The sequence below is a fragment of the Actinoplanes subglobosus genome (assembly GCF_042650585.1).
Classification (GTDB): domain Bacteria; phylum Actinomycetota; class Actinomycetes; order Mycobacteriales; family Micromonosporaceae; genus Actinoplanes; species Actinoplanes subglobosus.
The window spans coordinates 445981-489600 of the sequence record NZ_JBHSBL010000017.1; the positions used below are offsets into that span (position 1 = coordinate 445981).

Below are 43620 nucleotides of genomic sequence, written 5' to 3' on the forward strand. Positions count from 1 at the left end.
GGCTGCAGCGCCATGGTCCAGGCGAGCAGACCCAGCAACTGCACCCCGAAGAGCACGATGGCGTACGACACCCGCGCCCCGGGCCCGGTCACCAGACTGCCCACGATCAGTGCGACGGCGAGGAGAGCCGCGAATCCGCCGATCGCCGCCGACAGTTGCGGCCGGACCGGAAGGATCGGGATCTCCTCGAACTCCTCCTCGTCCTCGGAGCCGGAGTCGGGCGAGTCGGCCTCGTCGTCGTCCGGGACGGCGCCGTAGAACCCGGCCTTGGGCCGGCCCGGGTTCATGCGCGCGACCTGCTGGGAGGCTTCGGCGTCCCAGGGGTCGTCGTTCGGCATAGAGGGAAACACGACTGCGATCGTGCCAGACCGGTGACCGTCGTCCCAATCGCTGGCGCGGGGGCCTCGGCGCTCGGGTAAAAGGCTGGTTACGAATCCGCCGTTCGGCTACCTACTGGGCGTTCTCTACATCACTTGCGGTTGCGGCCGGGGTATCAGGGGTGATGCATCGGTTAAGGTAACCGCAACCCACCCGTCGGTGACGCCGGGCCCCATCCTCCGGTGGCGAGGCCCGTAGCCCTCGCCGACCGGGTCACCCGAGCGGCTCGATGCCGCGAGGACGGAGGTGAGTGTGGAGATCCTTCTGCTGGTCACGGCACGTGCTGGTGAGCCCTCTGCCGTACTGCCCGCCTTGGACCTTCTGCCCCACTCGGTTCGGACCGCCCCCCGCGACGTCCGTACCCTGGTGTCCGGCCCCAGCCCCGACGCCGTTCTGGTCGACGCCCGCTCCGAGCTCTCGGAGGCGCGTGCCACCTGTCGCATGCTGCACGCCACCGGCATCGGTGTCCCGCTGGTCGCCGTCGTCACCGAGGCCGGCCTGATCGCGCTCAACGCGGACTGGGGCGTCGACGACGTGATCCTGGCCAGCGCCGGTCCGGCCGAGGTCGAGGCCCGGCTGCGCCTGGCCGTCGGCCGTCTCAACAACGCGACCGCGGGCGCCGGTGGCTCGATCCGCGCGGGTGAGCTCAACATCGACCCCGACACCTACGCCGCGAAGCTCAAGGGCCGTCCGCTCGACCTCACCTACAAGGAGTTCGAGCTGCTCAAGTTCCTCGCCCAGCACCCGGGCCGGGTCTTCACCCGTGACCAGCTGCTGCGTGAGGTCTGGGGCTACGACTACTTCGGCGGCACCCGCACCGTCGACGTGCACGTTCGTCGCCTGCGTGCCAAGCTCGGCTCGGAGTACGAGTCGATGATCGGCACCGTGCGCCAGGTGGGCTACAAGTTCGTGGTCCCGCCGTCCGGCCGTCAGCTGCCGGACAACGAGCCGGTCTCCCTCCCGGTCTGATCTGGAGTTCCTTTCATGACGACTCGACAGCCGGTCCATGCCACGGACCGGCTGTCGCCGTTCGAGGTCGACGACGTGCTCGCCCTGGCCGCGGCCGCGGAGCATCTCGACGGCGTCTACCCGCTCTCCGAGGACGTCGTGCTGCGGGTCCGCGGCGACGTTCCCTATCAGGGCGTGCACCTGCTCGCCCGCAGCGGTGACCGGCTGGCCGGTTACGCGTTCGTGGAGGGCGGCTCGGGCGAGCTGATCGTCCACCCGGAGTTCCGGCGGGCGGGCGTCGGCACCGACCTGCTGGCCGCCGCCGGGCCGGGCCCGCTGCGGTTCTGGGCGCACGGCGACGATCCGGGCGCGGCCGCCTTCGCCGCCGGTGCCGGGTTCGAGCGTGCCCGGGTGCTGTGGCAGATGCGCCGTTCCCTGTTGGTGCCCCTGCCGGAGATCCCGCTGCCGGAGGGTGTCACGGTCCGCGGGTTCCGCCCGGGCTCCGACGAGCAGGCGTGGCTCGGGGTCAATGCGCGGGCTTTCGCCACGCATCCGGAGCAGGGGCGCTGGACCCTCGATGATCTTCTGAGCCGGGAGGCCGAGCCGTGGTTCGACCCGGCCGGTTTCCTCCTGGCCGTCGACATCACCGACACGGTGCTCGGTTTCCACTGGACCAAGGTGCATCCGGCGTCCGGGGACGAGCCGGCCGTCGGTGAGATCTATGTGCTCGGTGTCGACCCGTCGGGTCACCGCCGTGGCCTGGGCGCCGCGCTGAGCGTGGCCGGGCTGAGGCATCTCGCCGAGGGCGGCCTGACCGTCGCCGGGCTGTATGTGGACGAGTCGAACGCGGCCGCCGTGAAGCTGTACCGGGGGCTGGGGTTCGAGGTCTTCAAGACGGACGTGAACTACAGCCGATAACGGCCCGGTCAAGCGAATGTCTCGCTGCGGTCACGACTGACCGTAAATAACCGACATATCGGGTAGCTGGAGCGCAGTTCACTTAACGGACAACTGCATTCCGGGGGATGGCTACCTTCCGGCGCTTACCTGTTCACTCCCAGTTCATTTGCGACCGGGGATCCAGTCACTTCGCCTTCCTAGCTTTTCGGGTGTGAGCCGGTGAGAGACCGGCGGCAAACCCGAAGGGGAAATTGTGAAGCTCCAGCGGTCCGGTTTCGTGGCCGGCATTGCTTTGACTGCGACGATCGCGCTCACCGCGTGCGGCTCGGACAACAACGAGCCGCAGGCCGGCGGCACGTCCGCTGCACCGGGCAGCTGCGTCAGCGGCAGCCTGACGGCGCAGGGCTCCACCGCTCAGAAGAACGCCATGGACGAGTGGATCAAGGCCTACCAGCAGCAGTGCGGTAGCGGCTCGACGGTCGACTACCAGGGCACCGGTTCCGGCGCGGGCATCGAGGCGTTCATCGCCGGCACCGCCGACTTCGCCGGTTCCGACTCCGCTCTGAAGGAGGAGGAGCAGCCGCAGGCCGACGCCAAGTGCGTCGGTGGCAAGGCCCTCAACCTCCCGATGGTCATCGGCCCGATCGCCGTGGTCTACAACGTCGAGGGCGCGGACGGCCTGCAGTTCTCGTCGTCCACCCTGGCGAAGATCTTCTCGGGCAAGATCACCAAGTGGAACGACGCGGCCATCGCCGCCGAGAACACCGGTGCGAAGCTGCCGGACGCCAACATCGAGACGGTGCACCGCGCCGACGAGTCGGGCACCAGCGACAACTTCACCAAGTTCCTGAGCAAGACCGCCGAGGCCGACTGGACCTACGGCAACGCGAAGGCCTGGAAGGCTCCGGGCGGCACCGCCGTCTCCAAGTCGGACGGTATCGCCACCAAGGTCAAGAGCACCGCGAACACCATCTCCTACATCGAGATGTCGTTCGCCGAGAACCAGAGCCTGCAGTCGGCGAAGATCAAGAACGGTGCCGGCGAGTACGCCGAGCTGTCCGCCGAGAGCGCCGGCAAGACCTTCGAGAACGCCGAGATCAAGGGCAAGGACGGCGACCTCGCCCTGTCCCTCGACTACGCCACCACCACGCCGGGCGCCTACCCGATCGTGCTGGTGACCTACGAGATCGCCTGCAGCAAGGGCAGCCCGAAGGCCAAGGAGGTTCAGGCCTTCCTGAAGTACACCTCGAGCACCGAGGGCCAGAAGGAGCTCTCCGAGCTGGGCTACGCCCCGCTGCCGGAGTCGCTCCGGGCCAAGGTCGCCGAGTCGGTCGCCACGATCGCCTGACGTAGCTCAATCCCTCCGAGACGACAGCGAGCGCGCAGATGGGTGACAACCCCTCCCGCTCGGTGAACGCCACCGCCGGCGACCTGGGCGTGACTCCGCGTCACGCTCGGGGCGCCGGCTATGGCGCTTCCCCGAGTAATCAGAACGAGCCCCCGCTCGGTGGCGGTGGCGCACTGCCCAAGAAGGCCAGGTTCTCGATCGAGACGGGCTTCCGTGGCCTGTCCACGGCCTCCGGGGCGATGGTGCTGGTCATCATCGTCGCCATCGCCGTCTTCCTGATCTCCGAAGCGATTCCGGCTCTCCAGGCCAACACGGGGAACTTCCTCACCCAGTTCGAGTGGGCCCCCAACGAGACGCAGCCCTCCTTCGGTATCGCGGCACTCGCCTTCGGCACCGTTCTCAGCTCGGTCATCGCACTGGTCGTTGCGGTGCCGATCGCGCTGAGCATCGCGCTGTTCCTGTCGCACTACGCGCCCAAGCGGCTGGCCACGCCGCTCGGCTTCGTGATCGACCTGCTCGCGGCCGTGCCCAGTGTCGTCTTCGGTCTCTGGGGCCGGGACGTCTTCCAGGAGCCGGTCCGCGACTTCTCGATCTGGCTGAACAAGTACTTCAGCTGGATCCCGCTCTTCGGTGGCGACGGCCCGTTCGGCCAGTCGGTCATGCTCGGCGGCCTGGTGCTGGCGATCATGGTGCTGCCGATCGTCACCTCGCTCTCCCGCGAGGTCTTCCAGCAGACCCCCGGGATGAACGAGGAGGCCGCCCTCGCGCTCGGCGCCACCCGCTGGGAGATGATCCGGACCGCGGTGCTGCCGTACGGCAAGCCCGGTGTGATCGCCGCGGTGATGCTCGGCCTCGGCCGTGCTCTCGGTGAGACCATCGCCCTGGCGCTGACCCTCAGCGTCGCCTTCAACATCTCGTTCAACCTGATCGAGAACGGCGGCAACTCGGTCGCCGCCAACATCGCGAACTCCTTCGCGGAGGCCAACGACACCGGCCGCGGTGCTCTGATCGCCTCCGGTCTGGTCCTGTTCGCGATCACACTGGTGGTCAACATGACGGCGCGGGCGATCATCTACCGCCGTCGCGAGTTCCGGGACGCTGCCGCATGAGCCTTCTCGATCGTGAGGTTCCGGGCGTCGTCATGACGCCGGACAACATCCGCAGCAAGACCCTTCCGGTCGCCGTCAACATCGGGATCGCCGCCGGTGCGTTCGCGGTTGCCGCCGCGATCGTGCTCGGTGCCGACATCGGCAACTGGGTGCTGGTCGTCGTGCTCGGCGCCGCCTTCTACCTGGTCGGCCTGAACGTGGTGGCCAGCCGGATCGAGGGGAAACGGGCCGCCCGCAACCGGGCCATGAAGTCGCTGATCTACTCCGCCTGCGTGCTGGCGATCCTGCCGCTCGCGTCGGTCGTGTGGACGCTGGTCTCCAAGGGCGTCGCCCGGCTGGACGCCAACTTCTTCAACACGTCGATGAACAACATCGGTGCCCGGGACCCCGAGGGCGGCGCCTACCACGCCATCATCGGCACCCTGGAGCAGGTCGGTATCGCCACGCTGATGTCGGTCCCGCTGGGTGTGCTCGGCGCGATCTACCTCGTCGAGTACGGCCGCGGCAAGTTCGCCGGCACCGTCCGTTTCTTCGTCGACGTCATGACGGGTATCCCGTCGATCGTCGCCGGCCTCTTCATCCTGTCGTTCTGGGTGCTCATCGTCAGCCCGTGGTTCAACGACGGGCAGCCGCGCTTCTCCGGTTTCGCGGCCGCGCTGGCGCTGGCGGTGCTGATGTTGCCGACGATCGTCCGGTCGACCGAGGAGATGCTGCGACTGGTCCCCGGACCGTTGCGTGAGGGCTCCTACGCGCTCGGCGTGCCCCAGTGGAAGACGATCCTCAGCGTGGTCCTGCCGACCGCTCTGCCGGGCATCGTCACCGGCATCATGCTCGCCGTCGCCCGTGCGGCCGGCGAGACGGCGCCGGTCCTGCTGGTCGCCGGTGGTGCCGCGGCGATCAACTTCGACCCGTTCGGCGGCAACCAGCAGTCCCTCTCGCTCTTCGTCTACCAGCAGGCCGGTGACGCGTCCCGTTACGCACCGGACCGCGCCTGGACCGCCGCGCTCACCCTGGTGGCGCTGGTCCTGATCCTGACCATCGCGGCCAAGCTGCTCGCCCGTCGCAACAAACTGTCCCGGTAAAGAAGGTGACCTCCATGGCCAAGCGCATCGAGGCGAGCAACGTCTCCTCCTACTACGGCTCCTTCAAAGCCATCGACAGTGTCTCGATGACCGTCGAGCCGAAGACGATCACCGCTCTGATCGGCCCGTCCGGTTGTGGCAAGTCGACCTTCCTGCGGTCCATCAACCGTATGCACGAGGTCCTGCCGAACGCCCGCATCGAGGGCAGCCTGACGATCGACGACCAGAACATCTACGACCCGGACGTGGACGTCACCGCGGTCCGCCGCATGATCGGCATGGTCTTCCAGCGGCCCAACCCGTTCCCGACCATGTCGATCTACGAGAACGCGGTCGCCGGCCTGAAGCTCAACGGCGTCAAGAAGAAGTCGATCCTCGACGAGGCGGCCGAGAAGTCGCTGCGTTCCGCGAACCTGTGGGACGAGGTCAAGGACCGTCTCGACCGGCCGGGCGCGGGTCTCTCCGGTGGTCAGCAGCAGCGTCTGTGCATCGCCCGCACGATCGCGGTCCAGCCGCAGGTCGTCCTCATGGACGAGCCCTGTTCGGCCCTCGACCCGATCTCCACGCTGGCGATCGAGGACCTGATGTTCAAGCTGAAGGACCAGTTCACGATCATCATCGTCACGCACAACATGCAGCAGGCCGCGCGCGTCAGCGACAAGACCGGCTTCTTCTCGATCGACAAGACCGGCGACCCGGGCCGCCTGATCGAGTACGACGACACCCAGAAGATCTTCAGCAACCCGACGCAGAAGAAGACCGAGGACTACATCACCGGCCGTTTCGGCTGATCAAAACCTGCGTCCGAGCGCCGGTCCCGCTTACCGGGGGCCGGCGTTCCTCATGTGGTACGGCCACCCCTCCCGCCGGCTACGCCGTCCCGCACTACACCGCGACGCGGGCGGTCGTCCCGGCCGAAACGCGGCCGCCGGGCTGAAGCCGTGGTCACCGGGATGCGGTGGCCTCAGCCACGGATACGCCCGTGCGTCGCGCTGGGGCCGCGAGTGGCGGTCACGTCGCGGCGTAGTCCGGGACCGGGTGCGGACGGGAGCCATGTGCGCCGGCGGAACGGGCTGGCCGTACCGAAATCTAAGGAAGGTGAACCGTGACCTGGCCGTCTGCGTCGACCGAGATGCGGGGGTTGAGCGGGTTTGCGGCGTCGCGGTGTGCGGAGGCGGCGACCACGTCGGGGATCGTCGGGCAGGCGGCGATCTCGTCGAGGGTCCGGCGGGTGGGCGGCAGCATCGGGAGATCGGCGGCGGACGGCGCGATCCACGCGGTGCCCTCGGCCTCGCCGGAGACGTCGCGGGCGTTCTGAGCGTCCGGGAGCAACGCGGCGAAGAACCACGTGTCGTAGCGGCGGGGCTCGAAGTCGGGCGTGATCCACCGCGCCCAGGGGAGCAGCAGGTCGTCACGCAGGCGCAGGCCGCGACGGGCCAGCAGATCGGTCATGGTGAGCTCGCGGCGCGCGACGGCGGCCCGGTCCGCCTCCCAGTCGGGGCTGCCGGTGGCGGTGACCGTGCGGTCCGGTTCGTCGAGCGGGCCGGCCAGCAGGATGCCGGCCTCCTCGAAGAGTTCGCGGGCGGCGGCACCGACCACGGCACGGGCCTGTTCGTCGGGGACGCCGAGGAGAGCCGCCCAGTCGGCACGGATCGTCTGCGGCTGGTCGGTGGGGTCGACGACACCGCCCGGGAAGGCGTAGACGCCGCCGAAGACCATCGTGGAGGCGCGGCGCAGGACGTACACCTGGAAGCCGTCGCCGTGCGGGCGGAGCAGCACCACGGTGGCGGCCGGGCGGGCCTCGGCCGGTGGGCCGGTGAACTCGCGGGCGCGCTGCGACATGGCGGGTGGAAGCTGCATCGAGTCGGTCACCGTTCGATCCTGGCACCGCGAAGCGGTCAGGTCACGGACGAACGTGCCACCGGGCGCGGTCCGGGCGATACGGTATCGATCATGACGGGAGACAAGGTGCGCTGGGGGATTCTCGGCCCCGGCGGGATCGCCAGCACATTCGCCGCGGATCTGCCGCTCGTGGAGGGCGCCGAGCTCGCCGCGGTGGCCTCACGGAACCTGACGTCCGCGCAGGCGTTCGCGGACCGGCACGGGTTCGCCCGGGCGTACGGCTCCTACGCGGAACTGGCCGCCGACGACGGCGTCGACGTGGTCTACGTGGCCACACCACACGCCTTCCACCTGGACGCGGCGATGCTCTGCGTCGAAGCCGGCAAAGCGGTCCTGGTGGAGAAGCCGATCACCCTGGACCTGCCGACGGCGGCGCTGCTGATCGAGGCGGCCCGCAGCCGGGGCGTGTTCCTGATGGAGGCCATGTGGATGCGCTGCAACCCGGCCATCCGCCGGATCGCCCAGCTGGTCGCCGACGGCACGATCGGGGACGTCAGCGCGATCCACGCCGACTTCGGGTTGCAGGGCCCGTTCGAGGCGTCGCACCGGCTGCGTGACCCCGCCCTGGGCGGCGGCGCGCTGCTCGACCTCGGCGTCTATCCGATCCACCTGGCCCACACGATCCTGGGCGTGCCGTCGTCGGCTCGGGCGTGGGCGCACCTGACCCCGGAACGGGTGGACGAGAACACCGGTGTGCTGCTCGGCTACGAGTCGGGGGCGGTGGCCGCGCTGACGTGCAGCATCAACGGTGCCAGCCGCAACGCCGCGTCGATCACCGGCACAGCCGGCCGCATCGACCTGCCGGTCGGCTTCTTCGTGCCCCGGTCGTTCACGCTGACCCGTCCGGACCGCGCGCCGGAGACGTTCGAGTTCCCCTTCGAGGGCAGCGGCTACCAGTTCGAGGCGGCCGAGGTGCAGCGCAGCCTGCTCGCCGGCGAGCAGGAGAGCCCGATCGTCCCGCACGCCACCACGCTCGAGGTGATGGCGCTGCTGGACGCTTTGCGTGAACAGATCGGCGTGGCCTACTAGCGCCCGGGGTAAGCGAGCGGTGCCGATCGCGTGTGGATGATCCACGTAGCATCGGTTCCTGCCTTCGTCGGCACCGCCCGCTCCCGACCCTGAGGAGATCCGAATGTCCCGTCTGGCCGAGAACCTCGCCCTGCTGCTGCTCGACGACGAGAGTGGGCGCAGCACCGTCGACCTGGGCCGGCGTCACCGAGCGGTGGGTACCGCCGTCCTCTTCGACCTGGTCCGGGCCGGCCGCGTCGACATCCCGTCCGTGCCCGACGCGAAGGAGGCGCGGGTCCACGTCGTCGACGCCGCCCCCACCGGTGACCCCGCGCTGGACGCCGCTCTCCGCAAGCTCGGCGGCGAGCCGAAGGTGGGCTGGGCCGCGGAGAACGCCGGTCACGAGAGCTGGCAGCCGCTGCTGGTCCTGCTGGCGGACGCCGGAGCGGTCCGTCTCGAGGAGCAGCGCGTCCTCGGCGTCATCAAGATCAGGACATGGCCGGCCGCCGACACCAGCCGTGAGCTTGCCGTCCGCGACGCCATCACGGCGGCGCTGGGCGGTGCCGAGCCGGACGAGGAGACCGCCGTGCTGATCGCGATCCTGCACGGCATCGGCGAGGTGCCGGGCGACGACGACCCGTCCGTCCGGGCCCGGGCCGAGGAGATCGCCGGGTTCGCCTGGGCGTCGGGGCCGCTCCGGGACGCCTTCCACGGCCTCGACGTGCTGCCGGCCTTCATCCTCTTCGCGGCCTGATCTCGGCCGACGCCGACCTGTCCCTGCCGCGGCGAGGGCCGCGGCGGGGACAGGTGGCTGGCAGACGGCGGAACGCCGGTGATCAGGCGGCGAAAAGCGGCCGCACCACGAAGTAGAAGACACAGGCGAAGAAGGCGGCCGCCGGGAACGTGGTGATCCAGGCGATCACGATGTTGCCCGCCACGTTCCACCGGACCGCGCTGAGCCGTTTCGTCGCGCCCACGCCCATGATCGCCGAGGTGATGGTGTGGGTCGTCGAGATCGGTGCGTGCAGCACCAGGGCGTTGAAGTAGAGCACCGAGCTCGCCACCGTCTCGGCCGCGAAGCCCTCGGACGGGCCCAAGTCGATGATCTTGCGGCCGAGCGTACGGATGATCCGCCAGCCGCCCGCGTAGGTGCCGGCCGCGAGTACGCCCGCCGAAGTCCAGTACACCCACTCGGGGATGTGCGTCGAGTCGGACTGGAACCCGCCGGTGTAGAGCGCCAGCACCACGATGCCCATGGTCTTCGCCGCGTCCTGCATGCCGTGCCCGATCGACATGGCCGCGGCCGAGACGGTCTGCGCCCAGCGGAAACCGCGGTTGAGCCGGCCGGGGTGCCCGCGCCGGAACGTCCACATGATCGCGATCATGAAGATGAAGCCGAGCAGCAGGCCGACCACGGGGGACACCACCATCGGGATCAGCACCTTGTTGATGATGTTGTCCCACTGGACCTCGCCGACGGTGGCGAAGAGGGTGGCGCCGACCAGGCCGCCGAAGAGCGCGTGCGAGGAGCTGGACGGCAGCCCGAAATACCAGGTGATCAGGTTCCAGGTGATGGCGCCGAGCACGCCGGCGAAGACGATGCCCAGGCTGGGGATGCCGATCGGCAGGTCGACGAGGCCGTCACCGACCGTCTTGGCGACCTCGGTGCCGAGGTGCGCGCCGATGAAGTTGCCGACCGCGGCCATGGCGAGGGCCACCCGCGGTGTGAGGGCACGGGTGCTGACGCTCGTGGCGATCGCGTTGGCGGCGTCGTGGAAGCCGTTCGTGTAGTCGAACGCCATCGCCGCGAGGATCACCGCCACGACGGCGATGAGTTCGGGATCCACGCTCTAGGACTCCTTGACCGCGATGGTCTCGATGGTGTTCGCCACGTGCTCGAAGGCGTCGCAGGCCGCCTCCAGCTCGTCGACGACCTCCTTCATCTTGAGGACGGTGAGCGCGTCGTACTCGCCGGAGAAGAGACGGACCAACAGCATGCGGTACGCACGGTCGCCATCGTTCTCCAAGCGGTTGATCTCGATCCAGTACTCCTCCATGCCCTTCAGCGAGCGCAGTTTCGGCATCGCCTCGGCGGTCACCTTGGCCTGCTGGTCCAGGACGGTGACCAGCTCGTGCATCTCCCGCGGGAGCGAGGGCAGGTCGGTCAGGCCGTAGAGGTAGAGCAGGTTGCCGGCCGCCTCCAGGTGGTCCATCACATCGTCCAGCTGGGAGCCGAGCGAGTAGATGTCCTCCCGGTCGAACGGGGTGATGAAGGTGGAGTTGATCTTCTTGTAGAGCTCGTGGGTGATCGAGTCGCTGTCGTGCTCCACATCGCTCAGCCGGTCGGCGACCGACTGGACGTCCACTCCGGGCAGCGCCAGCTCATTCAGCAGCTCGGTGCCTTTGACCAGGTTGTAGGCCGCCCTGGTGAACAGTTCGTAGAAGGCCCCCTCGACGGGGCGGAATGAGAACTTCACGGCGCGGACCTCGGATCAACAGGCTTTATGAATGGATCTCCGAACGCATGCTATCGGTCCACGCGGGTTCACCCTTCGCGACGGCCCTCAAACCGCCTCGTGACGATTGGCTGACCGCGGCGCGTTCGGGCGCGGCGCCGAACGGCGAACCGCCCTGGTCGGAACGTGTGGCCGGGGTGTGCTGACGATCGGGTGCCGGCGCAGGTGCCGGGCCAGTCCGGTCAGGTCGGTGTCGGCGATCACGTCCACACCGGCCGCACCGAGTTCGGCCCAGACGGCGGCGCGCGCTTTCCGGGAGCCGTCGGGCAGGCCGGAGAACCGGACCGTACGCCCGTCGGCGTGCGCGGCCCGGACGAGAGCGTGCAGCTGGTGCCGCTCCTCGGCGGTGATCGACTCCTGCCCGTCCCAGCCGAAGCGCCGTGACCACGACTCGTCGATCATCGGCACCAGCGACGGCGGGGCCGAGCGGGAACCGAGGTCGTCGAAGGAGCCGTCGGCGAACGCGTACCGGTCGGGCTGTGCGGCCAGCAGCTCCCGGACGTCGATCACCCCGGTCACCGTGACGGTCACCGCGCCCGGCGTGAGCAGGCCGTTCCGCCACCGGCTGAGCAGGCCGGCATGGTCCTGGAGCTGCCGGTCGAGCATCCGGTAGGCGCGTAGCAGCGCCTCCGGGTCGCGGCTCGCCCCGCCGAACTCGACCACCAGCCGGAACGGCACACGCTGGTCGGGCCAGAGCCGTCCACCGCCCGCACGGGCCCGGGCGAAGAGCGGGGCGAGGACCAGACGGCGCAGGGTGCGGCCGGGCTGCGGCTCACCCGGACCGAGGAACAGCTCGCCGTGCGGGCCCGGCACCACCCGGGCGGTCATCCCGGCCAGTCCGAGCCTCAGCACGCCGGGCAGCGGGTCGGTGGCGTCCGGACCGGTCAGCGCGTGCCCGGCGGGCAGGAACGGGCGCGTGCGGCGGATCATCGCGACCGAGACCACGCCGCCGGCTCCGGCCAGGCCGGCCAGTCCCCCCGCGATAGTCGCCATGTCCTGCACCGAGCACCGTCCGATTCGTACTTTATGGGTATTTCATACTGTGGCACAGCTGATACCCGCAAACCGGCAATGTCGCGCAGAATTCCTTTCATGCCGTCACCGTCCGCGGTCGAGTTCGAGGCCCAGCGTTCCTACCTCACTGCCGTCGCCTACCGCATGCTCGGTAGTCGCTCCGAGGCCGAGGACGCCGTCCAGGAGGCCTGGCTGCGCTACGCGCAGCAGACCGAGGACATCAGGGACGCGCGCGGGTGGCTGACCACGGTCACCGCACGGATCTGCCTGGATCAGCTCAATTCCGCGCGGGTACGCCGTACCGCGTACCCCGGCGAATGGTTGCCCGCCTTCGTCGTCGAGCCGGACGGCGACCCGGCCGACCGCGCCGAACTGTCCGACCAGGTCAGCGTGGCCCTGCTCGTGGTCCTGGAACGGCTCACCCCCGAGCAGCGGGTCGCGTTCGTCCTGCACGACGCGTTCGCGGTGCCGTTCGACGAGGTGGCGGCGGTGCTCGACAGCACGCCGGCGGCGGCCCGGCAGCACGCCTCACGGGCGCGCAAAGCCGTCGCCGAGGGGAACATCCGCCACACCGCCGGGCTGGCCGAGCAACGGCGGGTGCTCGACGCGTTCCTCGCGGCGGCGCAGAGCGGTGACATGCGTACCCTCGCCGCCGTGCTCGCACCCGATGTGGTCGCCATCGGCGACGGGGGCGGAATGGTCCGCACCGCCCTGCGTCCCGTCCTCGGTGCCGACAAGGTCGCCCGGTTCTTCGTCGGGCTGCTCACGCACAAGCTGGCCGACCTCACCGACCTCAAGGCCGAACCGGTGGTGGTCAACGGCGGCGCCGCGATGATGCTCCAGGGCACCCGCCCGGACGGCAGCCGGCTCGTCGTGGTGAGCGCCGTCGCGGTCGAGGACGGCCGCATCACCGGCATCTTCAACCAGCAGAACCCGGAGAAGCTAGTCCTGGGTCACTTCGAGTAGGTGCTTGCGGTAGTGCGAGGCGAACGGCTCGGTGCCGTCGCCGAGCGCCGTCAGCAGGTGGCGGGACGCCGCGAACGCGTGCTCGACCAGGTCGTCCGGGTAGCCGAACTCGACCCGGTGCTCGGCGAACTCGTCCTCGTCGCGCAGCTCCACCAGGCCGGTCTCGCGGCGCCGCACCGCGTCCAGGTCCAGGTCGATGATGTGAACCGTGTCACCCTCCCAGCGGGCCGGGGTGGTGATGTCGCAGTAGACCTCACTGGTCCGCGGGGGTGGGTTGAACATCCCCGTCCACCAGGCGTGATGCGGGATGAGCAGCACGAACGGGATCTGCTCGACCGACGGCCGGCCGTGGTAGACCGACGCGGTGCCCCGGGTCACACCGACCCAGATGCCGAGGTCGTCCTCGGCCAGGCGGCGGGCCGGGTAGTCACGATGAGCCGATCCGTCGTACTTCGTGTAGATGACCCGGACCATCTCGCTCGGCATGGCTTGCACCCTAGCGGTGACCCGGATATGTCGGTGGTGGCGGGTACGGTTCCTGCGTGCCCGCAGCCAGTAAGAAGAAGGCAACCGCCGAGCAGATCCTCGCCGCCGCCGTCGGGGCCGTTCCCGGCGGATCCGCCCGCCCAGGTCAGCAGGCCATGGTCGAGGCGATCGCCAAGGCCGTGAAGGACAAGGAGCATCTGCTCGTCCAGGCCGGCACGGGCACCGGCAAGAGCCTCGGCTACCTGACACCGGCTCTGCTCGTCGACGGCCCGGTGGTCGTCTCCACCGCCACCCTGGCCCTGCAGAACCAGCTGGTCGAGCACGACCTGCCCCGGCTCGCCGATGCGGTGCAGCCGGTGCTCGGGCGCAAACCCACGTTCGCCGTGCTCAAGGGCCGGCACCACTACCTCTGCGCGGCGAAACTCGAGCACGCCGACGAGGAGGGCCCCACCGACACCCTCTTCGACGCCGAGCCCGCGCCCAAGGCCGGCCAGTGGCTCGGTGAGGGCGCCCGGCTGGGCAAACAGATCCTGCGGATCCGGAAATGGTCGGAGAAGACGCAGACGGGCGACCGCGACGAGCTCGACCCCGGCGTCGAGGACCTCGCCTGGCGCCAGGTCTCCATGCCGGCGCGCGACTGCGTCGGGGCCGGCCGGTGTCCGTACGGGGCGGAGTGTTTCGCCGAGGCCTCCCGTGCCCGGGCCCGTGAGGCCGACATCGTCGTCACCAACCACAGCCTGCTCGCCGTCGACATGATCGCCGGCCGACAGATCGTCCCGCCCCACAAGCTGCTCATCGTCGACGAGGCGCACGAGCTGGCCGACCGGGTCTCCTCGGCGGCCCAGGCCGAGATCACCCCCGAGGCGGTCGAGCGGGCCGGCCGCCGCTCCCGCACCATGATCACCCCGGCCGCCGCCGAGTCCCTGGCCGAGGCGGCCGACGCGCTCACCGTCAGCCTGGCCGACATCCCCGCCGGGCGGCTCACCGACGGGCTCCCCGAGCGGCTGCGCCTGGCCGTCTCCATGATCGAGTCGGCCACCCGGGCCGGTCTCACCGCGATCGGCGAGATCAAGGCCGACGACCCCGACCCGGTCGGCAAGCAGCAGGCCAAAGCGGTCCTCGACGAGCTGTCGACCACCTCGCAGCGGCTCCTGGAGGACAACGACTACGACGTCGCCTGGGTGGAGAAATCCGATATGGGCAGCGGGCGGCGGGCGCTCGTCGTCGCGCCGCTCTCGGTCGCCGGCACCCTGTCGGAAAAGCTGTATGCCGACCGGACCGTCGTCGTCACCTCGGCCACCCTGACCCTCGGCGGCCGGTTCGACACGGTGGCCCGCTCGCTCGGCCTGCCGGTCGCCCCGCCCAGCCCGGCCGCGGCGGCCGGCCCCGCCTCCGGCGACGGGTGGACGTCGCTCGACGTCGGTTCCCCGTTCGACTACCCCAAGCAGGGCATTCTGTACGTTGCCGCGCACCTGCCGCGGCCGCAGGCCTCCGGTCTGCCCGACGCGGCCGGAGCCGAGCTGCTCCGGCTGGTGGAGGCGCTCGGCGGGCGCACGCTCGGGCTCTTCTCGTCGAGGAAGGCCGCGACCCAGGCCGCCGAGCTGCTGCGGGCCAAGACCGACCTGCCGATCCTGCTCCAGGGCGAGGAGACGCTGCCGATCCTGGTGCGCAAGTTCAAGGAGCAGCAGGACAGCTGCCTCTTCGGCGTGATGTCGCTCTGGCAGGGTGTGGACGTCCCCGGTGACTCCTGCCAGCTGGTCGTCATCGACCGGTTGCCGTTCCCCCGCCCCGACGAGCCGCTGGCCGCGGCCCGCGCGGCGGCCGTCGACGCCTCCGGGGGCTCCGGGTTCTCCGCCGTCAGCGTCCCGATCGCCGCGGTCCGCCTCGCCCAGGGTGTCGGCCGTCTGATCCGCTCGACCGGCGACAAGGGCGTCGTCGCGGTCCTCGACTCCCGCCTGGAGACGGCCCGCGGTTACGGCTCCTACCTCCGCAAGTCCCTGCCCCCCTTCTGGTATACGACACGGCCCGACGTCGCCGAGGGTGCCCTACGTCGCCTGGCCAACACCTGAAAGGAATCCTCGTGATCCGCATCGCATGCACGTTCCTCGTCGACCGGACGGGTGCGCTGCTCCTGCAACTGCGCGATGACAAGGCGCCCTACTACCCGGACGTGTGGGGCCTGCCCGGCGGGTCGATCGAGGGTGGGGAGACGGCCGAGGAGGGCGCGGTCCGCGAGTTGTGGGAGGAGACACAGCTGCGGCCGGACGGGGCGTTGCGGCTCTTCGAGCGCCAGGAGCTACCGGCCGAGGGGCGTGTGAAGAGCTACTTCTACGGCGCGACCTCGGCCCGGCAGGAGGACGTGGTCCTGGGCGAGGGCGCCGCGATGCTCTTCATCCCGGCCGCCGAGGTGCTGGACCGCCCCTTCACCCCGGGCACCGCCGAGGTGATCAAGCGCTTCCTGGCCTCCCCGGAGTACGCCGCCGTCACCTGAGATCGCGGGTCAGGCCACGTTGAGCTGAATGTCCCCGATCCGGGCCACCACCTCGACCTGCCCGCCCAGACCGGCGACGTAGACGCGCAGGACGTCGAGAGTCATCCCGTCGCCGCTCTCGATCTGGCTGATCCGGGCCTGGGTCAAGCCGGTGGCTTCACCGAGCTGGGCCTGGGTCATGCCCAGTTGTTTGCGGATCTCGGCGAGCCGGGCTCCGCTGACCGTGGCGAGCATCTGCTCACGCATCCGGCTCCGGCGTACGGTGCGGTCGGGGCTGTCCCAGTCCGGGTCGGCAGCGCGCGCCTTCGCCTTGACGTCACGCCAGTTCGCGGCTTCGGTCATCGCGCACCCTCCTCGTTCAGCGCCTTGAGATGCTCGGCGAATCGCGCGTCGGCCAGTGGGACCGCCTGCTCATACCATTCTCGCCACTGGCCGGACTTGTCTCCTGCCACGAGGAATATCGCCTCTCTGGCAGGGTCGAAAGCGAAGATCATCCGAACCTCCGAGGTGCCCGATGATCCTGGCCGTAGTTCTTTCATGTTGTGATAGCCGCTGCCCTTGAGGCGGTCGACCAGTGGCCGCCCGAGAGCCGGGCCCCGCTCCGCGAGAACATCGACGGCCTCGGCTATGAGGTCCGCGCTGACCGGGTCGACGTCGCACAGCCGTAAGAACCATGCCTCCACCTCGGGATGGAGTCTAATCTCCCACATCCGGCGAGTATAAATAAAACTTATATAACCGCCGAGTCGAGTGTCCGCCAAAGGGACAAGGCGTGTCACCATGGCTGCCGTGACGGGGCCGGGGTATGGGTATCCGCCGCCGGAGGGCTCGGGGCCGCGGCGGCGGTGGCTGCCTGTCGCGGCCGGGGTCTGGGGTGTGGTGCTGATCGGGGCGGTGTTCTGGTCGGTGCGCAACGATCCGCCCACCGTGCCCGAGCAGCAGGATGTGGGGCGGGCGGTGGCCGTGCTCCGGGGCGCGTCCGGGGCGGTCGTCGCGGCCGCCCAGGACGAGCGGTGGGTGCTCGGCGTCGGTGAGCTGCGGGTCGAGAGTTGTTCGATCACGCCGGTGTGGGACGGGCAGGAAGCCAGCCGTGAGGTGACCGTCTATGTTCCCGAGGGCGACGCCCGGGTGGCGCTCGACGCGGTCGCGGACGGCTTGCCGGCGACCTACCGGGCCGGTGTGGTCGCCGCCCGTGGGGGCACGCGCCTGTCGTTCTACGCCGATGCCGGGGAGCACGTGGGGATCGAGGCGGAGGCACACTCGGCCGATCAGGTGCTCACGCTGCGCGTCTTCACCGGTTGCCGGCCGGGAGTCGACGACCTGGACCGGGCCGACCCCGCGGCGGGCGCCGCACCGGCGGTGCTCGACACGGTCGTCGCCGCGATCGGAGCCGGCGGCCCGACGGCAGGAGGGAACCCGAGTCCGTCCGGCAGCCCGACCCCGGGAAGGGCCCCGAGTCCGTCCGGCAGCCCGACCCCGGGACGGGATCCGGGGCCGGGGGAGACGGTGGCCAGGGCGGTCGTCTGTCCGGGTGGGGGGACGGTGTCGACGTTCGTGCGGGATGCCGGTCCGGCTTTGGCGGAGAGCGGTCCGCGTGGGATGCCCGAGGGGACGGTCCCGGTGTGGGCGGACGGCGACGGGTGGGCGTACCGCGCAGGGTCTGAATCGGTCGTGGTGACCGCCGACCGGGACCGTTTCCGGGTGAGCGTCACCACCGCCTGCCGGGGCGGCTGAAAGCCGTCAGTAGACGAGGGCCTGTGCGCCCTCGGACATGATCTCCTCGACGAAGACGGCGGCGCCGGCGATGCGGATGCCGGGGATGACGTCGGCGGGTGTGATGTCGCGACGTGCCGCGCACTGGGTGCAGGCGGTGACCCGGCCGGCTTCCAGGAGGAGTTCGAGCAGGTCGGGCAGGGGCGCGGCGTGTGCGAGGGTGAAGGTCGCCGCCCGGCCGGGCAGGGCGAACCAGGTGGACTCGCCGGTCAGCCAGAGGGAGACGTCCACTCCGGCGGTCGCGGCGGTGCTCGCCACGTTGAATGCCTGGTTGCAGCGTTCCGGCGCGTCGGCTCCGGCGGTGGCCTTGACGACCAGCAAACGTGCCATACGGGCCAGCATAAGATGGGCCGGTCATGGTTACGGAGATCGGGTTCGTGAGTCTGCTGGTGGCCGCCCTGGGTGGGCTGGCCGGCGGCTTCGGCTATCTGGCAATGCGCATTTCGAGGGGACGCTGGTGAGCAACGAGACGGAAAACCCGCTGGGCCCACCGCCGTGGCTCAACGCTCCGCCGGTCGAGGCGTACCCCTTTGAGGACACCCACGACCTGCGGTCCGGTCCGGACCTGCATCCGTCGCTGCTCGGGCTGCTGCCGTTCATCGGCTTGTGGCGCGGGCGTGGGCAGGGCGGGTTCCCGTTCGAGGACGACTACAACTTCGCGCAGGAGATCCGGATCAGCCACGACGGCCGGTCGTTCCTGCGGTATGAGTCGCGGGCCTGGCTGCTCGACGACGAGTCGAAGCCGGTCGGGCAGGCGCTCGTGGAGTCCGGGTTCTGGCGTCCGGTGCTGGTCGACGGCCGGCCCGGCGACGAGATGGAGGCCACCATGATCCGCCCGGACGGGGTGGCCGAGCTCTATCTGGGCAAGGCTGCCACGACCCGGCTGGAGATGGTGGCGGACGCGGTGGCCTACACGCCGTCCGGCCTGCACGTCACCGGCGGGCAGCGGCTGTTCGGGGTCGTCGAGGGCGCGTTGCTGTATGCGCACGAGATCGCGATCGACAACAGTGGGCTGAAGCCGCACATGTCGGCGAGGCTGCTCCGCATCGGGGGCTGACGAAAGGCGAGTCGGCTTGTTCAACCGCTGACGAAGCCGAGGGCGTCCAGGAGACGGGGCGTCCACGGTGAGCGGGGCCGGGGGGTCCGGTCCAGCATGGTCACCTCGGCCAGGCCCCGCAGCGACGACGCCAGCCAGATCGTGTCGGCGGCGGCCAGTTCGCCGAGGGTGACCATCCGTTCGGCGGGGCGCAGACCCATCGACGGCGCGAGCGACAGCAGGTGGGCCGCGGTGATGCCGGGCAGGATGCCGGCCTCCGCGGGCGGGACCGTGCACAGTTCGTCACCGGTCTGCCAGACGACTGACGCGGTGGGTGCTTCCCGTACGTACCCCTCGATCGAAAGCCAGATGAGGTCGTCGGCGTCCTGCCGCGTCGCCCACCGGCGTGCCGCGAAATTCTCCGCGTAGGACAGCGACTTGGCCGCGGTGACGGACCACGGCGGGCGCCGGACGGAGATGCCCTGGTCGGCGCTGATCACCCGGATGCCGTCGCGGCGCTCGCGGGTGACCCCGGTCGGCACGGGCGAGACCGAGACGTGCAGCACATCGCGGGTGTAGACGACGCGCAGCGCACCGGTGCCGGCGATCGCGCCGATGCGGGCGCGGATCTCGGGGAGCGGCGGCGCGGGCAGGCCGAGGATCGCGGCGGACCCGGCGAGCCGGGAAAGGTGCTGGTCGAGGAGCCACGGCCCGGTGGGGCGCAGGTCGATCGTCTCGAAGACGCCGTCGCCGAGGAGGTCGGCGGGCGCCACCAGGATGCGCTCGGTCACGATTGCCACGGTAGTGGTCACGGAATGGCGAACTATGCTCGTCACGTGTCCGCCACATCGCTAGCCGCCATGCTCCGCGAGCGGGGCCTGCGACTCACCCCACAGCGCCAGCTCATTCTCGAAGCGGTGCACGAGCTCGGCCATGCGACACCCGAGTCGGTGCACAACGCGGTCCGTGAGCGGGCCGCCGGTGTCAACATCACCACCGTCTACCGGACGCTGGAGTTGCTCGAGGAGCTCGGCCTGGTCAATCACACCCACCTGTCGCACGGTTCGCCGACGTATCACGCGGCCGGTGAGGATCAGCACGTCCATCTGGTCTGCCGGACGTGCGGGTCGATCGCCGAGGTGGATCCGGCGGTGATGGAGCCGGTGACCGGGAGACTGTTGCGGGAGCGGGATTTCCGGGTCGATGTGGGGCACGTCTCGCTGTTCGGGCTGTGCGGTGACTGCAGGGAGGCCGAGTGACCACGGTGATGGTCGAGGATCTGGATCCGGGTTCGGCGGATGCCGGGGTTCCGGCGCACTTCGGCGACCCGATGCGCGAGCAGCGGCTGCTGGAGACGGGTGTCGGCCTGGTCGACCGGTCGAACCGGGAGGTGATCGCGGTTCCCGGCGACGAGCGGGCGAGCTGGCTGCACACCCTGACCACCCAGCACCTGTCGTCGCTGACCGCCTTCCAGGGCAGTGAGCTGCTGGTTCTCTCCCCCAACGGGCATGTGGAGCAGCATGCCCACGTCACCGAGGACGGGACGACGGCGTGGCTGGACACCGAGCCCGGCGCCGGTGCGGGCCTGCTCAAATACCTGGAGATGATGCGATTCTTCACCCGGGTCGAGCCGCGCGACGCGACTGCTGAGCTGGCGGTCCTCTCCCTCGTCGGCCCGGGCGCGGCCGGTCTCTTCCCGGACCTCGCGGCCCCTCAGGTGGGCGCGGTGCCGGGTCCGCGGTTCGTCTCCGGGTCCGTTCCGGCAAGGGCGACGAGCCTCTATGCGGTACGAGCGTACGAGGGCGGCCTGGCTCGCCGGGTGCCGCTCGGGGTGGACCTGCTGGTGCCACGGTCGCGTAAGGACGCGGTCATCGAGCAGCTCGGCGTGCGGCGTGCGGGCCTCTGGGCGTTCGAGGCGGTCCGGGTCGCCCACCGCGTCCCGAGGCTCGGCTGGGAGACCGACCATCGGACCATCCCGGCCGAGATCGACCTGATGGCGCCGGGTGTGCATCTGGACAAGGGCTGTTACCGCGGCCAGGAGACGGTCGCCCGGGTGCACAACCTGGGCCGTCCGCCCCGCCGTCAGGTGCTGCTCCATCTGGACGGGGTGGCCACGGATCATCCGCCGGCCCGGGGGACGGCGGTCGAGCTGGACGGGCGGGCGATCGGTTTCGTCGGCACCGCGGTCCGGCACCACGAGCTGGGCATGATCGCTCTGGCCGTGGTCAAGCGCAACGTCCCCGACGACGCGCGACTCACCGTGGGGGAGTCGGCCGCCGCCATCGACGTGGAGTGAGCCACCGGGGTCGCCGTCCTTGATACCGGGCCGGACCTGGGTGGCAGGATGCGAGGCATGACCGGGACTGTGATCACCGTCGCCCCGACCGGCGCGGAGAGCAAGAAGGTGGATGTGCCGGCCCTGCCAGTGACCCTGGCCGAGCTGACCGCCACCGCCAAGGAGTGCGAGGCGCTGGGCGCTTCGATCGTTCATGTCCACATCCGGGACGAGGACGCCCGCCCGACCCTCGACCAGGGCCGGCTGCGGGACACCGTCGCGGGGTTGCGGGAGGGCACCGGCCTGATCGTGCAGCTCTCCTCGGGCGGTTCGGTGCACGATCCGGAGTCGGACCGGCTCGCCGTGCTGGACGCCGGGCCGGAGATGGCGTCGTGCACGATGGGCACCGTCAACTTCGGTGACGACGTGTTCCTGAACCGCTGGGAGTTCATCGTCGACCTGCACACCCGCATGCAGGAGCGCGGGATCGTGCCGGAGTACGAGATCTTCGACCTGGGCCAGCTCACCAGCCTGCAGCGGCTGCTCGGCAAGTACGGCCTGCCGTTCGGTGGCCATGTGCACGTCGACCTGGTGATGGGCGTGCCGGGCGGGATGCCGGGGACGGCGGCCGCCCTGGTCGCCTGCGAGCGGGTGATCCGCGACCTGCCGGAGGGCACCACGTTCTCGGCGACCGGCATCGGCCGCAGCAGCCTGCCCGTGATGCTGGCGTCGCTGTCGGCCGGTGGGCACCTGCGCGTCGGGATGGAGGACACGCTGACGTACGCGAAGGGCCGTCCCGTCGAGTCGAACATGCAGCTCGTGGCCCGTGCCGTCGGTTTCGCCCAGCTCGCCCAGCGTCCGCCGCTGACCCCGGCCCAGACCCGCGAGCTGCTGGGGGTCCCGGCCCGATGATCGTCGCTGAAGTGGTCCGCTCCGGTTTCGTGGAGAGCGTCCACCACGGGGTCGTGGCCGTCATCGGTGCTGACGGTCTCGGTGACGTGGCGTCGCCGTTCTTCCCCCGCTCGTCCAACAAGCCCTTGCAGACGGTGGGCCTGCTGACCGCCGGCCTGGTCCCGCGTGAGGAGGCCGACCTCGCCCTGATCAGCGCCAGTCACGACGGCGAGACGTTCCACGTGGAACGTGTGCGCGCCATTCTGGCCGCGGCCGGGCTCGGGCCGGAGGCGCTGCGCTGCCCGGCCGACCTGCCGCTGGGCGAGACGGCCCGGCGCGACTGGCTCCGGGGCGGCGGCGAGCCCGAGCGGATCCTGATGAACTGCTCCGGCAAGCACGCCGGCTTCCTCGCCACCTGTGTGCTCAACGGCTGGCCGCTGGAGTCGTACCTGGAGGTCGACCACCCGCTGCAGAAGGTGCTCGCCGACGCGGTGAGCCGGCTGTCCGGTGAGCCGATCGCCGCGCTCGGTGTGGACGGCTGCGGCGCGCCGATCTTCGCGATCTCGCCGAACGGACTGGCCCGGGCGTTCCTGCACCTGGTCGAGGCGGAGCCGGGCACCCCGGAGCGCCGGGTGGCGGACGCGATGCGGGCCCATCCGGAGCTGGTGGCGGGCACCGGGTCCGAGGACACCGTGCTGATGGACGCGATGCCCGGCCTGATCGTGAAGCGTGGTGCCGACGGGGTGTCCGCGGCCGCCATGCCCGGGGTGGGTGCGGTGGCGCTGAAGATCTCCGACGGGTCGGCGCGGGCGCGCGTACCCGTGCTGCTCGCCGCCCTGCGCCGTCTCGGCCTGGACGTTCCGGACCTGCCCGAGCCCGTTCTCGGTGGTGGCCTCCCGGTGGGCGAGGTCCGCGCGGTCTTCTGACCCCTACGGGTGACCGGGTTCACGCTAGCTCCTGCAAGCATTCTGCTTGCAGGAGCTAGCACCCGGGGCTAACGTCGAAGCATGGCCACGCCAAAGGACCTGCCTGAGGACATCGGGACCTTCATCCGAGACCTCCGGCAGACCGCGAAGATCTCGCTCCGGCAGCTCGCCGACAAGGCCGGGGTGAGCAACCCCTACCTGAGCCAGATCGAGCGTGGCCTGCGAAAGCCGAGCGCCGAGGTGCTGCAGCAGATTGCCAGCGCCTTGCGAGTGTCGACGCCCGCGATGTATCTGCGGGCCGGGCTGCTCGATGGCGAGGGCCAGCAGGGTGTGCTGGCCGCCATCGCGGTCGACCCGGAGCTCACGATCGCGCAGAAGCAGTCCCTGACGCAGATCTACGAGACGTTCCGCAACGAGAACGCACGAAACGCGCCGCCCGCCGCAGACGCTGAGGAGCAGAAATGACCGAGCAGACCAAGACCAGGATCCCCGCCCCCCTCTACGCCGCCGCCGGTGCCGGTGACGCCGCGTACGAGCAGCTCCGCAAGCTGCCGGCCGTGCTCAACGAGCTGAGTGACCGCGCCGCCGCCTCGCTGAAGGCGTACAACGAGCAGGCCGGCACCAAGGCCGCCGAGCTCCGCGGCAAGGCCCAGGAGACCGACTTCGTGGCCCTGCGTGACAGTGCGACCACCGCCGCCGTCAACTTCGCCCAGGTCGCCCAGGAGCGCGCCGTCGCCGTCTACAACGAGCTGGTCGCCCGCGGCGAGCGCGTCGTCGGCACCGGTGTCGTCGAGGCCGCCGAGGTGGTCAACGCCGACATCGAGGCCACCGAGGAGCCGAAGGCCGTCGAGGCCGCGGTCGAGGAGGCGAAGGCTGTCGAGGCCGCGCCGAAGCCGCGCAAGCGGGCCAAGCCGGCCGCGCCGGCCGAGTGACCCGACACTGATCCGTCATGACCAGCGGGCCCCGGCGTTTGCCGGGGCCCGCGGCATAGACTCTCCCTCATGGCCACAGCAGCGCCGATCTTCTACGGATACGTCGTCCTCTGGATCAACCTCGCCTTCCTGCTCCTCTCCCTGGGAGTTCAGGTGGTCGCGCTGATCCACTGCCTGACCCAGCGCGGCGCAGCGTTCCAGGCCCTCGGGACCCTGCCGAAAGGTGCGTGGGCGGGCATCCTCTTCGTCTGCCTGGTGCTGAGCGGCGCCCTCTACGACGTGCTCCTGATGAGCATGATCGCCATCGCCGTCGCCCTGGTCTACATGCTCGACGTCCGCCCGGGACTCAAAGACATCTCGGACGGTAAAGGCTTCTGGTGACGAGAGGCCGCTTCGGCCCGCCGCCTCCGGACGGCGGGCCGCGCCTGCAGCGCGTCGATCGGACCGGGCCGCGAGGTGGCCGCCCGACGTTGCCGGGTCCGGCCACCGAGCTGGTCACCCTTTCTTCGGGTGTACGGGTGGAGCAGCTCACCACCGGCACCGGCGAGCCGGTCACGGTGTTCGCGCACGGGCTGGCCGGTGACATCTCCGGTACCCGTCCGCTGGGCAGTGCGGTCATCGGCCGCCGGGTGTTCTTCCACTTCCGCGGGCACGGCCGCTCCGATGTGCCGCCCGGCCCGTGGTCGTTCGCCGATCTGGCCGGTGAGCTGCGGGCCGTCGCCGACCATGCGGGTGCGACCCGGGCGATGGGCGTCAGCATGGGCGCGGCCGCTCTCTGCCGTCTGCTCGCCGAGACCCCTGACCGGTTCGAGCGGGTCGTGCTCTACCTTCCCGCGCCGCTCGACGGCGCCCGTTCGGCCGCGTCCGTGCAGCGTCTGGACCGGCTGCTCGCGTCGGTCGAGTCGGGGGAGGCCGCGATGATCGCCGACGCGGTCGAGCAGGAGATGCCGTCGTCGGTCCGCAACACCCCGGCCGGCTGGGGTTTCCTGCGCCAGCGGGTGGAGCAGTTGCAGCGTGACGGCCTGGCGCAGGAGATCGCGTCGGTGTGGTCGGCGCCCGCGCTGGCCGAGGTCGAGTCGCTCAAGGCGTTCCGTGGCCGGGCGCTCGTGATCGGCTGTGTGGGTGACGAGACCCATCCGGTGGCGTGGGCGGAGCGGATCGCCGCCCAGCTGCCCGATGCCGATCTCGTGGTCTTCGATCGGCCGGCCGTGCTCTGGACCAATCGGGCCGCTCTGCGCGATCGCGTGTCGGATTTCTTGAACCGGTGAGTTGCCGCCCTTATGTCCGAAAGCCGTAACTTTTCTGGCCTTCGACCGGTGAAGCGTACGTGCGTTTGTCCCCTAAATCCGTCTTTCTCGCCTTGGTGCTCGTCGGGCTGCCGTTCGCGGTAGTGGCCGGCTGGGCACTGGGCGCTCCGGCGGTGCGTCAGGCCGCTCTGGGTGCCTCGTCCGATCTCGGCGGCGACGGTGCCTTCGGATCAGCCCCCGGTTCCGGCCACCACGCCGGCGCTCCCGGAGTCTCCACGGCGCGGCAGCCGCGGGCCACCGCCGACCCGACCGGCTCCATGCCGGTTCCCGCGACCGGGCCCAGCACCGTCACCGCGACGGTCACCGTCGTCCGTACCGCGGGCCCGAACAAACCGGTCGAGAAGACCGACCCGCCGCTCACCGCCCCGCCGGTGCCCACACCCACCCAGGTCTCGCCCTCACCGGACGACCCATGGGTGTTCCCGCCGGACCCGGGCACGACGATCGAGTTCTCCTTCCCGCCGCTGCCGCCGGACGCGACCGGGTTCGAGCGGTTCCGCTACTGGAGGCGCTGAGACGGGCCCTGGCGCTGTCCGTACTGGAGCCCGGGTTCTAAGCTCCCGGAACGTGAGCGGTGATCTGAGTGAGACCCGGCCGGTGACGGCCTTCCGTGAGTTCGCGACCGGTGCCGGCCTGCTCGGGCGGGGCCTCGGGCTGGTTCTGCGCAGTCCCCGGCTGCTCCTTCTCGGTCTGCTGCCCGCCGTGGTCTCCGGCATCCTCTACATCGTCGCGCTGGTCTTCCTGGTCCGTTACCTGCCGGACCTGTCCGCCCAGGTGACCTGGTTCGCCGAGGACTGGGCCGCCTGGCTGCGCGGCACGATCCGGGTCATCGGCGGCATCGCGGTCCTCGGCTTCGGCCTGCTGCTGGCGGTGCTCACCTTCACCGCGGTCACTCTGCTGATCGGCGATCCCTTCTACGAGAAGATCTCCGAGCTGGTGGAGGATCGCTTCGGCGGCGTCCCCGACGCGGTGGACGTCGGATTCTGGCGAGGCCTGCGCCGCAGCCTCGTCGACTCACTGAAACTCGTGGGCATCTCCATCGTGGTGGCCATCCCGCTGTTCCTGCTGGGCCTGATCCCGCTGGTCGGTCAGACGGTGGTTCCGGTCCTGGCCGGGGCGGCCGGCGGCTGGCTGCTCGCCCTGGAGCTGACCGGTGTGCCGTTCCAGCGCCGCGGCCAGCGCCTGCGGCACCGGCGGGCGGCTCTGGCCGGAAAGAAGCCGTTGACGCTCGGCTTCGGTGCCGCGGTCTTCGCCACGTTCCTGATCCCACTCGGGGCGGTGTTCCTGATGCCGGCGGCGATCGCGGGAGCGACACTCCTGGCCCGCAAGTCCCTGAACAAGCCCGTCGCGATCACCACCACCGCCTCTCTCTGACACCTCTCGGGGTCGAGGTCCCGTTCCCCGGGTGATCGGCCGCCCTCTTTCCCTGGGCGATCGGCAGCCGCTGCCGTCCGGGCGAGGTGACCGCGGCCGACCGCCGGTGACCCGGGGCGGCCGGGACCCTCCGCGCGGCTGGCCTCCGTACGGCTGGCTTCAGTACGGCTGGCCTCCGCGCGGCTGGCCTCCGCGCGGCTGGCCTCCGCCAGCTGGCCTCAGCCAGCCGGTCTCAGCCAGCTGGCCTCAGCCAGCCGGTCTCAGCCAGCCGGTCTCAGCCAGCCGGTCTCAGCCAGCCGGTCTCAGCCAGCCGGTCTCAGCCAGCCGGTCTCAGCCAGCTGGCCTCAGCCAGCCGGTCTCAGCCAGCCGGTCTCAGCCAGCCGGCCTCAGCCAGCCGGCCTCAGCCTGGCGGCCGGCTTCAGACTGCTGGCCGGTTTCGGCCTGGCCACGGCCCGAGGAACCCATCTCCGCGAGCACTTTCGTCACCTTCCGAACAGCGTCTGGGCGGCTCGCCGGTGCGGACCGTGATCGATGGATTCGACCTCACCGCCCCCGCGCCGACACTGGTGGAGGCGCCGGTGTGGATACGGTTGCTGGGTGGACATCGAACTGGTCGAGGGCGACATCACGGTTCAGCGGGTCGATGCGATCGTCAACGCGGCGAACTCGTCGCTGCTCGGTGGCGGAGGAGTGGACGGGGCGATCCACCGGAAGGGCGGGCCGGCGATCCTGGAGGAGACCCGGAAACTGCGGGCCTCGCAGTACGGGCGGGGGCTGCCGGTCGGGCAGGCCGTGGCGACCACCGCCGGACGGCTTCCGGCCACGTGGGTGGTGCACACCGTCGGGCCGGTCTTCAGCGCCGATGAGGACCGGTCGGACCTGTTGCGGGCGTGCTATGCCAACTCGCTGCGGGTCGCCGACGAACTCGGGGCCGAGACGATCGCGTTTCCGCTGATCTCGGCGGGGGTCTACCGGTGGCCGGTCGACGATGCGGTTCGGCAGGCTCTCACGGTGTTGCGTGCGGCCGAGCCGGAGCACATCCGGCTGGCGACGCTGGTCCTGTTCGGCGCAGGCACGGCCGCGACCGCCCGACGCGTCGCCGGCGCCTGAGATCCCGCAGACGCCGATGACCGAGTCTGATCAGACTCGGTCATCGGTCATCGGTCATCGGTCATCGGTCGTCAGGCGGAGGCGCGGTGCTCAGACAGTGGCCCGGTGGTCGGGCGAAGGCCCGGTGGTCGGGCGGAGTTCCGGTGAGCCACGGCAGTGGGCCGGGCCGATCAGACAGTGGCCCGGTGGTCGGGCGAAGGCCCGGTGGTCGGGTGGAGGTCCGGTGAGCCAGGGCAGTGGGCCGGGCTGCTCAGACAGTGGCCCGGTGGTCGGGCGAAGGCCCGGTGGTCGGGTGGAGGTCCGGTGAGCCAGGGCAGTGGGCCGGGCCGATCAGACAGTGGCCCGGTGGTCAGGCGGAGGCCCGGTGGTCAGACAGAGGCCCGGTCATCCAGAGCAGTGGGCCGGGCTGATCAGACGGTACCGGGTGATCTGAAGCGGTGAGCACGGCTGATCAGGCGGAGGCGCGGGTGATCAGCTCGGTGGGCAGGATGATCGCGGGCTCGATCTCGGGATCGCCGGCGATCAGGCGCAGCATCTGGCGGGCCATCACCCGGCCGGCCTCGGCGATCGGCTGCCGGACCGTGGTGAGTGGCGGATCGCTGTAACGGCTGATGTCGAAGTCGTCGAAGCCGATCACCGCGACATCCTCCGGAACCCGCCGCCCGGTGTCCCGGAGGGCCTGGAGCGCGCCATGGGCCATCAGATCGGAGGCGGCGAACACCGCGTCGAGATCCGGGTCCTGATCGAGTAGCGCCCGCATCGCGGCGATGCCGGAGTCGCGGGTGAAGTCGCCGGCCGCGACCAGGGACGGCAGGCCGGCCGCGTGCAGAGTGTCGTGGTAACCGGTGAGGCGCTCGAGCCCGGCCACCATGTCCTGCGGGCCGGCTATCGTCGCGATCCTTCGACGGCCGGAAGTGATCAGATGCTGGAGGGCCGCCGCGACGCCGCCGGCGTGGTCGACGTCCACGTAGGGGACCGGCGGGTCGGCGAGCATCGGGCGGCCGCTGCAGATGACCGGGATGCCGCGGCGGGCCAGCAGGCCGGGCAGCGGGTCGGCGCCGTGGATGGAGGCGAACATGACGCCGTCGACGTGGCCGGCGACGGCGTAGCGCTCGACCCGGTGATACCCGGCGGCCGAGCCGGCCATCATCAGCACCAGCTGCTTGTCGGCGGCCTCCAACTCGGAGCCGACGCCGCGGATGATGGCCGGGAAGAACAGGTCGTCGGAGAACACCCGGTTCGCGGTTTCCGGAAGGATCAGCGCGATCGAGTCGGTCTGCCTGGTAACGAGGCTGCGGGCCGCCTGGTTCGGCACGTAGCCGAGCTCCTCGACGGCACGGTTGACGGCCTCGCGGATGGCGGCCGCGACCGTGGTGGAGCCGTTGACGACGCGGGACACCGTCGCCCGGGAGACCCCGGCACGACGGGCAACCGCTTCCAGGGTGGGCCGTTCCCGCGTCGTCACATGTGCCCCCGTCTTTACTCCAGGCCGTTACGCCGGATCACCTCGCGGTACCACTTCGCGCTGTCCTTGAGCACACGCTGTTGCGTCGTGTAGTCGACGTGCACGATACCGAAGCGCTTCGCGTACCCCTCGGCCCATTCGAAGTTGTCCATCAACGACCAGGCGAAGTATCCCCGGAGGTCGACTCCGGCCTCGAGGGCGTCGTGGCAGGCGCGCAGGTGGGCGTCGACATACTCGATACGGAGCGGGTCGTGGACGCCCTCGGGGTAGGCCGCCCCGTTCTCGGTGATCATGAGCGGGGTGCCGGGGTAGTCCCGGTGGAGGCGGGTGAGGAGACGGGTCAGCGACGCCGGCTCGATCTGCCAGCCCATGTCGGTGACCGGGCCGACCGGCTTGCGGAAGGCGATGCCCTCGCTGCCGGGGTAGTCGAGGGCGGCCGGCTGACCGGGTTTCGCCGACACGTACGACGGGGTGTAGAAGTTGATCCCCAGCACGTCGATCGGCGCGTTGATGGTCGCCTCGTCGCCGTCCTTGATGAAGGACAGGTCGGTGATCCGGGAGATGTGCTCCAGCACGTCGGCGGGGTAGTGGCCACGCAGCAGCGGGTCGAGGAAGATCCGGTTGGCGACGCCGTCGATGATGCGGGCCGCGTCGACGTCGGCCGGGTTCGCCGGGTCGAGCGGGGAGACCTCGCACGGGTTGAGCGTGATGCTGATGCTCCGTGCGCCGGCCGAGCGCAGTGCCCGGGCGGCGAGGCCGTGGGCCAGGTTGAGGTGGTGCACGGCGGCCAGCGATCCGGCCGGGTCACGCCGGCCGGGGGCGTGGATGCCGTTGCCGTAACCGAGGTAGGCCGAGCACCACGGCTCGTTGAGCGTGGTCCAGGTGCCGACCCGGTCACCGAGCCGGCCGAAGACGACCTGCGCGTACTCGGCGAAGGCCTCGGCGGTCTCCCGCACGGTCCAGCCGCCGCGGTCCTCCAGCGTCTGCGGGAGGTCCCAGTGGTAGAGGGTGACGACCGGGTCGATGCCCTTGCCGAGCAGTTCGTCGGTGAGCCGGTCGTAGAAGTCGAGACCCCGGGTGTTGACCGGGCCGGTGCCGTCCGGGCGGACGCGGGGCCAGGCGACCGAGAAGCGGTACGCCCCGAGGTTGAGGCCGGCCATCAGGGCGACGTCCTCGGCGTACCGGTGGTAGTGGTCGCACGCGACGTCGCCGGTGTGGCCCGCGTGGACCTTCCCCGGCGTACGGCTGAACGTGTCCCAGATGGACGGGCCGCGACCGTCCTCCCGAGCGGCGCCCTCGATCTGGTAGGAGGCCGTGGCCGTCCCCCAGACGAAGCCGTCGGGGAAGGTGATCCCCGTCGAGGCCGGCTGCGCCGACGTGGACGTGACGGTTGCCGTCATGTCATCTGCTCCTGATGATCCGCCGAACTTAACCGGTTCATCTTACGGCTTGAGAGCGCTCCAACAAGGGTAAGACCCTGGAAGTTCAGCCGGTTCGCAGCGCCTGGAAGAGGCGAGGGTCACCACTGAGGGCCAGTTGGTCCGCTCGTTTACGGCCCATCAGGGCCAATTGGAGGTCGCTCACGCTGCCGGTCGCCTTCGCCCGGGCGTGATGATCGTCGCTGTCCAGGATCGTACCGGTGTCCAGCAGGGCGATCCCGGCACCGCGGAGCCGGACGAACCACTCCTGCCCGGCATCGGTGCCGACCAGGTGAACCACGCCGTGCAGATCGGTCGGGCCCTGCCGTTTGCCGGCCGGCAGCCAGGTGTCGAGGATCTCGCCGACCCCGTCGGTCGCGAGTTTCGTCTCGATCGGGGTGGCCCGGCCCGCGGCGGACTCGGCATCCCACCGGTGCACCGAGATCTCGTGCGCCATCCGCCGGTCCCAGAAGCCGGCCCGTTTCGGCTGGGGTGCCCAGTTCCACGCCGGGAAGTCCGGGTCGAGCGCCTCCAGCGTCTCGATCGTGCCGGTCAGCTCACGCCGCAGCCGATCGAGGGTCTCCGGCCAGTCGGTCCGCTCCAGTGCCGGCGCGATCTCCGGAAGGGAGGTGACGCCGCGGGTCACCGTGCCCCGCACCCAGTGCAGGACCTCGGTCACGTGGTGGGCGAGGTCGGCCACGGTCCAGTCCGGGCAGCCGGGGATCGCCGGCTCGGGGCCCGTCTCGGCGACGGCATCCCACAGGGCCGGCCCATCGGCGCGCAGCGCCGCGAGCCAGAAATCCTTCGTCGCGTGCAACCTGTTCATCGCAGTCGTCTCCCCGCTCGGCCGGACCGCCGGTGAACCTCCCCTCGGATGGACCTTAGGGTTGGCGTCGTGACTGATACCCCTTTGGGCCCGGAGAGATTCCTGTCGGCGTACACGACGCTACGCCTCGGCGGGCCCGCCGGCACAGTGACCACCGCGGTCCATACGGACGAGGCGGTCGGCGCGGTGCGGGCGGCCACGGCGTCCGGCCGGCGGCTGCTGGTGCTCGCCGGGGGCAGCAACGTCGTGATCGGCGACGACGGTTTCGACGGCGAGGTGCTGCTGCTGCGCACCCGGGGTGTCGAGGTCACCGGTGAGGACGCCTCCGGCGTCCTGGTGCGGGTCGCCGCGGGCGAGCCCTGGGACGACTTCGTGGGGTACGCGGTGAGCAGCGGCCTGTCCGGTGTCGAGTGCCTCTCCGGCATCCCGGGCGCGGCCGGCTCCACCCCGATCCAGAACGTCGGGGCGTACGGCCAGGAGGTGGCGCACACCATCGAGGCCGTGCACGCCTACGACCGCCGGGCCGACGAGATCCGGGTGATGACCCCCGAGGAGTGCCGCTTCGGGTACCGGACCAGCGTCTTCAAGCACGACGACCGTTACCTGGTCACCGCCGTCGACTTCCGGTTGTCCCGGTCGGGCGATTCGGCCCCGATCCGGTACGCGGAGCTGGCCCGCTCCCTGGGTGCCGCGGCCGGCGACCGTGTCCCGCTGCGCCAGGCCCGCGACACCGTGCTCAAACTGCGCGCAGGCAAGGGCATGGTGCTCGACCCGGAGGATCGGGACACCTGGTCGGTCGGTTCCTTCTTCACCAACCCGGTGGTCCCCGCGGCGGTGCTGGAGAGCATCGGCGAGGCGCCGAACTGGCCGGGTGCGGACGGCACGGTGAAACTGCCGGCGGCCTGGCTGATCGAGCACGCCGGCTTCCCGAAGGGGTTCGCCGGTGACGGTGTCGCCATCTCCGGGAAGCACACGCTGGCGCTGACCAACCGTGGGAGCGGCACGACGACGGCACTGCTGGATCTGGCCCGGACCATCCGGGACGGGGTCCGGGCCAGGTTCGGTGTCGAGCTGCACCCCGAGCCGGTGCTGATCGACTGCGCGCTCTGAGGGCTCACGTCCCCGCGAGGACTCCCACGCGGGGACGCGGGCTCACTCCCACCCGAAGACCTGCGTGTAATAAGGAGTGCCGTCCACCGCGAAGGCCACTCCGGCGCCGAACGACTTGGCCTTGCAGTTGAGTATGTTGCGGCGGTGTCCGGGGCTGGCCATCCAGGCGTCCACCACCTCGGGCGCGCTGCGATAGCCCCAGGCGATGTTCTCCCCGGCCGGCTGCTGGTAACCGGCGTCCTCGCTGCGGTCGACGAAGGTCGAGCCGTCCCGCCAGACGTGACTGAACAGCCTGGTCCGGGCCATGTAGTTGCTCTGCCGCAGGGAGGCGGTGACCAGCTGACCGTCGACGGTCAGCGCGGGGCAGCCGGCTTCCTGGCGTTCCCGGTTGGTCAGCTTGACCACCTGCACCATCACGACGCGGGCCCGGATCTGCGCCGGGTTGAGCGTGGGGGTGGGGGTCGGCGTGGGGGCGGCCGGTGGCGACGGGGTCTCCTGGGGACGCACCGGTCCGTGGGCGAGAGCCGGTGCGGAGAGTGCGAACAGCGCGGGCACCGCCGCGAGTGCGGCGACACGTCGTACCACCAGGTCGAACACGGGTACCTCCCGGATCGCATTGACCGGGCGCGGATCGCCCGTCACGGCTATCGCACCCCGTACCTCGCGGCGTGTCACATCTTTCTCGGAAAGGGCGATAAGCCGTACGAGAAATGTCAGGCTGTAGGGATGTCCCGACCGGGCCCCCGGTTGAGGCCCTGATCGGGCCGCTCGGGCGGATCTCGCGGAATCGGCTCGCACCCCGCACCCGGCGCTAGACTGTCACTGTCCGTAAATAGGCGGTGACATCACGCTATATGGTGGTTTTGCGCCGCCAGTGCGGGTTAGGGACAGGGTGAGTACACGATGAGTCGCCTACTCGTGGTCGAGGACGACCCGGACATCGCACTCGCTCTCCGGTTGCTGTTCAGCCGGGCCGGTTACGAGGTGGCGCACGCCGCCGACGGCCGCTCCGGTCTGAAGGAGGCCTACGCCGAGCACCCCGATCTGGTGGTGCTGGATGTCGGGTTGCCGGAGATGGACGGCTGGCAGGTGCTGGAGCGGTTGCGGGACGTCTCGGACGTGCCGGTGCTGGTCCTGACCGCCCATGGCCAGGAGGCGGAGAAGGTGCGCGGCCTGCGGGGCGGCGCCGACGACTACCTGACCAAGCCGTTCGCCAACAACGAGCTGCTGGCCCGGGTGGAGGCGCTGTTGCGGCGCTCGTCCTCCGGTCAGAGCAGTTGGGCCAGTCAGGTCTACGACGACGGCCTGGTGCATCTCGACCCGACCAAGCGCCGGGTCTACGTCAAGGGTGAGGAGAAGCGGCTCACCCCGACGGAGTTCCGCCTTCTCAACGCGCTGGTGCGACATGCCGGCGCGGTTCTCTCGCCGAACCAGTTGCTGACCCAGGCCTGGGACGACCCGACCGGCATCGGCCAGGAGCGGGTCAAGTTCGCGGTCCTGCGTCTGCGCCGCAAGCTCGGCTGGTCCGATCCGGACGAATCGCCGATCGAGTCGGTTCGCGGGTTCGGCTATCGCTACCGCCGCCCGGGCGGGGAGTCCTGATCATTCCGGCGTACCGGGCGATCTTCTCAGTTGGTGCCCCGAGGGGTCGATGAGGGCAGTGAAGCCGAGCAGGAGGTAGCAAGTCGTGGAAGACCTTGGCGAGATCGTCGGCGAATTCCTCATGGAGAGCCACGAGAACCTGGACCAGATCGACCGGGACCTCGTCAGCCTCGAGCAGGAACCCGGCTCGCGTGATCTGATCTCCCGTATCTTCCGGGCGATCCACACCATCAAGGGCACCAGTGGGTTCCTGGCGTTCTCCCGCCTGGAGAAGCTGGCCCACGCCGGTGAGTCCCTGCTGTCCCGGCTTCGTGACGGTGTCCAGCCGGTCACCCCGGAGACCATCACTGTCCTCCTGCTCTGCATCGACGGCGTCCGGTCGATCCTCTCCTCCATCGAGGAGAACGGGTCCGAGGCCGAGGTCGACATCGAGAGCATGATCGTCCGGATCAAGGCGCAGATGGACGCGCCGACCGACGGTGCCGCCTCTGCCCCGGCCGCCGCCGCTCCCGCCGCGGAGGCCGCCCCGGCCGAGGCGCCGGTCAGCGTCGAGCAGGAGGCGCCCGCGCCCCGCCCGACCCCCGAACCGGTCACCGACCAGCGCCAGCCGCTCGGCCAGATGCTCGTCGACGCCGGCGCGGCACAGGCCTCCGACGTCGCGTCGGCCCTCCAGCAGCAGATCGAGGGCGACGAACGCAAGCTCGGCACGATCCTGCTGGACGAGGGCAAGGCCGCGCCGACCGCGGTCAGCGAGGCACTCCAGTCGCAGGCGCCGAAACGGAGCATCGCCGACAGCGCCATCCGGGTCGACGTCGACCTGCTCGACACCCTGATGAACATGGTCGGCGAACTGGTGCTGGCCCGGAACCAGCTGGTCCGGGGCGTGATGGAGATCGGCGACTCCGGTCTGGTCCGCAGTGCCCAGCGGCTCGGCATGATCACCAGTGAGCTGCAAGAGGGCATCATGAAGACCCGCATGCAGCCCATCGAGCACATCTGGTCCAAGCTTCCCCGAGTCGTCCGGGACCTGAGCAACTCGCTCGGCAAACAGGTCGCGCTCGTGATGGAGGGCAAGGAGACCGAACTCGACCGGAGCCTGCTGGAAGCGGTCAAGGACCCGCTGACCCACCTCGTGCGCAACGCCGTCGACCACGGTATCGAGGAGCCGGAGCGGCGGATCGCGAGCGGCAAGGATCCGGAGGGGACGCTTACTCTCCGTGCATATCACGAGGGTGGGCACGTCGCGGTCGAGGTCGCCGACAACGGCGCCGGCCTGAACGTGGAGCGGATCGCGCAGAAGGCCGTGGAGAACGGGCTGCTCCGGCCGGAGCAGATTCCGAACATGGACAAGCGCGACATCATGGCGATGGTCTTCCAGCCCGGCTTCTCCACCGCCGCGAAGGTCACCAACGTGTCCGGCCGCGGCGTCGGCATGGACGTGGTCAAGACCAACATCGAGAACATCGGCGGCGCGGTCAGCGTCGACTCGACACCCGGCGAGGGTACGGTCTGGCGCCTCACCATCCCGCTGACCCTCGCGATCATCCAGGCCCTCACCGTCGACTGCGCGGATCAGCGGTACGTCGTACCCCAGGTCGCGGTCCTGGAACTGGTCTTCATCGACGGCAACACCACCAAGGTCGAGTACGCCTCCGGCGCGCCGGTCTACCGGCTGCGCGGCAAGCTCCTCCCGCTGGTCCGCCTGGACCGGGCTCTCGGCCTGGAGGTCGGCGGCGACCAGGGCGTCTACATCATGGTGCTGCAGGCCGACGGCCGGCGGTTCGGCCTGGTCGTCGACCGGGTGCTGAACACCGAAGAGGTCGTTGTCAAGGCCCTCAACACCAGATTCAAGGACATCGGGTTGTACGCCGGAGCCACCATCCTGGGTGACGGCAAGGTCGGCCTGATCCTCGACGTGTCATCGCTGGCCCGCCGCTCGCACCTCGCCGTCGACTCGGAACGCGAGACGGTCGCCGACAAGCGGGGCGCGGCCGGTGGTGGAACCGAGCGCCTGCTCGTGACCGCGGTCGGCGAGCGCCGGGTGGCGATCCCGCTGGACACCGTGACGCGCCTGGAGGAGTTCCCGCGCGACCGGATCGAGCACGCCGGTTCCCGCGAGGTGGTCCAGTACCGGGGCCAGATCCTGCCTCTGGTCCGGCTGTCGCACCTGCTCGGGGCGTACGGCGAGGAGCTGGAGGGCGACACGGTCTCGGTGGTCGTCTACAGCGAGGGCGGAAAGAGCGTGGCGCTGGTCGTGGACCGGATCGTGGACATCGCCGAGAACTCGACCACCGCACGCCGCGACGCGGAGGAGGACGGCCTGGTCGGTACCGCCGTGATCCAGCAGCGGGTGACCGAGCTCCTCGACGTGCGCCGGGCCATCCTCGCCGCCGACCCGAACTTCTACAGCGATGCGATGGACGACATGTTGGTGGAGGCCTGACATGGCGAGTCGTCAGTTCGCCACCTTCGAGGTGGACGGCCAGCTCTTCGGGGTCGAGGTGCATACGGTCCAGGAGGTGCTCTCGTACAACGAGTACACCCCGGTCCCGCTCGCACCGCCCGCGGTCGGTGGCCTGTTCAACCTGCGCGGTCAGGTGATCGCCGCGGTGGACCTGCGAGTGCAGCTGGGCCTGGCCCGGCAGGCACTCCAGGGGCCGGTCATGAACGTCATCCTGCGTGGTGACGGCGAACCGGTGTCACTGCTGGTGGACAAGATCGGTGAGGTGGTCGATCTCGACGACGAAACCTTCGAACCACCGCCGGACACGCTGAGCGGGCCCACCAGGGAACTGGTGGTGGGCACGTTCAAGCTGGACGGGCGTTTGATGCTGGCTCTCGACGTCAATCAGGCCGTCGACACATACCGCGCTACCAACTGATGTACAGCCTGGTCAGCGCCCCCGTTCTGGGCTTCGACCTGACCCGCCTGGCCGGCGGGTCGGCCGCGGCCGAGGTGATGCTGCGCGCGTTGCGGCTGCAGAGCGGGGACCTGCCGGTGCTCGCCGAGCGGCTGCCCGACGAGAACGTCCGCGGCCCGCTCTGGGTCGAGGTCGAGTCCGCCGCCCGCCGGATGCCGACGCTCAAGGGCATGTCGAAAGACGACCCGGCCGGAAACCTCGCCCTGGTCGAACGCGCGCCGATCGGATCGGTGGACGCGCTGCTGACCTGCCTGCGCTACGACGTCATGTCGTGGACGTGGGAGGGCACCGGCAGGGACGCGCGGCAGAGCGAGGACGCGGCCGCCGCGACGGCCCTTCTGTGCGACGCGGCGGTCGCCAGCTACCTGCGTGAGGTGCTGGACGACGAGACCCGCCGCGGGCTCGGCGCCGGATGGGTCTCGGCCGTCCGGAAACTCCCCGCGGGACCGCCGATCGACCTGGGGCCGCACCACTACACGGTGTCGGCCCTGCTCGACCGGCTCCGCACGCTGCGACCGGAGGACCGCCAACGGGTCTCCTCCGCAGCCGATGACGCCCGGCGCAACACCGCCGGCTGGTCGCCCGCCGTGCATTCGGCGTCGTGGGCGGCGTACCTCTCCGATCGGGTCCGTACCGCTGCGGCCGCACAGATGTTGCTGGTGCAGGCGGTGGATACGGCCGGGATTCCGCTGGCAGATCGTGCCGGAGGGGTCTGGAACATGCTCAGCGGTGCCGTTCAGGCGCTGGTGGTGCGCGATTTGCTGGACACCGCCACGGCTCACCGGCTGCTTGCCCCGGTGGTCGCGGCGCTCGGCCCGGCCTGGCTCGGTTGAAGGGAGTGGTCGAATGATCTCGGTTCTCGTCGTCGACGATTCCGTGGTGGTACGTCGGCTGATCGTCGATGCTCTCGGCGAAGCGCCGGGCATCCAGGTCGTCGGCACCGCCGCGAACGGTCTCCTCGCGCAGGCGAAGATCGATCAACTCAAACCCGACGTGATCACCATGGACATCGAGATGCCGCAGATGGACGGCATCGAGGCGGTCCGGGAGCTGCGCAAGCGGCACAACACCCCGGTGATCATGTTCAGCACGCTATCGGCGGCGGGGGCGACCGCCACGCTCGAGGCGCTGTCCGCGGGTGCCACCGACTACGTCACCAAGCCGAGCAATGTCGGCTCCGTGCAGGAGTCGATGATGGCCGTGCGCGAGCAGCTCGTACCCAAGATCCAGGCTCTCGGTGGCCGTCGGCGCCCGCCGGCCGGACCGCCGAGCCGTGGTCCCGCTCCGGCCGGGATACGTCCCGGTGGCCCCGCCCCGCTGCGGCCCGGTGCCCCTCCCGGAGCCCCGGGACGCCCGGGCGCGGGACCGGCGGCGCCGGCGCGGCCCGCGGTCAAGCGCGCCCCCGGCGGGAAGATCGACATCCTGGCGATCGGATCCTCGACCGGTGGGCCGGACGCTCTCACCAAGGTGCTGCTCGGGCTGCCGTCCGACCTGCCCGTGCCGATCGTGATCACGCAGCACATGCCACCGGTGTTCACCAAGATGTTCGCCGAGCGGCTGGACCGGAGCACACCGCTGAAGGTGGTCGAGGCCGGCGAGAACATGGAGCTCACCGCCGGAACCGTCTACATCGCCCCGGGGGATCGCCACCTGGTCTTCCAGCGCCGGGGCACGGCGACGATGACCCAGCTCAACAACGGCCCGCAGGAGAACTCGTGCCGGCCGGCCGTCGACGTGATGTTCCGGTCGGTGGCGGCTCTGTACGGCGGATCGTGTTTCGCCACGATCCTCACCGGAATGGGACAAGACGGACGGAGTGGTGCGAAGGTGCTACGAGACTCGGGCGCCGAGGTTCTGGCACAGGACGAGGCGACCTCGGTGGTCTGGGGCATGCCCGGCGCTGTCGTCGCCGCGGGCCTGGCCGACGAGGTGCTGCCGCTGGACCGGATCGCGGGAGCCCTGATCAACCGGGTCCGGGTGGGTCGTTCACCGGCGGTGGCCCGATGACGCTTTCCCAAGCGGAGTTCGCGTTCGTCTCCAACCTGGTGCGCAAGGAGGCGTCCATCGTCCTCGCGCCGGGCAAGGAATACCTGGTCGAGGCCCGGCTCATCCCGGTCGCCCGCGCGGTCGGCGCCCCCAATGTCAACGAATTCATCGGTGACCTCCAGAAGCGTCCCAATCCGACGCACCAGCGGAAGATCATCGACGCGCTCACCACCAACGAGACCTCGTTCTTCCGGGACCGCGAGCCGTTCGCCGCGCTCACCGATGTCGTCCTGCCGGAACTGATCAAGTCCCGGGCCACCGTGCGCAAACTGCGTTTCTGGTCCGCGGCCAGCTCCAGCGGACAGGAGGCCTACAGTCTGGCGATCACGCTCCAGGAGACGCTGCCGGCCGGCTGGACGTACGAGATCCTCGGCACCGACATCTCGACCGCGATGGTCGAGCGGGCGCAGAAGGCCGAGTACAGCCAGGTCGAGGTCAACCGGGGTCTGGCCGCCACCCAGCTCGTGCAGTACTTCGAGAGGGCCGGTGCGCACTGGCGGATCATTCCGGCGCTGCGCAAGAACGTGTCGTTCAAGCACATGAGCCTGACCGCACCGTTCCCGCCGATGCAGCCGTTCGACGTGATCTTCCTGCGCAACGTCCTCATCTACTTCGACGTAGCCACGAAACGACAGGTGCTCCAGAACGCCGCCAAGATCCTGCGCCCGGACGGGCTGCTCTTCCTCGGTGCTGCCGAGACCACGATCGGGATCGACGACAACTACGAACGGGTGGCCGCCGGGCGCACCTCTGCCTACCGGTCTCGTACTGCGGCGCCCGCCGGCGCCGCGAGAAGGGGATGACGCCGATGCGTGCCATGGTGATCGACGACTCGCGCGCGATGCGAATGATCCTCAAGCGCATCGTCACGAAGCTCAACTTCGAGGCGGTGGAGGCCGGGGACGGCAAGGAGGCGATGGACCTCCTGGCCGACATGACCGAGGTGCCGGAACTGGCCCTCATCGACTGGAACATGCCCAACATGAACGGGCTCGAATTCGTCACCAAGGTCCGGGCCGACCCGCGACTGAGGGAGATGACCCTCGTGATGGTCACCACTGAGAGCGAACAGAGCCAGATCGTCCGGGCGCTCGCCGCGGGCGCCCACGAATATGTGATCAAGCCCTTCACCGAAGGCGCGATGATCGAAAAGCTGGCCCTGCTGGGCCTCGTCCCGACCGGAGTGAACTCATGAGTGTCGAAGTCGAGGTCGACGAGAGTGACCTCGCCGAGATGGTGGAACAGGTGTGGGAGTCATACCTGGATCCGGAGGGCGTCAGTCCGCTGATTCCCACGTACGACGAAAACCAGCCTTCCGAGGTGCACTCCTCGGTCTCGATCACCGGGTCCTGGAACGGGCATGTCGTGTACGCCTCCTCCCGTGCCGCCGCCCAGCGCGCCGCGGCCGCCTTCCTCGCCATGGAGCTTGAGGAAGTGAGCGAGGAGGACATCTCCGACACGCTCGGTGAACTGGCCAACATCGTCGGTGGCAACGTCAAAGCGATGTTGCCGCCGGGGGCGCAGTTGTCGCTCCCGCAGGTGGTACTCGCGCCGGAGGCATCGGCGCGGTTCCCGAACACCGAACGCATCAGCGGGGTGTACGGGATGTGGGAGGGCGAACCGGTGTCCATTTCGATGTGGCAGAGCAGCACCGACAACAAGGAGGAGGGTGCATGAAGATCCTCATCGCCGATGACAGCCGGGTGATGCGGCAGATCGTCGTCCGGACCCTGCGACAGGCCGGGTTCGGGGATCACGACCTGGTGGAGGCCGCCGATGGCAAGGAAGCCCTCGACATGGCCACCGAGCAGAAGCCCGATCTGGTCATCTCGGACTGGAACATGCCGCACCTCACGGGTATCGAGGTGCTCCGACAGCTTCGTGCCGCCGGCAACAACGTCAAGTTCGGCTTCGTGACCTCGGAGTGCACTCCGGAGATGAAGTCGGCCGCCGAAGGCGCCGGAGCGGCGTTCTTCATCGTCAAACCCTTCACCGCTGAGCGATTCGACGAAGTGTTCGCTCCTATTTTGGGATGATTAAGACATGTCAGACGTCTCGGTTCTTCCCGGCTCTCTAGCCGTACGCAACCTTTTCGAGGACCTTCTCGGGCGAGAGGTGACGGTCAGCCCCGGCGACCCGATCGGCGCCCCCGAGGTGCCTCTCACCACCACCGCGATCTTCACCGACAACGGGCAGAAGATCTACGCGGTGATGGGCATGAACCTCAGCCTCGCCGCCAACGCGGGTGCCGCGCTGGGTCTGCTCCCGGCCGGCGCGGCCGAGGACAGCATCGATGAGAAACAGCTCTTCCCGAACCTGGCGGAGAACGTCTTCGAGCTGTGCAACGTGTTCACCAGCCTCCTCAACCGGGAGGGTGCGCCGCACGTGAAGCTCTACCAGGTGATCTACCCGAACCAGGAGCTGCCGGCCGATGCGCGCGCCGTCCTGCTCGCCCTGGGCCGCCGGCTGGACCTGGCGGTCGAGGTCAACCGGTACGGCAAGGGCAAGCTCAGCCTGTCCCTCGCACCCTGACCCTACGGATCCGCCGAAGGCGTACAAAATTGAAGATCTCCCGTTGCGGGCCCGCCATACGGCGGGCCCGCAAATTTGTGTCTAAGCAATTCCGGGACCGGGCCGAAGCTTAGGTTGAGCCTGCTACGGGACAGGAGAAGTCGATGACCTCACCGATGTCCGGACCCACCGGAGCCGATCCGACGAAGGCCGTGGCTGCGGCCAAAGCCGCCGAGGCGAAGAGCAAAACACTCGGCGACAAGGACACCTTCATGAAGCTCCTGGTCGCTCAGCTGAAATACCAGGACCCCACGAAACCCGCCGACTCGACCGCGTTCCTGGCGCAGACCGCCCAGTTCACGCAGGTCGAGAAGCTGGAAGACATGATCGGCATGCTGCAGTCGCAACGCATGATCGGTGCCAGCTCCCTGGTCGGCAAAACGGTCACGTACATGGATGAAACCGGTGCGATGAAAACCGGCGTGATCACTGCGGCGAAGCTCAACGGAGACAGCGAACCGACGCTCAAGGTCGGGAACACGGATGTGCAGCTGTCCAAGGTCACGGAAGTAACCGACACCAAGACCGCCTGACACCGTCTCCCTCCACGCGTAAGGACACCTGTTCAATGCTGCGTTCTCTCTATTCCGGCATCAGCGGACTCAACGCTCACCAGCGGATGATCGACGTCACGGGCAACAACATCGCGAACGTCAACACGACCGGTTACAAGTCGTCGCAGGTGCAGTTCAACGACACCCTGAGCCAGATGATGGGCGCGGGTGGCTCCCCCCAGGACGGCATGGCCGGCACCAACCCGGCGCAGGTCGGTCTGGGTGTGCGGGTCGCCGGCATCACCTCGAACTTCAGCCAGGGCTCGGCGCAGACCACCGGCAAGTCCGGTGACATGATGATCCAGGGCGACGGCTTCTTCATCACCCGCAGTGGCAACGAGAGCCTCTACACCCGTGCGGGTTCGTTCTTCTTCGACGCGAACGGGGTGCTCGCCACCGCGACCGGTGAGCCGGTGCAGGGCTGGACCGCGGTCGACGGCAAGGTCAACTCAGCGGCGAAGCCGGGGGACATCCGGATGCCGCTCGGCGCCACCATCCCGCCCGAGCCGACCACCACGATCACGCTCAAGGGCAACCTGAGCAGTGACACCGTCCCGGACCCCAACGACCCGGACAACGCCGGCGTCGAGGACCTCGGCGGCTCACCGCCCCGGCCCGGTTACGTCACGACGATCCCGGTCAAGGTCTACGACGACCAGGGTGGCACGCACACGGTGACCGCGAAGTTCACCCGGACCGTGAACGACAACGCGCCTACGCCACCGACCGAGCCGACGTCGGCCTGGCGGGTGGAGATCTTCGACGAGAACAACGTCGCCCTCACCACCGGCACCAACCCGCAGACCATCAACCTGATCAGCGGCAAGGTCGATCCGACGCTTCTCGACAACCAGGGGCAGATGGAGATCGGCGGTTACATGGTCGACATGACCGACATCACCTCGTACTCGGGCAACACCGACGCACGGGTGTTCAACACCGACGGACAGGTGGCCGGCGCCCTCACCTCGCTCTCCTACACCGTGTCCGACAGCGGTGAGATCATCGGCGTCTACAGCAACGGCCTGAAGCAAACGCTGGGCCAGGTCGCGATGGCGACCTTCAAGAACGTGGCGGGCCTGGAGAAGGTCGGCAACTCGCTGTACCGGACCACCGTCAACTCCGGGTACGCCCAGGTCGGCGAACCCGGCAGTGCCGGCATGGGTCAGGTCATCTCCGGCGCGCTGGAGATGTCCAATGTCGACCTCGCGCAGGAGTTCACCAACCTGGTCGTCGCCCAGCGCGGCTTCCAGGCCAACAGTCGCATCATCACGACCTCTGACGAGATCCTCCAGGAACTCGTCAGCATGAAGCGCTAGCACCATCGCACCCGGG

At 69.7% G+C, this 43620-nt stretch carries 50 protein-coding genes and 1 pseudogene; 38 read left to right on the forward strand and 13 right to left on the reverse strand.

All coding sequences use genetic code 11. From position 1 onward, the window contains the following. The first annotated feature begins 630 nt into the window (after window positions 1–630). The 6 genes from ACFO0C_RS19920 (at window position 631) to pstB (ending at window position 6556) form a co-directional block, all read left to right on the forward strand. Window positions 631–1347, forward strand: a complete 717-nt coding sequence (locus ACFO0C_RS19920; RefSeq protein WP_109595296.1) for a winged helix-turn-helix transcriptional regulator — start codon at window positions 631–633, stop codon at window positions 1345–1347. Between the two features lie 15 nt (window positions 1348–1362). Beyond that, window positions 1363–2244: a mycothiol synthase gene (gene mshD, locus ACFO0C_RS19925; RefSeq protein ID WP_378068143.1), complete on the forward strand. Its 882-nt coding sequence runs from the start codon at window positions 1363–1365 to the stop codon at window positions 2242–2244. A gap of 235 nt (window positions 2245–2479) precedes the next feature. Then, window positions 2480–3574 (forward strand): phosphate ABC transporter substrate-binding protein PstS, encoded by a 1095-nt coding sequence (pstS, locus tag ACFO0C_RS19930; protein ID WP_378068144.1) that lies wholly within the window; start codon window positions 2480–2482, stop codon window positions 3572–3574. Between the two features lie 38 nt (window positions 3575–3612). Next, window positions 3613–4683, forward strand: coding sequence for a phosphate ABC transporter permease subunit PstC (gene pstC / locus ACFO0C_RS19935; RefSeq protein WP_378068145.1), 1071 nt, complete (start codon window positions 3613–3615; stop codon window positions 4681–4683). After that, on the forward strand, window positions 4680–5765 hold the full coding sequence (pstA, locus tag ACFO0C_RS19940; protein WP_378068146.1) for a phosphate ABC transporter permease PstA: 1086 nt from the start codon (window positions 4680–4682) through the stop codon (window positions 5763–5765). The genes pstC and pstA overlap by 4 nt, the downstream gene beginning before the upstream one ends. Window positions 5766–5779: 14 nt before the next feature. Beyond that, the gene (gene pstB / locus ACFO0C_RS19945; RefSeq protein ID WP_378068147.1) at window positions 5780–6556 is read left to right on the forward strand and encodes a phosphate ABC transporter ATP-binding protein PstB; all 777 of its coding nucleotides are present in this window, start codon (window positions 5780–5782) and stop codon (window positions 6554–6556) included. Between the two features lie 298 nt (window positions 6557–6854). Here the strand turns inward: pstB and ACFO0C_RS19950 are convergent, their stop codons facing one another. Beyond that, entirely contained in the window at window positions 6855–7625 is a 771-nt protein-coding gene (locus tag ACFO0C_RS19950) for an NUDIX hydrolase (protein WP_378068519.1), read from the reverse strand. Window positions 7626–7718: 93 nt separating this feature from the next. On the opposite strand from ACFO0C_RS19950, the gene ACFO0C_RS19955 reads away from it, so the two are divergent. Beyond that, the gene (locus ACFO0C_RS19955) at window positions 7719–8696 is read left to right on the forward strand and encodes a Gfo/Idh/MocA family protein (RefSeq protein ID WP_378068148.1); all 978 of its coding nucleotides are present in this window, start codon (window positions 7719–7721) and stop codon (window positions 8694–8696) included. Between the two features lie 103 nt (window positions 8697–8799). Then, window positions 8800–9429, forward strand: a complete 630-nt coding sequence (locus ACFO0C_RS19960) for a GOLPH3/VPS74 family protein (protein WP_378068149.1) — start codon at window positions 8800–8802, stop codon at window positions 9427–9429. A gap of 82 nt (window positions 9430–9511) precedes the next feature. On the opposite strand, the gene ACFO0C_RS19965 is transcribed toward ACFO0C_RS19960, so the two are convergent. The 3 genes from ACFO0C_RS19965 to ACFO0C_RS19975 all read right to left on the reverse strand — a co-directional run bounded on the left by ACFO0C_RS19965 (window position 9512) and on the right by ACFO0C_RS19975 (window position 12184). Next, window positions 9512–10522 carry an inorganic phosphate transporter gene (locus ACFO0C_RS19965; RefSeq protein WP_378068150.1) on the reverse strand — a complete coding sequence of 337 codons (1011 nt, stop codon included), beginning with the start codon at window positions 10520–10522 and terminating at the stop codon, window positions 9512–9514. Between the two features lie 3 nt (window positions 10523–10525). Next, window positions 10526–11152, reverse strand: coding sequence for a DUF47 domain-containing protein (locus ACFO0C_RS19970; protein WP_093619689.1), 627 nt, complete (start codon window positions 11150–11152; stop codon window positions 10526–10528). 87 nt (window positions 11153–11239) lie between these two features. After that, window positions 11240–12184 carry a hypothetical protein gene (locus ACFO0C_RS19975; protein WP_378068151.1) on the reverse strand — a complete coding sequence of 315 codons (945 nt, stop codon included), beginning with the start codon at window positions 12182–12184 and terminating at the stop codon, window positions 11240–11242. 99 nt (window positions 12185–12283) lie between these two features. Here ACFO0C_RS19975 and sigJ point away from each other — a divergent pair, with 99 nt between their 5' ends. Beyond that, entirely contained in the window at window positions 12284–13171 is an 888-nt protein-coding gene (gene sigJ, locus ACFO0C_RS19980; RefSeq protein ID WP_378068152.1) for an RNA polymerase sigma factor SigJ, read from the forward strand. Here the strand turns inward: sigJ and ACFO0C_RS19985 are convergent. Further along, complete coding sequence (locus tag ACFO0C_RS19985; protein ID WP_378068153.1) at window positions 13148–13657, reverse strand: DUF402 domain-containing protein; 510 nt, start codon at window positions 13655–13657, stop codon at window positions 13148–13150. The genes sigJ and ACFO0C_RS19985 overlap by 24 nt on opposite strands. Before the next feature lie 155 nt (window positions 13658–13812). Here ACFO0C_RS19985 and ACFO0C_RS19990 point away from each other — a divergent pair, with 155 nt between their 5' ends. Beyond that, window positions 13813–15726, forward strand: coding sequence for an ATP-dependent DNA helicase (locus ACFO0C_RS19990; RefSeq protein WP_378068520.1), 1914 nt, complete (start codon window positions 13813–13815; stop codon window positions 15724–15726). An 11-nt stretch (window positions 15727–15737) separates the two neighbouring features. Further along, window positions 15738–16148, forward strand: coding sequence for an NUDIX hydrolase (locus ACFO0C_RS19995; RefSeq protein ID WP_378068154.1), 411 nt, complete (start codon window positions 15738–15740; stop codon window positions 16146–16148). Window positions 16149–16157: 9 nt separating this feature from the next. Here the strand turns inward: ACFO0C_RS19995 and ACFO0C_RS20000 are convergent, their stop codons facing one another. Together ACFO0C_RS20000 and ACFO0C_RS20005 are read right to left on the reverse strand one after the other, a co-directional pair. Next, a complete protein-coding gene (locus ACFO0C_RS20000) occupies window positions 16158–16490 on the reverse strand; it encodes a helix-turn-helix domain-containing protein (RefSeq protein WP_378068155.1) in 333 nt (110 codons plus the stop codon). After that, window positions 16487–16858 (reverse strand): type II toxin-antitoxin system RelE/ParE family toxin, encoded by a 372-nt coding sequence (locus ACFO0C_RS20005; protein WP_378068156.1) that lies wholly within the window; start codon window positions 16856–16858, stop codon window positions 16487–16489. Before ACFO0C_RS20005 ends, ACFO0C_RS20000 begins: the two co-directional genes overlap by 4 nt. A gap of 70 nt (window positions 16859–16928) precedes the next feature. Between ACFO0C_RS20005 and ACFO0C_RS20010 the strand changes: the two genes are divergently transcribed. Continuing rightward, window positions 16929–17882 carry a hypothetical protein gene (locus tag ACFO0C_RS20010; protein WP_378068157.1) on the forward strand — a complete coding sequence of 318 codons (954 nt, stop codon included), beginning with the start codon at window positions 16929–16931 and terminating at the stop codon, window positions 17880–17882. 6 nt (window positions 17883–17888) lie between these two features. Here ACFO0C_RS20010 and ACFO0C_RS20015 read toward each other — a convergent pair whose 3' ends face one another. Next, window positions 17889–18263 (reverse strand): DsrE family protein, encoded by a 375-nt coding sequence (locus ACFO0C_RS20015; protein WP_378068158.1) that lies wholly within the window; start codon window positions 18261–18263, stop codon window positions 17889–17891. A gap of 14 nt (window positions 18264–18277) precedes the next feature. On the opposite strand from ACFO0C_RS20015, the gene mtfM reads away from it, so the two are divergent. Next, window positions 18278–18382: a small membrane protein MtfM gene (gene mtfM / locus ACFO0C_RS20020; protein ID WP_043533180.1), complete on the forward strand. Its 105-nt coding sequence runs from the start codon at window positions 18278–18280 to the stop codon at window positions 18380–18382. Beyond that, complete coding sequence (locus tag ACFO0C_RS20025; RefSeq protein ID WP_378068159.1) at window positions 18379–18978, forward strand: FABP family protein; 600 nt, start codon at window positions 18379–18381, stop codon at window positions 18976–18978. The genes mtfM and ACFO0C_RS20025 overlap by 4 nt, the downstream gene beginning before the upstream one ends. 20 nt (window positions 18979–18998) lie before the next feature. On the opposite strand, the gene ACFO0C_RS20030 is transcribed toward ACFO0C_RS20025, so the two are convergent. After that, window positions 18999–19748 (reverse strand): aminotransferase class IV, encoded by a 750-nt coding sequence (locus ACFO0C_RS20030; RefSeq protein WP_378068160.1) that lies wholly within the window; start codon window positions 19746–19748, stop codon window positions 18999–19001. 45 nt (window positions 19749–19793) lie between these two features. Here ACFO0C_RS20030 and ACFO0C_RS20035 point away from each other — a divergent pair, with 45 nt between their 5' ends. From ACFO0C_RS20035 to ACFO0C_RS20085, 11 genes and pseudogenes are all read left to right on the forward strand, one after another. Next, complete coding sequence (locus tag ACFO0C_RS20035; protein ID WP_378068161.1) at window positions 19794–20216, forward strand: Fur family transcriptional regulator; 423 nt, start codon at window positions 19794–19796, stop codon at window positions 20214–20216. An 8-nt stretch (window positions 20217–20224) separates the two neighbouring features. Next, entirely contained in the window at window positions 20225–21253 is a 1029-nt protein-coding gene (gene ygfZ / locus ACFO0C_RS20040) for a CAF17-like 4Fe-4S cluster assembly/insertion protein YgfZ (protein ID WP_378068521.1), read from the forward strand. A gap of 57 nt (window positions 21254–21310) precedes the next feature. After that, window positions 21311–22144, forward strand: coding sequence for a BKACE family enzyme (locus ACFO0C_RS20045; RefSeq protein ID WP_378068162.1), 834 nt, complete (start codon window positions 21311–21313; stop codon window positions 22142–22144). After that, a complete protein-coding gene (locus ACFO0C_RS20050) occupies window positions 22141–23049 on the forward strand; it encodes an asparaginase (protein WP_378068163.1) in 909 nt (302 codons plus the stop codon). Before ACFO0C_RS20045 ends, ACFO0C_RS20050 begins: the two co-directional genes overlap by 4 nt. A gap of 81 nt (window positions 23050–23130) precedes the next feature. Then, a pseudogene (locus ACFO0C_RS20055) lies at window positions 23131–23499 on the forward strand (helix-turn-helix domain-containing protein); the annotation flags it as partial. Window positions 23500–23510: 11 nt separating this feature from the next. Continuing rightward, complete coding sequence (locus tag ACFO0C_RS20060) at window positions 23511–23981, forward strand: hypothetical protein (RefSeq protein ID WP_378068164.1); 471 nt, start codon at window positions 23511–23513, stop codon at window positions 23979–23981. 69 nt (window positions 23982–24050) lie between these two features. Beyond that, a complete protein-coding gene (locus ACFO0C_RS20065; protein ID WP_378068165.1) occupies window positions 24051–24362 on the forward strand; it encodes a DUF2516 family protein in 312 nt (103 codons plus the stop codon). Beyond that, window positions 24359–25249: an alpha/beta fold hydrolase gene (locus tag ACFO0C_RS20070; RefSeq protein WP_378068166.1), complete on the forward strand. Its 891-nt coding sequence runs from the start codon at window positions 24359–24361 to the stop codon at window positions 25247–25249. Before ACFO0C_RS20065 ends, ACFO0C_RS20070 begins: the two co-directional genes overlap by 4 nt. A 59-nt stretch (window positions 25250–25308) precedes the next feature. Next, window positions 25309–25803, forward strand: a complete 495-nt coding sequence (locus ACFO0C_RS20075; RefSeq protein WP_378068167.1) for a hypothetical protein — start codon at window positions 25309–25311, stop codon at window positions 25801–25803. A gap of 52 nt (window positions 25804–25855) precedes the next feature. Next, complete coding sequence (locus ACFO0C_RS20080) at window positions 25856–26662, forward strand: EI24 domain-containing protein (RefSeq protein WP_378068168.1); 807 nt, start codon at window positions 25856–25858, stop codon at window positions 26660–26662. A 597-nt stretch (window positions 26663–27259) separates the two neighbouring features. Beyond that, the gene (locus ACFO0C_RS20085) at window positions 27260–27772 is read left to right on the forward strand and encodes an O-acetyl-ADP-ribose deacetylase (protein ID WP_378068169.1); all 513 of its coding nucleotides are present in this window, start codon (window positions 27260–27262) and stop codon (window positions 27770–27772) included. A gap of 451 nt (window positions 27773–28223) precedes the next feature. On the opposite strand, the gene ACFO0C_RS20090 is transcribed toward ACFO0C_RS20085, so the two are convergent. From ACFO0C_RS20090 to ACFO0C_RS20100, 3 genes are all read right to left on the reverse strand, one after another. Continuing rightward, a complete protein-coding gene (locus tag ACFO0C_RS20090) occupies window positions 28224–29237 on the reverse strand; it encodes a LacI family DNA-binding transcriptional regulator (protein ID WP_378068170.1) in 1014 nt (337 codons plus the stop codon). 14 nt (window positions 29238–29251) lie between these two features. Beyond that, a complete protein-coding gene (locus ACFO0C_RS20095; RefSeq protein ID WP_378068171.1) occupies window positions 29252–30637 on the reverse strand; it encodes a GH1 family beta-glucosidase in 1386 nt (461 codons plus the stop codon). An 85-nt stretch (window positions 30638–30722) separates the two neighbouring features. Beyond that, the gene (locus tag ACFO0C_RS20100) at window positions 30723–31481 is read right to left on the reverse strand and encodes a maleylpyruvate isomerase family mycothiol-dependent enzyme (RefSeq protein WP_378068172.1); all 759 of its coding nucleotides are present in this window, start codon (window positions 31479–31481) and stop codon (window positions 30723–30725) included. 48 nt (window positions 31482–31529) lie between these two features. Between ACFO0C_RS20100 and ACFO0C_RS20105 the strand changes: the two genes are divergently transcribed. Continuing rightward, window positions 31530–32591, forward strand: coding sequence for a UDP-N-acetylmuramate dehydrogenase (locus ACFO0C_RS20105; protein WP_378068173.1), 1062 nt, complete (start codon window positions 31530–31532; stop codon window positions 32589–32591). Window positions 32592–32633: 42 nt separating this feature from the next. Here ACFO0C_RS20105 and ACFO0C_RS20110 read toward each other — a convergent pair whose 3' ends face one another. Continuing rightward, the gene (locus tag ACFO0C_RS20110) at window positions 32634–33188 is read right to left on the reverse strand and encodes a CAP domain-containing protein (RefSeq protein WP_378068174.1); all 555 of its coding nucleotides are present in this window, start codon (window positions 33186–33188) and stop codon (window positions 32634–32636) included. Window positions 33189–33494: 306 nt separating this feature from the next. Here ACFO0C_RS20110 and ACFO0C_RS20115 point away from each other — a divergent pair, with 306 nt between their 5' ends. The 12 genes from ACFO0C_RS20115 (at window position 33495) to ACFO0C_RS20170 (ending at window position 43604) form a co-directional block, all read left to right on the forward strand. After that, window positions 33495–34193, forward strand: a complete 699-nt coding sequence (locus tag ACFO0C_RS20115) for a response regulator transcription factor (RefSeq protein ID WP_378068175.1) — start codon at window positions 33495–33497, stop codon at window positions 34191–34193. A gap of 85 nt (window positions 34194–34278) precedes the next feature. After that, window positions 34279–36636, forward strand: a complete 2358-nt coding sequence (locus tag ACFO0C_RS20120; RefSeq protein WP_378068176.1) for a chemotaxis protein CheA — start codon at window positions 34279–34281, stop codon at window positions 36634–36636. A gap of 1 nt (window position 36637) precedes the next feature. After that, the gene (locus tag ACFO0C_RS20125; protein WP_093619555.1) at window positions 36638–37075 is read left to right on the forward strand and encodes a chemotaxis protein CheW; all 438 of its coding nucleotides are present in this window, start codon (window positions 36638–36640) and stop codon (window positions 37073–37075) included. Then, window positions 37075–37947: a hypothetical protein gene (locus ACFO0C_RS20130; RefSeq protein ID WP_378068177.1), complete on the forward strand. Its 873-nt coding sequence runs from the start codon at window positions 37075–37077 to the stop codon at window positions 37945–37947. The genes ACFO0C_RS20125 and ACFO0C_RS20130 overlap by 1 nt, the downstream gene beginning before the upstream one ends. A gap of 13 nt (window positions 37948–37960) precedes the next feature. Beyond that, the gene (locus ACFO0C_RS20135; protein ID WP_378068178.1) at window positions 37961–39121 is read left to right on the forward strand and encodes a protein-glutamate methylesterase/protein-glutamine glutaminase; all 1161 of its coding nucleotides are present in this window, start codon (window positions 37961–37963) and stop codon (window positions 39119–39121) included. Then, the gene (locus ACFO0C_RS20140) at window positions 39118–39963 is read left to right on the forward strand and encodes a CheR family methyltransferase (RefSeq protein ID WP_378068179.1); all 846 of its coding nucleotides are present in this window, start codon (window positions 39118–39120) and stop codon (window positions 39961–39963) included. The genes ACFO0C_RS20135 and ACFO0C_RS20140 overlap by 4 nt, the downstream gene beginning before the upstream one ends. A 5-nt stretch (window positions 39964–39968) precedes the next feature. Next, the gene (locus tag ACFO0C_RS20145; protein WP_364070787.1) at window positions 39969–40355 is read left to right on the forward strand and encodes a response regulator; all 387 of its coding nucleotides are present in this window, start codon (window positions 39969–39971) and stop codon (window positions 40353–40355) included. Continuing rightward, the gene (locus ACFO0C_RS20150) at window positions 40352–40837 is read left to right on the forward strand and encodes a chemotaxis protein CheX (RefSeq protein WP_378068180.1); all 486 of its coding nucleotides are present in this window, start codon (window positions 40352–40354) and stop codon (window positions 40835–40837) included. Before ACFO0C_RS20145 ends, ACFO0C_RS20150 begins: the two co-directional genes overlap by 4 nt. Then, the gene (locus ACFO0C_RS20155) at window positions 40834–41196 is read left to right on the forward strand and encodes a response regulator (protein ID WP_317789921.1); all 363 of its coding nucleotides are present in this window, start codon (window positions 40834–40836) and stop codon (window positions 41194–41196) included. Before ACFO0C_RS20150 ends, ACFO0C_RS20155 begins: the two co-directional genes overlap by 4 nt. Window positions 41197–41203: 7 nt before the next feature. Next, window positions 41204–41692 carry a hypothetical protein gene (locus ACFO0C_RS20160; protein WP_378068181.1) on the forward strand — a complete coding sequence of 163 codons (489 nt, stop codon included), beginning with the start codon at window positions 41204–41206 and terminating at the stop codon, window positions 41690–41692. A 143-nt stretch (window positions 41693–41835) separates the two neighbouring features. Continuing rightward, window positions 41836–42264, forward strand: coding sequence for a flagellar hook assembly protein FlgD (locus ACFO0C_RS20165; RefSeq protein WP_378068182.1), 429 nt, complete (start codon window positions 41836–41838; stop codon window positions 42262–42264). Between the two features lie 35 nt (window positions 42265–42299). Then, on the forward strand, window positions 42300–43604 hold the full coding sequence (locus ACFO0C_RS20170; RefSeq protein ID WP_378068183.1) for a flagellar hook protein FlgE: 1305 nt from the start codon (window positions 42300–42302) through the stop codon (window positions 43602–43604). Window positions 43605–43620: the final 16 nt, after the last annotated feature.

What these genes read in the sequence shown, in the direction of transcription:
- ACFO0C_RS20060 (WP_378068164.1), top strand. Translation starts at nt 23,511, where the DNA reads ATGACCGAGCAGACCAAGACCAGGATCCCCGCCCCCCTCTACGCCGCC.
- ACFO0C_RS20165 (WP_378068182.1), top strand. Translation starts at nt 41,836, where the DNA reads ATGACCTCACCGATGTCCGGACCCACCGGAGCCGATCCGACGAAGGCC.
- pstC (WP_378068145.1), top strand. Translation starts at nt 3,613, where the DNA reads ATGGGTGACAACCCCTCCCGCTCGGTGAACGCCACCGCCGGCGACCTG.
- mtfM (WP_043533180.1), top strand. Translation starts at nt 18,278, where the DNA reads ATGGTTACGGAGATCGGGTTCGTGAGTCTGCTGGTGGCCGCCCTGGGT.
- pstB (WP_378068147.1), top strand. Translation starts at nt 5,780, where the DNA reads ATGGCCAAGCGCATCGAGGCGAGCAACGTCTCCTCCTACTACGGCTCC.
- ACFO0C_RS20000 (WP_378068155.1), bottom strand. Translation starts at nt 16,490, where the DNA reads ATGACCGAAGCCGCGAACTGGCGTGACGTCAAGGCGAAGGCGCGCGCT.
- ACFO0C_RS20170 (WP_378068183.1), top strand. Translation starts at nt 42,300, where the DNA reads ATGCTGCGTTCTCTCTATTCCGGCATCAGCGGACTCAACGCTCACCAG.
- ACFO0C_RS20135 (WP_378068178.1), top strand. Translation starts at nt 37,961, where the DNA reads ATGATCTCGGTTCTCGTCGTCGACGATTCCGTGGTGGTACGTCGGCTG.
- ACFO0C_RS20125 (WP_093619555.1), top strand. Translation starts at nt 36,638, where the DNA reads ATGGCGAGTCGTCAGTTCGCCACCTTCGAGGTGGACGGCCAGCTCTTC.
- ACFO0C_RS20005 (WP_378068156.1), bottom strand. Translation starts at nt 16,858, where the DNA reads ATGTGGGAGATTAGACTCCATCCCGAGGTGGAGGCATGGTTCTTACGG.
- pstA (WP_378068146.1), top strand. Translation starts at nt 4,680, where the DNA reads ATGAGCCTTCTCGATCGTGAGGTTCCGGGCGTCGTCATGACGCCGGAC.
- ACFO0C_RS20155 (WP_317789921.1), top strand. Translation starts at nt 40,834, where the DNA reads ATGAAGATCCTCATCGCCGATGACAGCCGGGTGATGCGGCAGATCGTC.
- ACFO0C_RS20065 (WP_378068165.1), top strand. Translation starts at nt 24,051, where the DNA reads ATGGCCACAGCAGCGCCGATCTTCTACGGATACGTCGTCCTCTGGATC.
- sigJ (WP_378068152.1), top strand. Translation starts at nt 12,284, where the DNA reads ATGCCGTCACCGTCCGCGGTCGAGTTCGAGGCCCAGCGTTCCTACCTC.
- ygfZ (WP_378068521.1), top strand. Translation starts at nt 20,225, where the DNA reads ATGGTCGAGGATCTGGATCCGGGTTCGGCGGATGCCGGGGTTCCGGCG.
- ACFO0C_RS19955 (WP_378068148.1), top strand. Translation starts at nt 7,719, where the DNA reads ATGACGGGAGACAAGGTGCGCTGGGGGATTCTCGGCCCCGGCGGGATC.
- ACFO0C_RS20105 (WP_378068173.1), top strand. Translation starts at nt 31,530, where the DNA reads ATGGACCTTAGGGTTGGCGTCGTGACTGATACCCCTTTGGGCCCGGAG.
- ACFO0C_RS19950 (WP_378068519.1), bottom strand. Translation starts at nt 7,625, where the DNA reads ATGCAGCTTCCACCCGCCATGTCGCAGCGCGCCCGCGAGTTCACCGGC.
- mshD (WP_378068143.1), top strand. Translation starts at nt 1,363, where the DNA reads ATGACGACTCGACAGCCGGTCCATGCCACGGACCGGCTGTCGCCGTTC.
- ACFO0C_RS20150 (WP_378068180.1), top strand. Translation starts at nt 40,352, where the DNA reads ATGAGTGTCGAAGTCGAGGTCGACGAGAGTGACCTCGCCGAGATGGTG.
- ACFO0C_RS19990 (WP_378068520.1), top strand. Translation starts at nt 13,813, where the DNA reads ATGGTCGAGGCGATCGCCAAGGCCGTGAAGGACAAGGAGCATCTGCTC.
- ACFO0C_RS20115 (WP_378068175.1), top strand. Translation starts at nt 33,495, where the DNA reads ATGAGTCGCCTACTCGTGGTCGAGGACGACCCGGACATCGCACTCGCT.
- ACFO0C_RS20045 (WP_378068162.1), top strand. Translation starts at nt 21,311, where the DNA reads ATGACCGGGACTGTGATCACCGTCGCCCCGACCGGCGCGGAGAGCAAG.
- ACFO0C_RS20010 (WP_378068157.1), top strand. Translation starts at nt 16,929, where the DNA reads ATGGCTGCCGTGACGGGGCCGGGGTATGGGTATCCGCCGCCGGAGGGC.
- ACFO0C_RS20095 (WP_378068171.1), bottom strand. Translation starts at nt 30,637, where the DNA reads ATGACGGCAACCGTCACGTCCACGTCGGCGCAGCCGGCCTCGACGGGG.
- ACFO0C_RS19960 (WP_378068149.1), top strand. Translation starts at nt 8,800, where the DNA reads ATGTCCCGTCTGGCCGAGAACCTCGCCCTGCTGCTGCTCGACGACGAG.
- ACFO0C_RS20140 (WP_378068179.1), top strand. Translation starts at nt 39,118, where the DNA reads ATGACGCTTTCCCAAGCGGAGTTCGCGTTCGTCTCCAACCTGGTGCGC.
- ACFO0C_RS20160 (WP_378068181.1), top strand. Translation starts at nt 41,204, where the DNA reads ATGTCAGACGTCTCGGTTCTTCCCGGCTCTCTAGCCGTACGCAACCTT.
- ACFO0C_RS19975 (WP_378068151.1), bottom strand. Translation starts at nt 12,184, where the DNA reads ATGGCGACTATCGCGGGGGGACTGGCCGGCCTGGCCGGAGCCGGCGGC.
- ACFO0C_RS20050 (WP_378068163.1), top strand. Translation starts at nt 22,141, where the DNA reads ATGATCGTCGCTGAAGTGGTCCGCTCCGGTTTCGTGGAGAGCGTCCAC.
- ACFO0C_RS20015 (WP_378068158.1), bottom strand. Translation starts at nt 18,263, where the DNA reads ATGCTGGCCCGTATGGCACGTTTGCTGGTCGTCAAGGCCACCGCCGGA.
- ACFO0C_RS20130 (WP_378068177.1), top strand. Translation starts at nt 37,075, where the DNA reads ATGTACAGCCTGGTCAGCGCCCCCGTTCTGGGCTTCGACCTGACCCGC.
- ACFO0C_RS20100 (WP_378068172.1), bottom strand. Translation starts at nt 31,481, where the DNA reads ATGAACAGGTTGCACGCGACGAAGGATTTCTGGCTCGCGGCGCTGCGC.
- ACFO0C_RS20145 (WP_364070787.1), top strand. Translation starts at nt 39,969, where the DNA reads ATGCGTGCCATGGTGATCGACGACTCGCGCGCGATGCGAATGATCCTC.
- ACFO0C_RS19985 (WP_378068153.1), bottom strand. Translation starts at nt 13,657, where the DNA reads ATGCCGAGCGAGATGGTCCGGGTCATCTACACGAAGTACGACGGATCG.